This is a genomic window from Paenibacillus barengoltzii NBRC 101215 (assembly GCF_004000745.1).
GTDB classification, from domain to species: domain Bacteria; phylum Bacillota; class Bacilli; order Paenibacillales; family Paenibacillaceae; genus Fontibacillus; species Fontibacillus barengoltzii.
The window spans coordinates 1-44,096 of the sequence record NZ_BILV01000052.1 but is presented as its reverse complement, the minus strand read 5'-3'; the positions used below and the strand labels follow the sequence as shown (position 1 = coordinate 44,096).

The 44,096-nt window shown below is 52.9% G+C and carries 44 protein-coding genes, 2 pseudogenes and 1 riboswitch; of the genes and pseudogenes, 31 read left to right on the top strand and 15 right to left on the bottom strand.

Annotated features, from left to right (window positions below; all coding sequences use genetic code 11):
* The 3 genes from PBA01S_RS15130 to PBA01S_RS15120 form a co-directional block, all read right to left on the bottom strand.
* A partial coding sequence (locus PBA01S_RS15130; protein WP_371859534.1) for a CotH kinase family protein occupies positions 1-1,047 on the bottom strand: 1,047 nt, incomplete at its 3' end.
* A gap of 22 nt (positions 1,048-1,069) precedes the next feature.
* A complete protein-coding gene (locus tag PBA01S_RS15125) occupies positions 1,070-1,774 on the bottom strand; it encodes a DUF4956 domain-containing protein (RefSeq protein ID WP_028539949.1) in 705 nt (234 codons plus the stop codon).
* 3 nt (positions 1,775-1,777) lie between these two features.
* Positions 1,778-2,491 carry a polyphosphate polymerase domain-containing protein gene (locus tag PBA01S_RS15120; protein WP_028539950.1) on the bottom strand — a complete coding sequence of 238 codons (714 nt, stop codon included), beginning with the start codon at positions 2,489-2,491 and terminating at the stop codon, positions 1,778-1,780.
* A gap of 208 nt (positions 2,492-2,699) precedes the next feature.
* Between PBA01S_RS15120 and PBA01S_RS15115 the strand changes: the two genes are divergently transcribed.
* Both PBA01S_RS15115 and PBA01S_RS15110 read left to right on the top strand, forming a co-directional pair.
* Positions 2,700-3,935 carry a purple acid phosphatase family protein gene (locus tag PBA01S_RS15115; protein WP_028539951.1) on the top strand — a complete coding sequence of 412 codons (1,236 nt, stop codon included), beginning with the start codon at positions 2,700-2,702 and terminating at the stop codon, positions 3,933-3,935.
* A 505-nt stretch (positions 3,936-4,440) separates the two neighbouring features.
* Positions 4,441-4,893 carry a hypothetical protein gene (locus PBA01S_RS15110; RefSeq protein WP_028539952.1) on the top strand — a complete coding sequence of 151 codons (453 nt, stop codon included), beginning with the start codon at positions 4,441-4,443 and terminating at the stop codon, positions 4,891-4,893.
* A 63-nt stretch (positions 4,894-4,956) separates the two neighbouring features.
* Here the strand turns inward: PBA01S_RS15110 and PBA01S_RS15105 are convergent, their stop codons facing one another.
* The 3 genes from PBA01S_RS15105 to PBA01S_RS15095 form a co-directional block, all read right to left on the bottom strand.
* A complete protein-coding gene (locus PBA01S_RS15105; protein WP_009224431.1) occupies positions 4,957-5,400 on the bottom strand; it encodes a hypothetical protein in 444 nt (147 codons plus the stop codon).
* A gap of 312 nt (positions 5,401-5,712) precedes the next feature.
* On the bottom strand, positions 5,713-7,491 hold the full coding sequence (locus PBA01S_RS15100; RefSeq protein ID WP_009224432.1) for a SulP family inorganic anion transporter: 1,779 nt from the start codon (positions 7,489-7,491) through the stop codon (positions 5,713-5,715).
* Between the two features lie 102 nt (positions 7,492-7,593).
* Positions 7,594-7,923, bottom strand: coding sequence for an ArsR/SmtB family transcription factor (locus tag PBA01S_RS15095; protein WP_009224433.1), 330 nt, complete (start codon positions 7,921-7,923; stop codon positions 7,594-7,596).
* A 358-nt stretch (positions 7,924-8,281) separates the two neighbouring features.
* On the opposite strand from PBA01S_RS15095, the gene PBA01S_RS15090 reads away from it, so the two are divergent.
* The 3 genes from PBA01S_RS15090 to PBA01S_RS15080 all read left to right on the top strand — a co-directional run bounded on the left by PBA01S_RS15090 (position 8,282) and on the right by PBA01S_RS15080 (position 10,566).
* Entirely contained in the window at positions 8,282-9,343 is a 1,062-nt protein-coding gene (locus PBA01S_RS15090; RefSeq protein ID WP_028539953.1) for an ABC transporter ATP-binding protein, read from the top strand.
* A gap of 43 nt (positions 9,344-9,386) precedes the next feature.
* The gene (locus PBA01S_RS15085; protein ID WP_009224435.1) at positions 9,387-9,722 is read left to right on the top strand and encodes an antibiotic biosynthesis monooxygenase; all 336 of its coding nucleotides are present in this window, start codon (positions 9,387-9,389) and stop codon (positions 9,720-9,722) included.
* Between the two features lie 88 nt (positions 9,723-9,810).
* Entirely contained in the window at positions 9,811-10,566 is a 756-nt protein-coding gene (locus tag PBA01S_RS15080) for an exodeoxyribonuclease III (RefSeq protein ID WP_028539954.1), read from the top strand.
* 107 nt (positions 10,567-10,673) lie between these two features.
* On the opposite strand, the gene PBA01S_RS15075 is transcribed toward PBA01S_RS15080, so the two are convergent.
* Positions 10,674-11,426 (bottom strand): stalk domain-containing protein, encoded by a 753-nt coding sequence (locus tag PBA01S_RS15075; protein WP_028539955.1) that lies wholly within the window; start codon positions 11,424-11,426, stop codon positions 10,674-10,676.
* Positions 11,427-11,652: 226 nt separating this feature from the next.
* Here PBA01S_RS15075 and PBA01S_RS15070 point away from each other — a divergent pair, with 226 nt between their 5' ends.
* The 8 genes and pseudogenes from PBA01S_RS15070 (at position 11,653) to PBA01S_RS15040 (ending at position 18,848) form a co-directional block, all read left to right on the top strand.
* Positions 11,653-12,384 carry an ABC transporter ATP-binding protein gene (locus PBA01S_RS15070; protein WP_028539956.1) on the top strand — a complete coding sequence of 244 codons (732 nt, stop codon included), beginning with the start codon at positions 11,653-11,655 and terminating at the stop codon, positions 12,382-12,384.
* Entirely contained in the window at positions 12,381-13,433 is a 1,053-nt protein-coding gene (locus PBA01S_RS15065) for an ABC transporter permease (protein ID WP_028539957.1), read from the top strand. The genes PBA01S_RS15070 and PBA01S_RS15065 overlap by 4 nt, the downstream gene beginning before the upstream one ends.
* 50 nt (positions 13,434-13,483) lie before the next feature.
* Positions 13,484-14,152 carry a TetR/AcrR family transcriptional regulator gene (locus tag PBA01S_RS15060; RefSeq protein WP_028539958.1) on the top strand — a complete coding sequence of 223 codons (669 nt, stop codon included), beginning with the start codon at positions 13,484-13,486 and terminating at the stop codon, positions 14,150-14,152.
* Between the two features lie 323 nt (positions 14,153-14,475).
* Entirely contained in the window at positions 14,476-14,607 is a 132-nt protein-coding gene (locus PBA01S_RS23170; protein WP_255315370.1) for a hypothetical protein, read from the top strand.
* 99 nt (positions 14,608-14,706) lie between these two features.
* A pseudogene (locus PBA01S_RS23430) lies at positions 14,707-15,726 on the top strand (molybdopterin-dependent oxidoreductase).
* 346 nt (positions 15,727-16,072) lie between these two features.
* A complete protein-coding gene (locus PBA01S_RS15050; RefSeq protein ID WP_009224443.1) occupies positions 16,073-16,531 on the top strand; it encodes a flavodoxin in 459 nt (152 codons plus the stop codon).
* Positions 16,528-17,292 carry a hypothetical protein gene (locus tag PBA01S_RS15045; RefSeq protein WP_028539959.1) on the top strand — a complete coding sequence of 255 codons (765 nt, stop codon included), beginning with the start codon at positions 16,528-16,530 and terminating at the stop codon, positions 17,290-17,292. Before PBA01S_RS15050 ends, PBA01S_RS15045 begins: the two co-directional genes overlap by 4 nt.
* A gap of 146 nt (positions 17,293-17,438) precedes the next feature.
* Positions 17,439-18,848 carry a deoxyguanosinetriphosphate triphosphohydrolase family protein gene (locus PBA01S_RS15040; protein WP_028539960.1) on the top strand — a complete coding sequence of 470 codons (1,410 nt, stop codon included), beginning with the start codon at positions 17,439-17,441 and terminating at the stop codon, positions 18,846-18,848.
* Between the two features lie 53 nt (positions 18,849-18,901).
* On the opposite strand, the gene PBA01S_RS15035 is transcribed toward PBA01S_RS15040, so the two are convergent.
* Positions 18,902-19,471, bottom strand: a complete 570-nt coding sequence (locus tag PBA01S_RS15035; protein WP_085170539.1) for a thymidine kinase — start codon at positions 19,469-19,471, stop codon at positions 18,902-18,904.
* A 250-nt stretch (positions 19,472-19,721) separates the two neighbouring features.
* On the opposite strand from PBA01S_RS15035, the gene PBA01S_RS15030 reads away from it, so the two are divergent.
* Positions 19,722-21,173, top strand: a complete 1,452-nt coding sequence (locus PBA01S_RS15030; RefSeq protein WP_085279405.1) for a serine hydrolase domain-containing protein — start codon at positions 19,722-19,724, stop codon at positions 21,171-21,173.
* A gap of 13 nt (positions 21,174-21,186) precedes the next feature.
* On the opposite strand, the gene PBA01S_RS15025 is transcribed toward PBA01S_RS15030, so the two are convergent.
* The 3 genes and pseudogenes from PBA01S_RS15025 to PBA01S_RS15015 all read right to left on the bottom strand — a co-directional run bounded on the left by PBA01S_RS15025 (position 21,187) and on the right by PBA01S_RS15015 (position 23,107).
* Positions 21,187-21,753 (bottom strand): 5' nucleotidase, NT5C type, encoded by a 567-nt coding sequence (locus PBA01S_RS15025; protein WP_028539962.1) that lies wholly within the window; start codon positions 21,751-21,753, stop codon positions 21,187-21,189.
* A gap of 177 nt (positions 21,754-21,930) precedes the next feature.
* Positions 21,931-22,150, bottom strand: a pseudogene (locus PBA01S_RS15020) (NAD-dependent epimerase/dehydratase family protein); the annotation flags it as partial.
* A gap of 18 nt (positions 22,151-22,168) precedes the next feature.
* Entirely contained in the window at positions 22,169-23,107 is a 939-nt protein-coding gene (locus PBA01S_RS15015) for an aldo/keto reductase family protein (RefSeq protein WP_028540224.1), read from the bottom strand.
* Positions 23,108-23,318: 211 nt separating this feature from the next.
* Between PBA01S_RS15015 and PBA01S_RS15010 the strand changes: the two genes are divergently transcribed.
* Together PBA01S_RS15010 and PBA01S_RS15005 are read left to right on the top strand one after the other, a co-directional pair.
* The gene (locus tag PBA01S_RS15010) at positions 23,319-23,663 is read left to right on the top strand and encodes a winged helix-turn-helix transcriptional regulator (protein ID WP_009224498.1); all 345 of its coding nucleotides are present in this window, start codon (positions 23,319-23,321) and stop codon (positions 23,661-23,663) included.
* Between the two features lie 20 nt (positions 23,664-23,683).
* Complete coding sequence (locus PBA01S_RS15005; protein ID WP_028540225.1) at positions 23,684-25,459, top strand: glycerophosphodiester phosphodiesterase; 1,776 nt, start codon at positions 23,684-23,686, stop codon at positions 25,457-25,459.
* A gap of 88 nt (positions 25,460-25,547) precedes the next feature.
* On the opposite strand, the gene PBA01S_RS15000 is transcribed toward PBA01S_RS15005, so the two are convergent.
* Positions 25,548-26,396 (bottom strand): sulfurtransferase, encoded by an 849-nt coding sequence (locus tag PBA01S_RS15000; RefSeq protein ID WP_127576288.1) that lies wholly within the window; start codon positions 26,394-26,396, stop codon positions 25,548-25,550.
* A 53-nt stretch (positions 26,397-26,449) separates the two neighbouring features.
* Positions 26,450-26,821 carry a hypothetical protein gene (locus PBA01S_RS14995; RefSeq protein WP_016313469.1) on the bottom strand — a complete coding sequence of 124 codons (372 nt, stop codon included), beginning with the start codon at positions 26,819-26,821 and terminating at the stop codon, positions 26,450-26,452.
* Positions 26,822-27,133: 312 nt separating this feature from the next.
* On the opposite strand from PBA01S_RS14995, the gene PBA01S_RS14990 reads away from it, so the two are divergent.
* Complete coding sequence (locus tag PBA01S_RS14990; protein WP_036701426.1) at positions 27,134-28,072, top strand: DMT family transporter; 939 nt, start codon at positions 27,134-27,136, stop codon at positions 28,070-28,072.
* Between the two features lie 71 nt (positions 28,073-28,143).
* Here PBA01S_RS14990 and PBA01S_RS14985 read toward each other — a convergent pair whose 3' ends face one another.
* Positions 28,144-28,356, bottom strand: coding sequence for a hypothetical protein (locus tag PBA01S_RS14985; protein WP_016313467.1), 213 nt, complete (start codon positions 28,354-28,356; stop codon positions 28,144-28,146).
* 375 nt (positions 28,357-28,731) lie between these two features.
* Entirely contained in the window at positions 28,732-29,757 is a 1,026-nt protein-coding gene (locus PBA01S_RS14980) for a ketoacyl-ACP synthase III (RefSeq protein ID WP_028540226.1), read from the bottom strand.
* Between the two features lie 148 nt (positions 29,758-29,905).
* Here PBA01S_RS14980 and PBA01S_RS14975 point away from each other — a divergent pair, with 148 nt between their 5' ends.
* From PBA01S_RS14975 to PBA01S_RS14915, 14 genes are all read left to right on the top strand, one after another.
* Positions 29,906-32,038, top strand: a complete 2,133-nt coding sequence (locus tag PBA01S_RS14975; RefSeq protein WP_127576287.1) for a DNA topoisomerase III — start codon at positions 29,906-29,908, stop codon at positions 32,036-32,038.
* A 166-nt stretch (positions 32,039-32,204) separates the two neighbouring features.
* Entirely contained in the window at positions 32,205-32,342 is a 138-nt protein-coding gene (locus PBA01S_RS22815; RefSeq protein ID WP_164744170.1) for a hypothetical protein, read from the top strand.
* A gap of 161 nt (positions 32,343-32,503) precedes the next feature.
* Complete coding sequence (locus tag PBA01S_RS14970) at positions 32,504-32,767, top strand: DUF1294 domain-containing protein (protein ID WP_028539530.1); 264 nt, start codon at positions 32,504-32,506, stop codon at positions 32,765-32,767.
* 27 nt (positions 32,768-32,794) lie between these two features.
* Complete coding sequence (locus PBA01S_RS14965; protein ID WP_127576286.1) at positions 32,795-33,229, top strand: universal stress protein; 435 nt, start codon at positions 32,795-32,797, stop codon at positions 33,227-33,229.
* Between the two features lie 610 nt (positions 33,230-33,839).
* Entirely contained in the window at positions 33,840-34,568 is a 729-nt protein-coding gene (locus tag PBA01S_RS14960; RefSeq protein WP_016313462.1) for an amino acid ABC transporter ATP-binding protein, read from the top strand.
* 30 nt (positions 34,569-34,598) lie between these two features.
* Positions 34,599-35,453: a glutamate ABC transporter substrate-binding protein gene (locus PBA01S_RS14955; protein WP_127576285.1), complete on the top strand. Its 855-nt coding sequence runs from the start codon at positions 34,599-34,601 to the stop codon at positions 35,451-35,453.
* A 3-nt stretch (positions 35,454-35,456) separates the two neighbouring features.
* Positions 35,457-36,110: an amino acid ABC transporter permease gene (locus PBA01S_RS14950; RefSeq protein ID WP_028539533.1), complete on the top strand. Its 654-nt coding sequence runs from the start codon at positions 35,457-35,459 to the stop codon at positions 36,108-36,110.
* Positions 36,111-36,128: 18 nt separating this feature from the next.
* Positions 36,129-36,779, top strand: coding sequence for an amino acid ABC transporter permease (locus PBA01S_RS14945; protein ID WP_016313459.1), 651 nt, complete (start codon positions 36,129-36,131; stop codon positions 36,777-36,779).
* Between the two features lie 110 nt (positions 36,780-36,889).
* Entirely contained in the window at positions 36,890-38,197 is a 1,308-nt protein-coding gene (locus PBA01S_RS14940; protein WP_127576284.1) for an ATP-binding protein, read from the top strand.
* A gap of 67 nt (positions 38,198-38,264) precedes the next feature.
* On the top strand, positions 38,265-39,176 hold the full coding sequence (locus tag PBA01S_RS14935; protein WP_028539536.1) for a response regulator: 912 nt from the start codon (positions 38,265-38,267) through the stop codon (positions 39,174-39,176).
* Positions 39,177-39,673: 497 nt separating this feature from the next.
* Positions 39,674-39,775: riboswitch (purine riboswitch) on the top strand.
* 227 nt (positions 39,776-40,002) lie between these two features.
* On the top strand, positions 40,003-40,500 hold the full coding sequence (purE, locus tag PBA01S_RS14930; RefSeq protein ID WP_016313456.1) for a 5-(carboxyamino)imidazole ribonucleotide mutase: 498 nt from the start codon (positions 40,003-40,005) through the stop codon (positions 40,498-40,500).
* Complete coding sequence (gene purK / locus PBA01S_RS14925) at positions 40,497-41,711, top strand: 5-(carboxyamino)imidazole ribonucleotide synthase (protein ID WP_127576283.1); 1,215 nt, start codon at positions 40,497-40,499, stop codon at positions 41,709-41,711. The genes purE and purK overlap by 4 nt, the downstream gene beginning before the upstream one ends.
* On the top strand, positions 41,708-43,006 hold the full coding sequence (purB, locus tag PBA01S_RS14920) for an adenylosuccinate lyase (protein ID WP_028539538.1): 1,299 nt from the start codon (positions 41,708-41,710) through the stop codon (positions 43,004-43,006). The genes purK and purB overlap by 4 nt, the downstream gene beginning before the upstream one ends.
* A gap of 34 nt (positions 43,007-43,040) precedes the next feature.
* Positions 43,041-43,940, top strand: coding sequence for a phosphoribosylaminoimidazolesuccinocarboxamide synthase (locus PBA01S_RS14915; protein WP_127576282.1), 900 nt, complete (start codon positions 43,041-43,043; stop codon positions 43,938-43,940).
* Positions 43,941-44,096: the final 156 nt, after the last annotated feature.

Sequence of the window (44,096 nt, the reverse complement as noted above, 5' to 3'; positions counted from 1 at the left end):
GGTCGCACCGGCTGCACCGCCAGCGCCATCCGCTCCGCCGCCTGCGCCGCCGTTCGCGCCGCGGCCGAATCCGCCGCCGCCCCGGCCCATACCGCCAAAGGCCATGTTGTAATCCCAAGGCAGGATGGAGAAGACGCCGTCGTCCTCGTACAAATAATAGTTCTGCTTATTGGCGCCGATGTAGCTGTCCATATTGTTCGTGAGCGTGTTTAGCGCAATGTAGCCCAGCGCGTCCGGCACATTGATGTATTTTTCATAGTTGCTGCCGTTATTCAGTTCATCCAGCATCTTGATCAGGATATCGCCGTTCGACGACTTCGACTTCTGCACCAATCCGGTATACGCCGACAGATCATCGCCCAACCAGGTCAAATCGCTGCCGCTGCCGGTCATTTCCCCTTTGTACAACGCCCCGTAGGCATTGCCAAAGTTACGCTCCAGATAGGCGTCGCCGATTTGCTCCACCGCCAGGTAGAACCCCCAGAGCTCGCCGTTAATATAGACGTTCACGTAAGAGTGCTTTGGCGTTGGCAAGCCCATCTGCTCGGATAGCTCATAGGTCAGAAACTCCCGCATGTACGTAGCGTCACTGTAGTTGTTGTTCAGGTTGATTTTTTGAATACCTTCCAAGGTTTGATTCACATATTCGTCAAAAGACAACTTAAAGCTGTACCGATCGGAATCGCTCATTTGCACCACGCTGCGCAAGCTCAAATTGCCTTTGGTACGGATGCCGACATTGTCAAAATGGTGACCGTTGTAATCCACCGACGCGGTTTTGAATTCCTCGGCGCTGGCATTGTCCAGCATGTCTTGGAAATCCGCCTCGTCGATGGTGATTTTCACGTCAACCACCCGGTCCTTGGGGAACACCTCTTCATCCAGCTTTTTCTCCTCCGCAGAGACCGTTCGCTTCCCGGCAGCCCCCGTCTGACTGTTCGTCACGGAGGATCCCCCGGAATTCATGGTGGCCTCGCAGGCAATCAGGCCAACCAACAGCAGCCCGACGCACGTCCACAGCAAAAGCCGGGTCCCTTTGCGCATCATTCTCTTCCACCTCCGGGTTCCGTTAAGACACGTAGTCGCCGTTATAGCTGATCAACACGGCATTTTTGACGCCGCCCAGCGCGGTAATTTGGTTCACAAAATTGCCTTCCTGATCGCGCAAGCGAACCTCTAGCGTCATTTCAATGTTGCCTGCGGTTACGGTTTTTTGCTTCACGTTGTAGCGTTTGACCAGCTGCCCGATTTGCGAATGAACGAGCTTCTCGCTCTCATCGCTCTCACAGTTCACAACCAGCAGATAAGGGGTTTCCAAGGAACTGCTCTTGATGAACAGGAACAGGATGAGGCCAATCACCGCCGAACCGATGGCGGCCAGCGCATAAAACCCGGCGCCTGCGACGATCCCGGCTGCGGCTGCCCAGAACAGGAAGATCAGATCGGTTGGATCCTTGATCGGCGTACGGAAGCGGACGATCGACAGGGCACCAACCATACCGAGGGACAGCACCAGGTTGGAGTTAACGGCGATAATCACCATCGCAGTGACCATTGTCATGCCGATGAGCGAGACGTTAAAGCTCTTCGAGTACAGCACCCCGCTGAATACCCGTTTGTACAAAATGTAAATGAACAGTCCGATCAGGAACGAAACGCCTAACGTAATGATGATTTTGCTGATGCTGATGTCTGAAGTGAAATTGTCGAGAATGGAATTTTTCACGATATCGCTAAAATTCGTTGTTGTCGTTGCAGTATTTGTTGCATTCATCAATCAATAATCCTCCCATGCGTTGGTCTTCAAATATTTGCGGCAAATGACGTATTTGGATGCCGATTGCTGTCTGAGCCCCTCTAACTGCAGAGCGGCCTGCAGATATTCCGGAATGTACTCGTCGTATTTGACCTCGAGAATGATGAGCTTGTCATCGTTGGCCGAAACGGGCCGTAAATCCGGGTCAAACAAATTGACGGCATGGAGTCCGGTCCGCAGCTCCTTATCAAACGTGATCCGCACATTGCCGTTCGGGCAAACAAACGGTTCGCGGACATAATCGACGATCACCTGCGGCGCCAAGAGTCGCTGCTTCATCTCAAGGTAAAGCTCATACAACAGCGGCTTTTCCGGCACGTTCAGCACTTCAATATTTCCGGCCAGGATGGCATCCACCGTCTCCCGGGTCAACCGTTCTTTGAGCTTGGCGATATAGTCGCCTTTTTTGATTTTTTTCTCAAACTGAATCAGGTCGTCCCGCCCGTTATAAATGCGAATCCGGTATTTACGGCGGTCACGGATGCCCCCCAATTTGTCGTGCAAGGCGGAGTTGTCGATGTCGTCGAAATACAGGCTGCGAATATGGTATTCACCGTCCTGTCCCGCATGTTCGTCATGGCGGGCTAATCCCCGTAACCGTTGCCGAAGGATATAATACTGGTGGCGGTTGATCATAAATTTCAGCTCGTGGCGATACTTCAGTTTCTGGTTCAAGTTCAAGTTGCACCTCTTTTCTCGGGAACCTTATGTGTGATGTCATTTATCCTATCAAGGCTCCCTGATTGTCCACTTAACGCAAACTGAAAATCAACTGAAAGTTTTAACACTGCGTTGACAAATGTGAAATCCTGTAAGTCGGAAAGTTGACAGGGGGCTCCCCCGCGCATTATCTTGAGGGAAATTCACGAAGGAGTTTTTTTATATGAAAGGTCGGAGTCAGATGGTTTGGCTGGGGATAGTGGTAGTTGTGTTGCTGCTTGGCATCGTCGTCTTTGGCTGGCAAAAAAAACAACAGGCTGGCGTATCCGCCGTCCCGAAACCCCAATCGATCGTGATGACGATCGGCGGGGATGCGCGGACGACGATGGCGTTCACCTGGCAGACTGAAGGGGCGTCCGGGGAGCCTGGGATTTTGCAGATCGCGGAGGGGGCGGAGCCCGATCCTTCCTGGAACGAGGCAGAGGTGCTCAGCTTCAAAGCGAAGGCGTCCGTGATGGAGGACGGGGGCAAAGGGCAGACAGTGTACAAGGTGTTAGCCGCCGGCCTTCGTCCGGGAACGACGTATGTCTACCGCGTGGGAAATGGACAGGAAGACGGCTGGAGCGAGCCGGTCAGCTTTGTGACAGAACCTGAGGAACCTCAGGCGTTTACCTTCATTAACGTCACGGATTCGCAAGGCGAGAAGGCTGCGGATTTCCGGCCTTGGGCGCGCACGTTGGACAAAGCGTTTCAAGCATTCCCGGAAGCCCGCTTCATCGTGCACAACGGGGATATGACAGAGAATCCGGACGATGCGCAGGGCTGGAAATGGCTGTTTGGACAAGCCGCCCAATGGCTTACCCGCGTGCCGCTGATGCCGGTGGCGGGCAATCATGATGAAATTTCCGGGGACGCTTCGGCGTTTACGTCGCATTTTCTTGTGCCGGAGAATGGGGCGGAGGGAGCTACGCCGGGGACTACGTATTCTTTTGATTATGGATTTGCTCATATCGTTGTGCTCAATACGGAGTCCAAAATCAAAAGGCAGACGGAATGGCTCAGAGAGGATTTGCGCAAGAACACCAAGCCTTGGACAATCGTGGCGATTCATCGGCCTGCTTACGGTGGAAATCAGTACGACAAAATCGAGGATTGGATTCCGGTGTTCGATGAGTTTGGCGTGGATCTGGTGCTGCAGGGGCACAACCATGAATATTCCCGCTCCTATCCGATCAGGGATGGACAAATCGCCCAAGACGGCAAAGGGACCGTCTATGTCGTCACCAACACCTCCGGTCCCAAATTTAACGATTTAAAAAAAGATAAGTTCTACCATGCCGTACACACCCAACCCAACAAGCAGACGTTTGCCGGGATCACCGTAAGCGAGCACACCTTGGTGTACATCGCGTATACCGTGAACGGCCGCAGGTTGGATGAGTTTACCTTGGAGCGGTAAAGGGTGAGCCCTCGACTTACGTGCACAATAACTGAGTGGCTATTGGTAAAGGATCAGTTTTAGTACCGGAAGAGCTTGACGATCAGGAGGAGGGAGCATATTATGGATTTAAACAATCCTTTTCTTGGAAACTTTAGGAGTAGGTACCGATAATTCTTTTATTTAAGGTGACTGTTCACTTGATTATCGTTGACTTTAGAGAAGCTAATCACTCCCTTCAAGTTTGATTAAATAAAAAAATTTGTTTTTAAGATCATCGGCATTTAGCTGTAAGAGATTACACAGATGAGGATCGAAACGAAAATATTAGTGGAAATTAAGAATTTGTTAGTAAGTTTAATTAGGATAAATTTTAATTTTCAAAGTAGTAGTAAAAAATCTGAAACTGGCTCCTGCTGTAAAACAGAAGGAGCCAGTTCATAGAGTATCCTAAAGTTTGAAGAATGATTGGAGTTTTAATGTACTAAAATGAAAAGTTTATATGGAGAAGATGAGGTGATGTTCTATGAAACGTTATAAATACATTGCAATTGGAATAATTTTAATTTTATTAGTTGCCGGTACATTGATTTTTTTAAACCATTCAAAAAATACTACATTTAACGAGATTGTGATGAAAGATATAAATACTGATGAAATAAGCTCATTACAAGTCATTAGTCGATTATATAACTCTGCAGATGAAGATGAACGATCTATAACTGACAAAAATGAAATCAATAAAATTGTAGATTATTTTTCACAGCTTGAGCTAAAGAGAACGAATTTATCAAATATTAGTTACACAGAGTCCTACTGGATAACTATAAAAGTCAACAGGGAGCTAGCGTTTGGTTTAATCCTTTATGATAACCATTACATCAATATTTTTGAGTATAACAGGGGCAGATCTTCATATTACAAAATAACAAGCAAGGTTGATCCAACGGTCGTTATTCAGGAATTATTTAAAAAGTAAGTTTTCCGGAGTATAAAAAAAGCAACCCTTCTACTAAAAAAAGGTTGCTTTTTTTGATAAATATTATAGAATTTGCCATCCCCCACTTTTTGAATGAACTCGAGTTACTACGCCGTTACCTGTGATGAAACGAACGCCAGCCGTTTCGTACTCAATAAAAGGAAAGTTAACTTCCAGTAAATCAAAGTTTGGATTATCAACCAAAAAGTCTTCGAGGTATCCTAAATGCCAATATCCATCGTATACCATCTCTTTAAGAATCTCTTTTTCATTTGGAATAAGATCGGTTACAATGCCGAGAACGGCAGTTGCTAAGCCTACTGCTGTACTTTTAAGAAATACAAGTCCTAAGATAGTAGCTGATGCACTCAACGCATCTGCTAAAGTGCTAGAATCGGTAGGACTAACAATACCCTTGTCATAAATTTCCCTTTGCGCTCTTTCAGTTTTTCTTACACCGTCCAAACTTAAAATAACTTTAGCTGCATACTCCTTTGTAAATGCCATAGACTAAACATCTCCTCTTCTGATTTGTCGAGAGCTAGGTACCTATTGCTTCTCAACTATAAGGGACTTTCATAGCTTCTTAAAAATATCCCTCACATCTCTTAAATTATGAAACTGTGAAAGAAATGATTGGACTATTTCATTGGGCAATAATATTGATTTTGAGAACTAGATATAGAATAGTAATTAAACCGAATGTCATAGGGGAAATAGTTATGGAGGATCCCTTCAAAACAGCATAAAAAACCTCCCAAATAGAATGTACTACATCCTATTTGGGAGGTTTTAGCCGGATTTACAGCCCCAGCAGAGCTACACCGTAACCTTGCTTTCCCGAGCCAGCGACCCGGCGAGTTCGGTACGCTTGTGCCGCTCGGGCTCCGCCGCCCCGCACAGGGCGGCGCATTCGCGGAAAGCGAAATGCTTGCAGCCGCGGCACTTGTCGTTATTGATTTGGCTTAAGGCGTAGGTGAGGGCTTCCCCGGTGCTTTCAAAAAAATGCTCTTCGCCAATCATGGCATAGCAACCGGCTTTGTCCATCAGCTTGCGCGGCTGCGCACGAAGGCCGGATACGAGGACGGTGATGCCGGCTTGTTGCAGCCGCTTGATCAGGGCGGCAAAATTCGCTTCGCCGGTCGTATCCATAAACGGTACCTTGCCCATTCGGATCAACACCACTCGCAGCAGTCCGCCTTCAATTTGCGAGACAAACCGATCAAACGCTTGCGAAGCGCCAAAGAACAACGGTCCGTCGATGGTGAAAATGGAAACTTGCGGGCAATCATGATCCTTGGACACGATATGCGCCCGTACCTTCTCCTTGCCGGAGGCCCAATCGGGCAGCACCTTGTCAACGGTGAGCAGGTCACTCATCCGTTTGACGAACAGCAGAACAGCCAGCACCAATCCCACCTCGACAGCTATGGTCAACGTCGTAAATACGGTCAGCAGGAACGTAACGATCAGTACGAGCGTATCGCTGGTCCGTGTCTTCAGCATGTGGACAAACGCTTTGCGCTCGCTCATGTTCCAGGCGACGACCATCAGGATCGGGGCCATGCTGGCCAGCGGGATGTTGGATGCATATGGCGCAAACAACGCGACGATCAGCAGCACAACGACGCCATGAATGATGCCGGAAAAAGGAGACACTGCTCCGTTCTTGATATTCGTCGCCGTGCGGGCGATCGCCCCGGTCGCTGGAATGCCGCCGAACAGCGGAGCGGCCATGTTGGCGAGACCTTGCCCGATCAGCTCGCGGTTGCTGTCGTGACGGGTGCCGGTCATGCTGTCCGCTACAACGGCAGAGAGCAGCGATTCGATGCCGCCAAGCAAGGCGATGATCAGCGCTGGCTGGAGCATCGGTACGATGTTGTCCCAGGACAAGGCCAGCGGGTGGAAATCCGGCAAGCCGCGGGGAATCGCCCCGTAAGCGGAGCCGATGGTCGTCACCCGGTCGGGGAACAGCCACGTCGCAGCTAACGTAGACACGAGGATGCCAACCAGCGATCCGGGGATTTTCGGGAGAAACTTGGGCGTCAGCAGCAGGGCTGCCAGGCAGATACCTGCAGTCAGGAAGCTGTAGAAGTTAAACGTATGAAGCTGCAGGAAGATTTCCTTAATATTTTCATGAAAATATTCATGCCGCTTCATCCCGGTCAAACCAAGGAAATTCCCGATTTGCCCACTGAAGATCGTCACCGCAATGCCGGCGGTAAACCCAATCGTGACCGGCCTCGGGATGAATTTGATCAGCGTTCCGAGCCGCAGCAGGCCCATCAACACCAGCATGATCCCGGCCAGAAAGCCGGCGATCAGGAGATTCTCATAGCCGTATTGCAGCACAATTGCGAGCAGAATCGGAATAAACGCCCCGGTAGGGCCGCCGATTTGGAATCGGGATCCGCCTAACAGCGAAATCAAGATCCCGGCGACGATCGTTGTATACAGCCCATACTCCGGCTCGACGCCGGACGCGATTGCAAAAGCCATCCCAAGCGGGAGGGCCACGATGCCAACAATACACCCCGATATCAAATCTTTGCGCAGCGTTGTCGCATTAACATTGGTGAACCTTCCACTCCACTTCATCCGTTAAACCCTTCTTTTCTTAAAAATCTGCATTTCATAGAGCAAGTACTTTCCCACAAACAAAAAAGACCCCCGCAGCCCGACGGGGAAACTTGAGGATCCTTATTTTTGTTTTCGGATCCCGCGCAGTAAGGAAATGGATTCGACCAAGTGATTGTCGAAAATTTGCCGGGCTACCGCGAGCAAATCTTTCAGCAGTGGATCTCGAAGCGAGTAAACAACCGTCGTGCCTTCCTTGACGGTATTGACCAGATTTTTGGCCCGAAGAACGGCTAATTGTTGGGATACGGCTGACCCTTCCGATCCAAGGATCGATTGCAGCTCGTTGACATTCCGTTCGCCTTCGCTCAGCACCTCCAGAATACGAATTCGCATCGGATGGGCGAGAGCTTTGAAGAATTCCGCTTTAAATTGTTGCAAGTTCGCGTCCATCGATTAAACTCCTTAAAATCATAAATTTCATATCTCTGAATCTTTGCATATTTGATATCTTATCATAGCCTCGGCAGAGTGTATAGAGAAATAGTCTGACTTAAAATTGAAAATTTCGCGAGAGCTCAGGGGGATAGGAGGGCACAGGGACTGGGTTTTTCCATTTGAGCTTTGACAGACAAATATGCTATACTTAATAATGATAATCATTATCATTAAATGGCGAGGAGAACTTCAACGGGTTAAACCTAGTTATCTTAGTTAATCTAGTTCATCCGTTTCATTAGGTTCTGCCCTCCGTCATCTTACTATAGAGAGACTCCGATTAGGGGAGTGGAGAGTGAGGAATCGGGATAACATGGAACACTTATTGGAAGTGAAGGATTTGGCCATCTCGTTTCATACCCGGGAGGGGGAAGTGCAGGCCATTCGCGGCGTGAACTTCTACGTCGACAAAGGGGAAACGCTGGCCATCGTAGGCGAATCGGGCTCGGGCAAAAGCGTCACGTCTCAGGCCATCATGCAACTGATTCCCCGGCCGCAGGGCGTATATAAACGCGGGGAGATTTGGTTTGACGGGCAAGAGCTGACCAGCAAAACGGAGAAACAGATGCAACGGATTCGCGGCAAGGAGATCGGGATGATCTTTCAGGATCCGATGACCTCGCTCAACCCAACCATGAAGGTAGGGAAGCAGATCACCGAGGTGCTTCATACCCATGAGCATATGTCCAAAGAAGCCGCGTACCAGCGGGCCGTGGAGCTGCTGGGTCTGGTTGGGATCAAGTCGCCCGAGCGGCGCTTTCACCAATACCCGCACGAGTTCAGCGGCGGGATGCGGCAGCGGGTCATGATCGCTATCGCGCTGGCGGCCAACCCGAAGCTGCTGATCGCCGATGAGCCAACCACGGCGCTGGACGTTACGATTCAGGCGCAGATTCTGGAGCTCATGAAAGAGCTGCAGCGGAAGATCGGCACGGCCATTATTTTTATTACACACGACCTTGGCGTCGTAGCTAAAATGGCCGACCGCGTCGCGGTGATGTACGCCGGGCAGATCGTGGAGACGGGGACGGCGGAGGAAATTTTCTATGACCCGCGCCATCCGTATACGTGGGGACTGCTGGCCTCGATGCCAAGTCTCGATGGACATGGCGGCGGGAAGCTGGCGGCGATCCCCGGCACGCCGCCGGACTTGATCCGTCCACCGCAAGGGGACGCGTTTGCACTGCGGAGCTCGTACGCGATGAAGATCGACTTCGAGCAGGAGCCGCCGCTGTATCGGGTATCCGATACCCATGCGGTGAAGTCGTGGCTGCTGCATCCGCAGGCGCCGCAGGTTATGCCGCCTGAAGCGGTGAGCCGGAAGCGCCGCTGGTTGCCAGGAACCTATGAGGTACCTGTGCTTGCGGAAGCGTAAGCGAGAAGAGAAGTGATATTTTTTTCCATAGGGAGGAACCGGAATGTTTGTTATGACAAGGACCATGGTCATTGAGAAGGGCAACAGCGACAAGGTGATTGCTAGATTTAGCCAAGAGGGCGCCATCGACCAGATGGAGGGCTTGGTGGACATCAGCGTGATGGTGAATCGAAAGAGCCAAGAGCAGGAGGAAGTGGTGGTCGTGATCCGATGGGAGTCGCAGGAAGCATGGAAGAACTGGGAAAAAAGCGACGCACACATCCAAGGCCATAAAAATAACCGCGGAAAGCAGCCGCCTTCTTACATCCTCAGCACGACGGTGAACCTGTACGATGCCCAGGTCGTGAAGAAGGGCAAAGCCTTTTTGAACGGCGTATGACGTGTTAAACTGGAACCATGATTCATAGACGAGATTGCTAGATTGGGTTTTTCGCAATTCTCGATTACATCAAGGCAAGGAGATTATCATGAAGCTGGTTTCATGGAACGTCAACGGACTGCGCGCCTGCGTGGGCAAGGGATTTTTGGACTATTTCAAAGAGGCGGATGCGGACATCTTCTGCCTTCAAGAGACGAAGCTGCAGGAAGGGCAGATCGAGCTGGACCTTGGCAGCGAATACGAGCAGTATTGGAACTATGCGGAGAAAAAAGGCTACTCCGGCACCGCTGTCTTCACGCGCATCAAACCTTTGTCCGTGCGTTATGGCATGGAGGAGGATTATGAGCCGGAGGGGCGGATTATCACGCTGGAATTCGAGCAATTTTATCTTGTTACCGTGTATACGCCGAATGCGAAACGCGACCTCTCCCGTTTGGATTACCGGATGGAGTGGGAGGACCGGTTCCGCACTTACCTTACGGGCCTGGATGCGGTCAAACCGGTCATCGTTTGCGGCGACCTGAACGTCGCCCACAATCCCATAGATATCAAGAACGCCAAGTCCAATGAAGGCAACTCCGGTTATACGCTGGAAGAGCGCGGCAAAATGACCGAGCTGCTGGCCTCCGGGTTTATCGATACGTTCCGGCATTTCTACCCGGACTGCGAAGGCGTGTACAGCTGGTGGTCATATATGCCGAAAATTCGCGAGCGGAACATCGGCTGGCGGATCGACTACTTCCTCGCTTCCTCCCGGCTTGCGCCGAAGTTGCAGGATGCAGGCATCGACTGCCACATCTTGGGCAGTGATCATTGCCCAGTGTCGTTGACGGTAGAATGGTGATCGCTCACTAAAATAAAACAAAGAACGCCCTAATCTCGTACAAGCTGCGATAGAGGGGCGTTCTTTTGTTATGGAGAGACGTCACGCTCGGAACCGGAGACTGCCTTTTATTTCACTCCGTTCACTTCGGATGTGGTCCACTGAAATTGAGTGATTTTGGAATCCGTATATTTGGTTGAAGAAGAACCATCGTAATTTTGCCAGGCATTGGTCTTGAATTTGGCAAGTTCAGCTTGTTTAGCTGGCTCATTGGCGTTCTCGTAATAGTAGTATCCACATAACTTTTTCCCGGGCATGACAGCAATTGCGGATTTTGCTATAGATTCCATATGAGCACGGAGTTCAGATCTAACATCTAGAATTATCTTTTCTCGCTGTGCAGATGGGTTATCGGCTACGTCTTTTAAATTTCCGTAGAATTTCGGATCATATTTAACTTTGATACAATAATCGTAAGGGTGCAGATCGGAGTTGTTCTCCTCAATTGAAAAATAAAGGATAGTTTCACCCAGAGAAGTCGTTAATTTTGAGAAATGATTTGATAAATATTCCTCTAATTCTTTGCCAGTTAAAGCTGTCGTTGATGGGGGGCTCATTGGGGTCTGTGAGGGATCATTCGTCTTTCGTTGATTCATGGTAATTGTGTTGGTCGCAGAGTTATAGTACAGATCGACGTCCTCAAGGTGTTCCGATATCACCCTAAGCGGAACGTATGTTGTTCCATTGATCACTTTAAGATCTGCATGGATTACATTGCCGTTAATAATCAGTGTAGCGGCGGGTGCAGAAGCATATGCAGGAATAGACACAAGCATAAGAACCGTTGTGAGAATCGCTGAAATTAGAAATTTCTTTTTCATACTGCCTCCTAATTTTCACCGTGTTTTGTAACAACAGTTTATCAAGAAAAGGGGAGTACTTCCATATCATCCAGCGCTAAATCGCCGACAATCCATGACAGGAATCCAACAAAAAATGAGTGATTACTCACTTGACTATTTACTCGGCGAGGAGTATATTTGAACCATCAAGAAAATGTGAGTAAGTACTCACGTCAACAACCTGTCCCATAGAGGAGTGGTGCAGATGTCTAATCAAGAAGTTTGTATTCGAACTCAAGGAGTGACCCGCAAGTTCAACGATAAAGAGGTGCTGCACGGGATCAGCCTGGAGGTGCGGCGCAATGAGATTTTTGGACTGCTGGGGCCGTCGGGCTCTGGCAAGACAACGTTCGTGAAAATGATCGCCGGCATCGACGAAGCGACCAGCGGCGAGGTTGAGGTGCTGGGCATCCGAATGCCAAAGATCAGCATGATGAACCGCATCGGCTATATGGCTCAATCTGACGCGATGTACAACGAGCTTACGGCAAAGGAGAACCTAGAGTTTTTTGGGGCGTTATTTGGGTTAAAAGGTGTGAAAATGAAGCGGCGAATCGAAGAAGTTATGGCGCTTGTCAATTTGACGGATCATTTGAAACGTCCGGTCAGCGCTTACTCCGGCGGGATGAAACGCCGATTGTCGCTGGCGATCGCGCTTATGCATGAGCCTGAGGTGCTCATTCTCGACGAGCCTACCGTCGGGATCGACCCGGTGCTGCGCAAGTCCATTTGGGACGAATTCGAACACCTGAGCCAAAAAGGCACGACGATTCTCGTCACCACCCACGTCATGGACGAAGCCGACAAATGTCATCGGCTAGGGATGGTAAGGGACGGTAATTTGATCGCCGTAGGTACGCCGGAGGCGCTGAAACAGGAGACTGGCAGCGCGACGATTGAGGAAGCCTTTTTGCATTACGGAGGTGTTCGTGCATGAGAATCCGGGCTGTGATTGTCCGTATCGTCCGTCAGTTTATCCATGACAAAAGAACGCTGGCGTTGTTGGTCGTCGCTCCGCTTCTGGTCTTATCCTTAATGTATCTTGTGTTTAATGGAGACACCTACCAACCGAAGATTGGTACCGTGCAGCTGCCTGCTGCGATTACGGAGAAATTAACCGCTGCTGATGCGGAAGTCACCACCTACGATACCGTTGAAGCGGCCGAGGCGGCCTTGGCTGATCAAGAGATCGATGCGTTTATTCGCTTAGATCAGGGGGCGGCGCAGGTAAAGCTGGAAGGCAGCGATCCATCCAAAAACCGGGCCGTCATGCTGCTCATGCAAAAAACGCTTCAGGGGCAAGCAACTCCAGCCGGAATAACGCAAAATCCGAATGGGAACGCCGCTGCGCCGGAGTTCGAATATTTGCACGGATCTGCAGACATGTCGAGCTTCGACAGCTTTAGTCCAGTGTTAATCGGATTGTTTGCTTTCTTCTTCGTATTCCTGATCGCGGGCGTGTCTTTCCTGCGCGAACGAACAAGCGGCACGCTGGAACGGTTGCTCGCCACGCCGCTGCGCCGATGGGAAATCGTTGTCGGTTATATGGCCGGGTTCGGGATCTTCACCAGTCTGCAGGCGGTGTTGATCGCCGGGTTTACGGTGTATGCGCTTGGCAGCTTGATGGTGGGCTCCTTTGGTTACGTGCTGCTTATCATGCTGCTGCTGTCTCTCACGGCTCTGAGCTTCGGCACCTTGCTGTCGGCGTTCGCTAACACAGAGTTCCAGATGATTCAGTTCATTCCGATTGTCATCGTGCCGCAGGTGTTTTTCTCCGGATTGTTTGACCTGGAGAGCATTTCGCCTTGGCTGCGCTGGATTACCCATATCACACCGCTGAAATACGGGGCGGATGCGCTGCGCGGCATCATGATCCGCGGCGAAGGCTGGAGCGGAATCGCGCTGGATGTGTATGTGCTGGCTGGCTTGTCCTTCGTCTTTATGCTCGCTAATGTCCTCGCGTTGCGCAAGCACCGCAAAATATAGTACGCTGAACAAAGAAGCCTACGATACGAAGGGAAAGGAGAGAGGCCTCTATGTCGGAGAAGAAAGAGCAGTGGCTGGAGGACTTGATCCGGTTGACGGAAGAAGATACGGAGAAGAAGACGGAGAAGCAGATCAAAATTTTGGAGGCGGCGACGGAGATTTTTGCCGAGAAAGGGTATGCCGCCACATCCACCAGTGAAATCGCGCAAAAGGCCGGGGTAGCTGAGGGAACGATTTTCCGCCACTATAAGACGAAGAAAGATCTGCTGCTGTCTATCGCCGGACCAATTGTGATCAAGCTGGTTGCGCCGTTTCTGCTGCGGGATTTTGCCAAAATGATCGAGATGCCCTATGAGCGGGCGGAGGACTTTTTTCGCGCGCTGGCGAAGGATCGTTTCAAGTTTGTTCGGGAGAATATGCGGATTATCAAAATACTGATCCAGGAGGTCCCGTTTCAGCCGGAGCTGCTGGAGCAGGTGAAGAGTTTGGCCTCCGAGATCGTCTTTCAGCGGATCAAGCGAGTTGTTCTGCATTTTCAGGAAAAGGGGCAGCTTGTTGAAGCGCCGCCATGGCGGATCGTCAGAACCGGTGCCAGCGTCATGATTGGGATGATTCTGGTTCATGTACTCCTCGTGCCGGATTTTTCGATCGATGAAGACGAAGAAATTGAACACACGGTGGACTTGTTGATGTATGGGATTGCGGGTCGTCCCCGTTAAATCGAATTGAACCCGTTTCAGGCTTAACCTGGGACGGGTTTTCTGATTTTGTGGCGGTTTTGTAAGACTTTCGTAAGACTTTTCTAACACATTCGCAAGCGGTTGGTTCTTAGATGGTTAGCATTTTTCGCTAAGATGATGGACGAACAAAGCTAAAAATAACGAAAGGAAGAAATATTATGAAAAAAATCGGATTGATTCTTATGCTGGGGGGCCATGCTGACGTTAGCCGCTTGCGGTGCCAAAAACAATGACATGAACAAAGGGAACATGACGGGGCCAACGCCTCCACCGAGATGAACAATTCTTCCGGCAGTAACGAAATGGGGCAAGAGATGATGGGCGAAGAGATGAAAGATGGCGAAATGGGTCAGGACATGATGGGCAATGAGATGAAGGACAACGAAATGATGGTCATCCCGATTTACTGGTGCTCGATCTTTCGGCGTTGTTGAATCGGAGACGAGGGGCAGTACGTTTTGGTTCACGGTGCTTGAGGCGAATGATGGCAGGCGTTCTGAGAATATACAACAAAAATAAGGAGGAGGGGAGGTATGAAGGGAATGCTGGAGCGCCTGCGCAAAGGGTATGGCAAGAAACTCGTCGCCTTGCATACCTGGAACGGCTGGATCGTCGTGATCCTTGCGCTGACGGGGCTGCTGCTGGTTGGCGGGTTTTGGCGCGGTTTGCTGGGTGAGGGCCGGGTTTGGCTCAAATGGCTGCATATCGCGGTAGGCGTTGCTTCGATCCTCCCGGTCATTTATTACTTGCTGTTAGCGGGGAAGCATTGGAAGCAGCTGCAGCAGAAGCCCTGGCAGCGGTTTAACGTTCTCGTGGTCCTAGCTTTACTGCTGGGCTGGTTTGGCTCGGGCGTGCTGCTGTGGCAGTTCAAGGCGGTGGGTCCGAGAGTGTCCAATACGGCACTGACCGTGCACGATTTATTAACCTGGATCGGTTTGCCGTACATCATTTACCACTCCTTAACCCGGACCAAATGGTTGAAGGAACCGGCCCGACGGTCGATTAAACCCGAGGCTCGCCCAGTTGGCGGCGGGGCGCAGGGACATTTTCGGGTATATACGGTCACGGACATTCCGTCTTTCTCCAACGAGAACTGGCCGTTTACGATCGACGGTCTGGTGAACAACAAGTTCAAATGAAGCTGGGAGGACTTCCTCAAGCTGAAGCGGAAGGTGCAGGTGAGTGATTTTCACTGTGTGACGGGCTGGTCGGTGTACAATAATACTTGGGAAGGCATCCCGCTGCGGGAGCCGCTCCAAAAAGCCGGCGTAAAGCCAAACGCCAAAACGGTGAAGTTCTATTCGGGGGACGGCGTCTACACCGATACCCTCACCTTGGATCAGGCGAATATGGACGATTGTATGGTCGCGGTGATGCACGACGGCAAGCCGATACCGAGCGACTTGGGTGGTCCGGTAAGACTGATCGTGCCGAAAATGTACGCCTACAGGTCGGTGAAGTGGCTGAACCGCATCGAGCTCATCGAAGGCGAGCATGTCGGATATTGGGAGCAGTGCGGCTACTCCAACGATGCGTGGGTAGGAATGAGCTGATCGCTCGTATAGTAAAAGAAGAAGCCGGATACTCCATTTAAGGGGTTCCGGCTATTATTGATGGTGTCTATCCGCTCCCTTCTTTTTGAGGATTATCCCGTTGCATCAGATAGGTAGTGTAATCCAAAACCGACGATCCCCACCAGGTCCCTTTCCACTGCAAGGCTCCCCCAGTGAACTTCCACTTCCACTCGATACTTCCACTCAATCCCCAGTTCTGAACGAAAGGGATAATCGTGCAAAGAGGTGTGAAGAAGATACTAGCCGCCCTATTATTGACAATGATAATCATTATCAATTATACTTCGGTTATCAAGTCATGTACTTGGAAGGAGTTGGGGAGGGAATGAGCAATATCATCATCGTCTATGCCAGCTTGACCGGGAATACGGAGGAAATGGCTGAACTAATCGCTGAAGGGATTCGCGGAACCGGAGCGGCTGTGGATCTGAAGATGGTGGAGGATTGCAACGCCATACGCTTGTTGGAATATGATGCCTGCCTGTTGGGTGCTTATACATGGGGAGACGGGGAGCTTCCCGACGAATTTGCCGATTTCGTGGATGAAATGAAGGAGCTGAATTTGGCGGGATTCCGGGCTGCCGTATTTGGCAGCGGAGATACTTCCTACCGTCTGTATTGCGCCGCCGTAGATGAATTAGAGCAGCGGCTTCGGGAAAACGGGGCGGTCATCGTCCAACCGCCGCTCAAGGTGGAATACGGCCCAAGTCCGGAGGAGAAGGTATTGTGCCGGGAGTTCGGGGCCAATTTCGCACAACGCATAGGAGCGCTGAATCAGCCATGACCAAGCAGCTTGCGGATTATGTGCTCGAAAAATGGCTGCGTTCGCTGAAGTCGGACTCGAGCGGTCCGGCAGGGGCGTGCGGCCAAACGTACAGCCAATCGTACGGCCCAACAGGCGGCGGTTCTTGCATCTCCTGGCAGCAACGCGTGCAATACGCAGTGGGTCACGCCATCAACGATTATTTCACGCTTCTCCCGGCGGTCCGTTTGCATACGCCGATCCAGGTGCTGCTGAACCGGCGTTGGCCGCGGAATCAGCGTGATTTTCCGGATCCCTTGTTCTACTGGCAGGTGTACCACCGGATGGTGTCGGAATTAACTTTCATTACGGGGACGAGGATATACGAGTATCCCTTAGCTTTATATGAGAATTGGGGAACGCACGTCGCGGGGCTGGATCTGCATTTGTCTATTATCTTTCAAGCGGTATGGCAAGAGCGGGGGAACCCGGATCGGGTGACCGTGCAGAAGTTCCTCGTGGAGGAGAATGAGAGCATCACGCAAGCTTTTATCCATCTGGTCAACGTGTTTTGGCACAGCGCATTTGGCCGTCCGCCCGGCGATATCGAAGTCTATGCGTTAATGGAGGGAAGGAGGCAGGTGATTCCAGGAGAATCGCTGGACCTGCAGGAATCACTGGATTATGTGTGGTTGTTGCAGGAGGCCTGGGAATGCGGGTGCTGTCATCGGGAGAGCGAGGAACCTGGCGCCGACATCAATCGGACCGGAGGCGGTGAACCCTGGAGGCTTGGCGTATCGTAAGAACAATAAAGCGGCTAGAGCAAAGCCCCGCGTTTGCGGGGTGATTTTTTTGTAGGGTAACAAATTTGGGGGGCGGCGCTTTATGTTCCGGCTGCGGACGGCTACAATAACAGAAAAGAGAGAACGCGACAAGGAGTGCAAGAGCCATGAATATCCACGAACTCAGAGAGCACCGCCAATACCCGGACAATATCGGACATGAAAATAACCGCGCCACCTTCGAACGCGATTATTCACGGCTGATCCATTCCCCGACCTTCCGCCGGCTGCAAGGGAAGTCGCAAGTATTTGGGGCCGGCACAGGCGATTATTATCGAACCCGGCTGACGCATTCGCTGGAGGTCGCCCAGATCGCCCGGGAAGCGGCGCGCAGTCTGCTGCGCACGTATCCGGAGCTGGCGGCTGACCGCGCTCAGCATCCTGGATTGGTTATCGATCCGGAGGTAGTGGAATGCGCCGCCATCTGCCATGATTTTGGTCATCCCCCGTTTGGGCATAAAGGCGAAGAGGTACTGGATCAAATATTGGAGAAACTTATTGAGGAGAAGGTACAGGCAGCTTTAAAAGGCAAACAACCGACTCCGGAAGAAGAGCAGCAAACGAGGGCCGCCTTACGTCAGAAATACGAGCATTTTGAAGGCAACGCCCACAATTTCCGACTGATGATGTTCCTGGAGAAGCGGGAAAACATCGATGGGTTGAACCTATCCGATGCGGTGCTGCTGGGAACGAATAAATACCCTTATCCCGGTACGGTCAACAAGAAAGGGTTATATCTGCATGAATGGGAGTACATCTCTTACATACGCGACCGCTGGGGCATTCCTGAGGGCAAGAAAACGTTTGAGGCGCAACTTATGGACCTGTGCGATGACATCGCTTATTCGGCCCACGATCTTGAAGATGGCATCAAGGCGGGAAAAATCGAGGTGCATGAGCATTTCCTCAAGGACTCGCACATTCAGCGGCTGATTGTCGAGAAGATCATGACGTTGGAGGACGCTTGCTGGACGGGATGGCAGCCGCCACAAATTCAGGTTAAGGTGGCCGAGGTGCTGGACGATTTCCTGCGCATCTGGAACGTTAAAATGCCGGTGTGCGATCATGACTATTCCCGCACGCGTCGGGAAGTCAAGGCTTATTGGGTCAGCTTGTTCGTTGGCAGCTTGGGAGTGACCGACGACGGCGATTGGCAGAAGGTTACGTTCGTGAAGGACGGGCAGGAAGACATGGATATGCTGCGGACGGTGAGCGTGCTGAAGAGCTTCGCTTGGGTGACGATGATCCGAGATTTGCGGGTTCAACGGCTGCAGAAGCGCAGTGCTTGGATTATCAAGCGGTTGTGGGATGCCTTTGTTGATCCGGAGACCAGCAAATCGATTATCCCCGGCGACTGGCTGCGCAGATTTGATCGGGACCAAGCTAGACCTAAACCAATCTGGACATGGGAGCATATGATCATCGATTATATTGCCGGCATGACGGACGCCTACGCGGAAAAGATCTACAACGAGCTGTACGGACTGAAGGTAGGTACGATTTACGATATGGATTAGAAAAGACAAACGGACCGGCGAAATGCCGGTCCGTTATTTTAGATGTGGAAGCTTTATAGCGGCGGGTTGGCGTGGCATTTCCGGCACACCGGATAATACGACTCGTTGCCGCCGATTTGGATCTGTTCGCCGGTGTAGACGGGTTTACCGTTCTCCACCCGCAGGTTCATTGTCGCTTTGCGTGCGCAGAACCAGCAGATCGTTTTCATTTCCTCGATTTTGTCGGCATAAATCAGCAGCAGGCGGCTGCCCTCAAACAACTGGTTCTGGAAATCGTTCTTCAATCCGAACGCCATTACAGGAATATCCAGCTCATCAACGATACGGACCAGCTGCTTGATATTGCTCTCATTCAGAAATTGGCATTCGTCCACCAATACGCAGTATAAGCGCGGGGTATGATTTTGGACGATTTCAAAGAGGTTCGTATCTGGATAAATCGGAATCGCCTCTCGACGCAACCCGATCCGCGAGGAGACATAGCCAACCTCATCACGGTTATCGATCGCCGAAGTAAAGAGCAGCACCGGTTTGTTCTGCTCTTCATAATTGTGGGCAACCTTCAAAATTTCGATCGATTTGCCGCTGTTCATTGCTCCGTACTTGTAAAATAATTGTGCCAACGATGACGTCCCTTTCTATTCGTTCTATCGCAAACCATGTTCTTTATTCTAGCATACTTCGCTTCGGTTGTTGGATAGGCTGGCGCGAAATTTGGAGAAAATCAGCGTCTGGAAAAAGTTACATCGCTGCTTCGGCCGCGCGGCTGTGCGTTTTGCGGATTTGCATCGCCATCACAGATCCATACCCCGCATGCTCCAGCAGGTGTATAATGGAAATTGGGTAAAAGGCCCAATGAAGGGAGAGGTGTATATGTCCGTCCATACGGAGAAATCGCTGCCTAGAAAAAGCCTGAAGGAGCTGGGGATCTCGGCTCGGAACGTGATTCATTTTTTGGAATATTTGAAAGCGCATTCGATTGAATTGCATAGCTTCATGCTCGTGCGGCAGGGGCATGTTGCGGTGGAGGGCTGGTGGGCGCCTTATGGGCCGGATCTGCCGCATATGTTATTTTCCCTGAGCAAAAGCTTCACCTCAACCGCCATCGGCATGGCCGTTCACGAGGGCAAGCTGAGCGTGGATGATCCGGTTGTTTCTTTTTTTCCGGAAGAAGTGCCGGAGGAAGTATCGCCGAATTTGGCCGCCATGCGGATCAAGCATCTGCTGATGATGGGGACGGGCCATGCGGTGGATACGATGGGGGCGCTTGCTGGAGCGAAGGACGGGAACTGGGTGAAGGCGTTCTTGGCCTTACCCGTCGAGCATGACCCGGGGACGGTCTTCGTCTATAATACGGGAGCGACCTACATGCTGTCCGCCATCCTGCAGAAGATCACCGGGGAAACCTTGCTGGAATATTTGCAGCCCCGTCTGTTCGAGCCGCTGGGTATCGAGAATCCGACTTGGGAGAGCTGCCCGCGCGGCATTAACACCGGGGGATTTGGACTCAAAGTAACGACAGAGGATGTTGCGAAATTCGGCCAGTTGTACTTGCAAAAAGGCGTGTGGCAAGGCAAGCGCCTGGTGGAGGAGAGCTGGATTGAGGCCGCAACCTCCAAGCAGATTTCCAATGGAAACGGCGGAGACAGCGACTGGGCGCAAGGCTACGGGTACCAGTTCTGGCGCTGCCGCCGCGGTGTATATCGGGGGGACGGAGCGTTTGGCCAATTTTGCATCGTTCTGCCAGAGCAGGAGGCTGTGCTGGCGATGACGTCCGGGACCAACGATATGCAGGGGATTCTGAACGGCGTATGGGAGCACCTGCTGAGTGCCTTCTCTGAAGGAAACGAAGGCTCTTCCGAAGAAGATGCGGCGGCGGAGCAAGAACTGCGTCATGTATTGGAGGGGCTGGTCTTGGAGCCGCCTCGATTGCAGGCGGATTCGGAGCGGGAGGCTGAGCTTGGCAGCGGTAAAGAATGCGTGCTAGAACCCAATGACTTGGATCTTCAAAGCATGAAGATCGAGATTCAAGGGGATACGGCTGTGCTGACGGTTAAGAACCCGCGCGGTGAGCACCGGATCGAACTAGGGCGTCATACGTGGCGATTGGGGCGGACGGCGCTGTTTGGCGGGGAGGAGCAGATTGCAGCCTCCTTCACCTGGAAGTCGCCGGAAACGCTGCTGCTCACTATCCAGCGCATCGAGACGCCGTTCCGATCCAGCATCGACATCGAATGGCTGGACGAGGGCGTCGAAATCCGCCATGCCATCAACGTGTCCTTCGGGGAGACAGCTTCGCCTCCGATCCGGGGGCACGAACAGTAACCGCCGAGGGCAGTTATTCCTTTGGGTAACGTTCCGTCAGCAACCGATTCACCAAGTCGCTCATGCCCTCCCATGAATCCTTCATGAGGAATTGCTGCTGAATCGGGGCGTTCCACGGGCGCGGGATCCCGATCGTGAGCCGCCCGGCTTCCTTGGCTGGCAGCAAATTATGCGGACCGTCATCGATGAGCAGATCGAAGTCGAGTAATGTTTTTCGCTTGGCGACGAAGAAGTTTTCAAACGGGATAAACGGCATCCAGCGTTGCAGCCAGTTCCATTTTTCCTGTACAGATGAAGGGCGGGCGGCGGTAACGATGATGACATCATGGTCCTGCGTCATCTTGCGTACTTCCTCGACGGTGTGCTCATCAAAGATCTCCAGCTCCTCATACAAGCCGGGGCGCCCGAAGAAGATGTCTTCATTGCACTCGGGATGCCAAATTTTCGTCATATCGAAGCTGATCATTTGATCCATCGTGAGCGGGCGGTCGGGGAACTGCAAATTATGATAATAGATCGCCTTGGGCACGAGATGACAGAGGGTATCGTCCATATCGATGGCTACAATGTGTTTGCGCATGAGGGAAATCTCCTGATTCGATGTATTCTTGGATTGGTATGACTTCCTCTAAGATATCAGAAAAATGCAGTTTTGGGATACCGTAAGGCCATGTAAAAAAAGAACCCGGGCTCCGTATCAACGGAACCGGGTTCTTCTGCATGAACAGCCATAGGAGGTTTACAGCTTTACTTCATGCGCAGCGGGAATGGCAGCGAGATGAACAAGCGCGTCCGCTCCGGCCAGCGCACTGTAGCATTCGCCAAGCTGCTCCAGATCGGCGATCAATGTCGGACAGACCGGGTCTTCTAAATGGACGGATGTCTACGTTCAGCACGTCATATCCGTGTTCGACGAATTCGCGTACCACATAGCGTCCTAACATCCCGCTTCCCCCGGTAACTACGACTTTGGCCATGACTGCTTGGACTCCTTTTTAGTTGAGAATCTCTTCGATTCGTGTCAACACGTCTTCGCTCAGCTTGATGCCGGAAGCTTTGGCGTTCTCGATCACCTGCTCCGGACGGCTGGCGCCAACCAGTGCACTGGCCACGTTGTTTTGACGTAAAATCCAAGCCAGGGCCAGGTTACCTACCGTGATTCCAAGTTCAGCAGCAATTCCCTCAAGTTGCTTCACCTTGGCAATGTTCTCTTCCGTAATTCCTTTGCGGACCCATTCCAGCTTAGCTGCACGGCTGTCCTGCGGAATATCATTTGCCGATGTATATTTACCGGTGAGCAGACCTTGAGCCAGCGGGGAGAACACTACTTGGCCGATGCCGTGGCGTTCGCTGACCGGAATAACTTCCTTCTCGATATAACGATTAAACATGTTATATACCGGCTGGTTCACAACGATGCGATCCAGCAGGTAACGATCCGCCAAGCCCACGGCTTCCGCAATTTGCGAAGCTTGCCATTCGCTGACGCCAGCGTACAGGATTTTACCTTGGCGAATCAGGTCATCGATCGTGCGCAGCGTTTCGTAAAGCGGTGTTTCCGGATCGTGACGGTGGCAATAAAAGATATCAATATAGTCATGGCCAAGACGCTTCAGGCTGGCATGAACTTGCTCCATCACGTGCTTGCGCGACAAGCCGCGATCGTTAGGTCCGTCCCCCATCGGCCAGAACGCTTTCGTAGCGAGTACGTAGGATTCCCGCGGATAAGCTTTCAGCGCTTTGCCTACCAGCTCTTCGGCAGCTCCTCTTTCATATACATTGGCGGTGTCAAAGAAGTTGATCCCTAGATCGTAGGCGGTTTTGATCGATTTCTCCGCATTTTCACGTTCGACATACCCGCCGTAAGTCAGCCAGCTTCCCAAGCTGATTTCACTGACTTTGAGGCCGCTTCCGCCTAGTCTTCTATATTCCATGTTTCGTCATCCTCCTTGAGCATTTGAATTGTAACCATTTTCATTCTATAAAAGTTCATATACAATTGAAAGAAGTGAAAACCCCTTCACTAAATTATATCCATGTTACTTACTATACAAAGTATAGTTTCCTATATCGAATCTATAGGATCTGAGATAGCATCATGAATCCATCATACGAAACCATCGATTTCAGGGGAGGATATACCGAATGAACAGCATCCGTAAAGCAAGCAATTACATTCCGAAAACACCGGAGCATATCGAATGCAATATCGAAAAAACGTTGGACGTCCTTGGTGGAAAATGGGCGTTTCTGGTGATTCGCGAGCTGTTTGGGGGGACGCTTCGTTTCGGGGAGCTGCAGCGCCGTATCCCGCAAGTGAGCCCGCGGGCGTTAACCAGTACGTTGCGTCATCTGGAGGAGAAGGGCGTACTGGAGCGGACGGTGTATCCTACCGTTCCCGTGACAGTCGAATATACACTTACGCCGAAGGGGATGGATTTGCATGTGATCTGTCATGAGATGAAGGTTTGGGCTGCGCGGTGGACCTAATGGAACAGGGAAGGGGGTCCATGCTTAAACTGATCGGCAGAAGTATCCGTGACTTCCGCAAGTATTCCGGTAAGCTGCTGCTGTTTCAACTGCTATATATGCTGGCTACGAGCGTCTTTGTCCTGCCGGTGACGACGTTTCTGTTCAACCGCGTTCTCCGGGTCGTCGGCTCTGGTTCCCTGTTGAACGGGGAGGTGTACCGGCTCGGGTTGAGCTATAAAGGTGTGGCAGGACTGATTCTCATCGGGCTCGTTGCCTCTTTTACCCTGCTAATTGAATTGTTGGTCCTCATCGTGCTGATTCAGCAACGCTTTTTTGGCAAATCGATTCCCATTTCTGACGCCGTGTTGACCGTGCTGCATAAAATGCCCAAGCTGTTCGGGTTTGGCGTATTCCAGCTGCTGTTGTTGTTGCTGCTCTTGATTCCGTTTGTAGACTCGCCGTTGTCGGCTTCGTTTTACGCGTTGTTTAACGTGCCGATCTTCTTGAACAATCAAGTGCTGGATGCTTCATTCACGATGACCGTAGCTTATCTCATGCTGATCGCAGGGCTGCTGTATACTTTGCTCCGCTGGATTTTTGTCCTGCATTGCATCGTGCTCGAGGATATGAACCTCCGGCAGGCGGTTCGCCAAAGTCATCAGTTGACACAAGGTCGGCGGTGGCGGCTGTTTGGAACGCTGCTTCTATTCAACTGCATGGTGGTGGGTGTCACCTCTGCGCTAGTAACTGCGCTAGGGCACATTCCTTCCTGGCTGGACCTGGATGTGCTTGCGCTGGTGTCCCAGCACTATTCCCTGACCGTTTCGACGGTACTGGCTTATCTGCTGGAGCTTCTGTTGCTGCCCATCAACCTGTTCGTGCTGACGAGGCTTTATTATGCGTTGGGCCGCTTAAAATGGATTCGGCCAAAGGATCAGCTGCAAGTGCGCCGCAGCCGAATCGGTCGTCTGGAGGACCAGATCATCGATTGGTGGAAGGGGCTAAAGTGGAAAAGGATGGCGTACGTCCTGAGCGCCGCCCTTTATATATCCCTTGCGTTGCTGATCGGTCTGCGGGCAAACGAGAGCCTCGTCTACGCAAAATGGAACGTGCAGATCGCAGTCCATCGCGGAGATACGTCGAACGCTCCGGAAAATTCGCTGCCTGCCCTGATCTCGGCAATTGACAAAGGCTTTCAGGTTGTGGAGTTGGATGTGCAGTTGACCAAGGATGGCGTCGCCGTGTTAAACCACGATTCTGACCTGCGGCGGATGACTGGCTTGAAGAAGCGGGTCGCGGATATGAACTTCAATGAAGTGCAGCAACTGTACATCGGGATGGATGCGAACGGTTATCCGATACATATTCCCTCGTTATCCAGCGTGCTCGCTGAGGCGCAAGGGCGCATTAAGCTGTTGCTGGACCTGAAGCCTAACGGCGCGCCGAGTGAAGCGCTGGCGGAGGAGGTTGTCCGCCTCATCAAGGAAGCGGGAGTCGAGGAAGAGGTAAGGGTGCAATCCTTCGACGGCGAAGTGCTTGGCCGCATCCGTGAATTGGCTCCCGAGATCAAGATCGGGCGCATTCTGTTCTTCGCTCTTGGAGATCTATCGGTGCTCGACGTTGACTTCTATACGATCGAGCAGGTGATGTTAACGGATTTTCTCGTGGACCAGGCCCATGCCGACGGCCGCGAGGTTTGGGTGTGGACCGTCAATTCCCGAAGGGATATGAAGGAAGTGCTCAAATATCCGATCGACGGCATCATCACCGATTATCCGGAGACCGCCCAGTCGATGGTAGAGGTGGATTTGTGAACTGAATAGATCAGAACCCAAAAAGCGCCATCCCGTTGAAGGGATGACGCTTTTGATTTCATGCTGACTGGCCAAGTATGGAATTCTTCTACTCTTCTCCCGTTGCGATCGGGTTCTCAGGGTAAGAGATCCAGTCGCTCCAGCTGCCGGCGTACAGCTTGACCTGCGGGTAGCCGAGCCGGTAGAGGGCGAGCACGTTCGGGCAAGCGCTCACGCCGGAGCCGCAGTAGACGATGGCTTCGCGGCCTTCGTCGAGTGCGGCGATGACCGGCGCCAGCTGCTCGCGCAGCTCGCCCTCGCTTTTCCAGGAGCCGCTGTCATCCAGCACTTGCTTCCAGAACCGGTTGATGGCCCCGGGAATGTGGCCGGCTTTGGCATCGAGCGGCTCCTGGCGTCCGGCGTAGCGATCCGCGGCGCGCGAGTCCACCAGCAGGACGCCGGGATCGCTGAGCGCCCGGCGGATGTCCCGGACCTCGGCCAGCAGGTGCGGCCGGGGGGAGGGGGTGAACGCGGCGGGGACGATGGTCCGCCGCTCCGAAGTCACGGGATAGCCGCCGGCTTGCCAGGCGGCGAACCCCTCGTCCATGACGTAAACCTCGTCATGGCCCAACCAGCGCAGCAGCCACCATAGGCGGGAGGCGTTCATGCCTCCCTGGTCGTCGTAGGCGACCACCCTGGTGGCGTTGCCGATGCCGGCGCGGGCGAAGCGCGCGGCTAACTCGTCCGGGGCGGGCAACGGGTGTCGCCCGCCATGCGTGGTGACCGGTGCCGACAGATCCTGCTCCAGATCGAGATAGACGGCACCGGGAATATGCGCAGCGTCATAAGCCGCGCACCCGGCCTCCGGCTGGCCCAGCTCAAAGCGGCAATCGACGATCACGAGATCCGGTTCATACATTCTAGCTAACAGCCAACGTTTGGATACGATTGGTTCCATAAGGCATACACATCCTCTGCACACATCATATGGAACCATTATAAGCTTAAAACTTAGATCAGGCGATATCCGCTAGGCAATGTTCCGCTGGTGCGAATTTGCCGAACTTGTTCTACCGTGAGCCGTTGGTTGGTCGCAATGAGAGACTCTACGTCTTCGCCGCCGATCAGATCATCTAAGTCATTCAGGCGCCGGCTGCCGCGGAGGATCCGGAAGTTCCCTCTAAAGCGGGGCCGCGTAAAGAGTACAAGCGTTGCGTTAGGATTGGAAGAAACGAAGCGCAGGCTCTCGATTCCGTCCAAAATAGCATCGGTGTTACGGATGCCGAGGTTCCCGGTATAGACACGGCTTCTTCCCGTCAGATTTTCCTCGGAATAAACCGTCAGCCGGGGGGAAGTTTGAGAGATGTGAACCAGCTTTTTCATAGAAAGCTCCTCCTTATCTTTTTTGGCGATAGATTGGGGCTGCTTCTAATAGATCTTAAGGGTCTATGAATATTGCATATTACTCTATTCTTTTTAGTGTTGAGGGGTGTAGATAAAAGTAACCCCCGGCAGCCCGATTCTATAAAATTCAGGCCAAAAGAGGAGAAGGCTATGGATAGACAGGTGCGGAGGAACAAGCTTGAAACACAGCTATTTTTCGATTGAGGAACCGCCATAACTTAGCTATAATGAAGTGGTTTGCAGCCCGAAAGGGTGACAAAATTTGATAAGAAAGCTGGGACCTTAACACAAATGCATACCAACACGAAGTCCATGGGGAAATACGAAATCCTCTACGTGATAGGCATTATCGCCATCTCGTTTTCTTCAATCTTCATCCGCTGGTCTAATGCCGAAGTGTCGGTGATTGCCATGTACCGGATGTATATCACGAACATCTTGATGCTGCCGCTGCTGTGGCGCTATCGGGGAGAAATTGTGCAACTAACGGGCAAGCAATGGGGGCGTCTTATGTTTTCGGGGCTGATGCTGGGGTTGCATTTCTTGCTTTGGATGGGCTCTCTGCGCTTGACGACGGTCGCAAGCTCCACGGTCCTCCTGACCTTGGAGCCGATCATCGTGATGTTTGGATCGTTCTTCTTATTTGGGGCAAAAATCAATAAAGCGATGATCCTCGGCATTACGCTGGCATGCATCGGTTCGATTGCGATCGGCTCAGGAGATTTTGCCTTATCCGGTAAGGCGGTGAAGGGAGATTTGCTCTCCCTGCTCGGGACAATTGCGGTCGCGATTCATATTCTGGTCGGCAAGCAACTGCTGCAGACAATCAGTGCGTTTGTTTATAACTTCCTCGTGTTTGCCGTGGCAGGAACGTCGATGGCGGTATACAATGCAGCTGCCGGCATCCGGTTTACCGGCTATGAGCCGCGGGAATGGGGCATTTTCCTCCTGCTGGCGATCGTCCCTACGTTATTTGGCCATTACCTGTTCAACTGGCTGATGAAATACCTCAGCGCTTCGGCGGTGTCGATGGCCGTTCTCGGCGAGCCGGTATTTGCCTCTCTGCTGGCGTGGTTGCTGCTGAAGGAAAGCTTAACTCCGCTGCAGCTGTCAGCAGGCGTGCTCATCTTGTGCGGGGTATGGATCTTTATTCGCTATGGCAAAGAAACGCCTGCCGTAACTATGGAAAATCCAGTCTTACCGACAGGGCAGGAAGGGAAGGCAAGTTAAGGTCGGGCGAAGGGACATAAGAACAAAGGGACGAACCCGGAGAAAGCTCGCTTGGTTAACGTCCCTTGGGGTTATTTTTTTAGTTCAAAAAATTGACATTCGCGGCGCGGATGATAGGACAACTCGTCCACACCCGCCTGCGTGATAATGGTGTCCTCGGTGAATCGGATAATCATGCTGCCGTTGTCGATCATATGATCGTCGCGGAATACGCGAATGCGCAGCTTCCGGTCCAACGCTTCCTGAAAGTCCTGATCGGTAAACAGTTCTCTGAGAGTAGGCATCGTACGATATCTCCTTCGGTTACTAGATGGGCGGATCGGCGGATCGTAAAGAATGACTCCTGTTATTGTACCTGGAAGCCTGCTGGTTGAAAAGGGAACCTCTCCGACGCGGGAGATGTGGAGATAACAGAGAGGCATATGTGCAGTAGATACAGAAGTGCAGAAAAGTAGAGATTTCTCCTCTCTCGGCCGGCGCTTTTGCATGATTATCCCGTTCGTTCAGAATAGAGTGATTTGAAGCTAAACCCAGGTTCTGCTCCCTTATCGAAAGGGATAATGACGTAAAGGGCGTGCAGACAGACATATTGCGCGTTTCCACACCCCACACGTTTCGAAAAAAGTCGATCAGGAATTTTACCTCCTGATCGACTTTTGTTAGGTTTGCGGCAAATCCGGTACAGCCCAGCGCAGGATTAAGCCAGCGTGGGTTAAGCCGCTGCCAAAGCCGTACACCAGCACGCGATCGCCATATTTCAAGCGGCCTTTGTCAACGCCAGTCTGGAGTGCCAGCGGGATGGAGGCAGAAGACGTATTCCCCATGTCCTGCACGCTTTGCAGGGTTTTGGCCAGGGGGAGATCCGCTTTCTCGCAGATCGATTCGATCATGCGCAGGTTGGCACTGTGCGGCACAAACCAGTCGATGTCCTCGCGAGCCAGACCCGCCTGCTCCAGCAGTTGCTCGATCCCGGCGGTCACGGTGCGGACGGCCCATTTGAACACCTCGCGGCCGTTTTGCACGATTTTGCCTTTCCCTTCAAGGGGCTCTCCGTTCATTTGATCCGACAACCCGGTGCGATACACATGGATGCCGCCGGAACCGTTCGTTCCTAGAATAAACGATTCGAATCCTGGCCATTCGTCTTCCGCCTCAGGGGTTGCCTCGACCAGCACGGCCCCGGCTCCATCCCCGAATAGGATGCAGGTGCTGCGGTCGGTGTAGTCGGTAATTTTGGACATCGTTTCCCCGGCCACGACCAGAATTTTGCGATGCAGGCCAGCGCTGATCATGCCGTTCGCCAAATGAAGTGCATAAGCGAACCCGGCGCAGGTTGCGTTCAAATCAATCGCCCCTGCCTGTTCCATGCCAAAATGCTCCTGAATCCGGCAAGACACGGTCGGAAACGAATAATCCGGCGTTGTCGTTGAGGTGATGATGAAGTCGACGTCGTCCAGCGAAGTCTTGTATGTCTTACGAAGCCGTTCTACCGCCTGAATGCTCAGATGGGAGGTGAATTCATTCTCCGCAGTAATATGTCGTTCTTTAATTCCCGTGCGCTGCACAATCCACTCGTCGCTCGTATCCACGAGCTGCTCCAAATCCGCATTGGTCAGGATTTTGTCCGGAACATAGGTACCGATTGCGGTAATGCGGGCCTTGGATTGCGGTGTTTGTACGGTCATCGAAATCACTCCTTTGTCGTGAAGGTTATATTTTTATGATCTGGTATTAGTACCTGGTGATAAATTGAGTATATCATGTTTTCAATTTCAAGCAACTGTGACTTGAATGCTATAATGGTTCAGTGGAAAGGAGTGTTCGATCGAACTTATGAAGACATTGGTGTTAGCCGAGAAGCCCTCGGTTGCCAGAGAGATCGCGCGAGTGATCGGCAGCCGAGATAAGCATAAAAGCCATTTTGAGGGACCTCAATATGTGGTGACCTGGGCATTAGGCCATCTGGTGGGGCTGGCCGAGCCGGAGGATTATGATAAGAAATACGCGACGTGGGCGCTGGAGGACTTGCCGATTTTGCCGGATAAAATGAAGCTTAAGGTACTGCGCGAAACCAGCCACCAGTTTAAGGCGGTGCAGCAATTGATGCGCCGTCAGGACATCGGCGAGTTGATCGTGGCGACGGACGCCGCCCGCGAAGGGGAGCTGCTTGCCCGCTGGATCATGGATATGGCCAAGTGGAACAAGCCGTTTAAGCGGTTATGGATTTCGTCGCAAACGGACAAAGCGATCAAGGAAGGGTTCGCGTCGCTGAAGCCGGGCAAGCAATATGAACGCTTGTACCAATCGGCGCGCTGCCGGGCGGAAGCCGACTGGATGGTGGGACTGAACGTGACCCGGGCGCTGACCACCAAGTTTGGCGCTCCGCTCTCCGCGGGACGGGTACAGACGCCGACCCTTGGCATGATCATGCAGCGGGAGAACGAAATTCTTCGCTTCCGCTCAGAGGAGTATCATGTGCTGCGCGCGGACTTCGGCAAGTTCGAAGCGGTATGGCGCGGTGGGAACGGCGATGCGCGTATTTTTGATCAGGACAAGTTAAATGCGTTGAAGCAGAAACTGGAGGGCGCTTCCGGCCAAATCGTGAAGCTGGTGAAGCATGAAAAATCGGTGCCTCATCCGCTTGCTTACGATTTGACCGAGCTGCAACGGGATGCCAACCGGATTCTGGGCTTTTCGGCGAAGCAGACCTCCAACGTACTGCAGCGGCTTTATGAGCAGCATAAGCTGGTGACGTATCCGCGGACGGATTCGCGGTATTTGACCTCAGATATGACAGGTACGCTCAAAGAGCGCCTGACGAGTGTCGCTGTCGGTCCTTACGCAAGTTTGGCGCGGCCGTTGCTGCGAGGTTCACTGCATCTGAGCAAGCGAGTGGTGGATGACAGCAAGGTCACCGATCACCATGCGATTATTCCTACGGAACAGACGGTGCTGTTGAACGCGCTAAATACGGATGAACGCAAGCTGTACGATTTAATCGTGCGGCGGTTTATCAGCTTGTTCTATCCTCCGGCAAGGTTTGATCAAGTTAGTGTGACAGTGCAAATTGCCGGGGAGACGCTGCATGCCAAGGGGACGACGATTAAGGATGCCGGATGGCGGGCAGTTTATGACGGGCAGGTCATGGAGGATGAAGAAGGCGGCGAGGACGATGCCGAGAGCGGCTCCGTGCTGCCGGAGCTGACGCAAGGTGAGGCCGTGAAGGTACAACGCTGCCGCGTGACGCCGGGGCGGACCCAGCCGCCGAAGCGCTACACGGAAGCCGCCCTGCTAACCCAGATGGAGAAGCATGGGCTGGGCACGCCAGCTACACGGGCGGACATTATTGAGAAGCTGATCAGCTCCGATACGATCGAGCGGCAAGGGAACTACCTGCACCCGACCGGCAAAGGGAAGCAGCTGATCGAGCTGGCACCGGCCGATTTGCGTACGCCGGAGCTGACAGCTCGCTGGGAAGCGGAGCTGGAGCGGATTGCACGAGGGCAAGGCCAGCCGGGACCGTTTTTAAGTGGAATCCGTGAGATGGCGACCAACCTCGTGCAAGGTGTAAAGCGCAGTCAAGCGACATATAAGCCGCATAACGTCTCCAACAGCCATTGCCCGGAATGCGGGACAAGGCTGCTTGAGAAGAAGACCGGGCGCGGCTTGATGCTGGTCTGCCCGAGCGAGGATTGCGGCTATCGCCGATCCGGCGAGAAGCGCCTGTCCAACCGTCGCTGTCCGCAATGCCACAAGAAGATGGAACTCAAAGAAGGCAAAGCCGGCAAGTATGTACAATGTCTGTCCTGCGGGATTACCGAAGTGTTGGGGAAAGACAAGGATAAGCATATGAGCAAGCGCGAGCAGCAACGCCTCGTGAAGCAGTATACACAGAAGCAGGAGTCCGGCGGCATCAATCTTGGAGAACTGCTGAAGGCAGCGTTGGAGAAGCAGAGCGACGATTAAGCTCGATCCCCAGATGACAGCAGCCTGGCGATGATCGCAGATCCGGCTGATTAGGGCACGGTCACGGCATGGAGGTGCGGCGCAGGCTTTGGCGGCATGCCATCACCCGATAACGCCGAATAAATCGGCAGCTTATTCGAGACGCTAAATAGCGGAGGTGATGAAGGTGCCGCATCATAAAGCGCGGAAGACCGAGAACCAGCAGAATAAGTCGAGCATTATGGAACCATCCATCGCGGCTAAACCCAAGAAACAGGCGGAAGTTGCGCCCAATCTGAACGGAATTTCAAAGAACGAATCTTGATATGGATGCGTCTGCAGCTCCCTGTTAGGGGAGCTTTCTTTTGTATGAGGCGTATGGGCGGCAAGATGCGGAGGGCGGTTGGATTGAGGTATAATAGATTTATCTATTTGGTGGAAATACTAAGCAATAATCGAGCCAGGAGCTCGAAGGGGGCGGCGAAGATGAGGACGGGCTTACTCGTATGGTTTCTATTTATCAATGCGGTCGCCTATCTGGTGATGTCCGATGACAAGAGGCGGGCGCGGCAGAGGCGGGATCGGATCCCGGAGCGAACGCTGTTTCTGCTTGCTGCGTTGGGCGGAGCGCTGGGGGTCCTCATTGCGATGAACACGAAGCGCCATAAAACGAAGCACCTCAGCTTCCGGGTAGGCATCCCCGTATTGCTGGTTTTCAACGCCGTACTTTATGGGTATTTTATGATATAGACTCTTGGGACAAGTGAGGTGCTTTCCATGCTATTTCAAAAAATATTAGCCGCGTATGACGGTTCGAAAGCAGCCAACAAAGCGCTGGACAAAGCGATTGAATTGTGCAAAACGACACCCGAAGCCCAGCTGGAGGTCCTGCATGTGTACGACTTCCCGCGATTTTACGTAGCCGAGGGCTTTGCGCCGGTCCCCGCTTCGATGAATAAGGATTTCTATGAGCTTGCAGAGCGAACGGCAGAGGAAGCGAAGAAACGCGTGGAAGCTGCAGGTCTGGAGCCAAAAGTTGAAATGGTCCAAGGCCACCCAGCCGAGACGATTCTAGAGCATGCCCAGAAGAGCGGAGCCGATCTGATTGTCATTGGCAGCCGCGGATTGGGCGGCATTCGCGAATTTGTTCTTGGCAGCGTCAGTCACAACGTCGTCCAGCATGCCCGGATCCCGGTGCTCGTTGTCAAATAAAATAAGAGCGAGTTTATACCAGAAAGCCTGACCGATTGATTTCGGTTGGGCTTTTTTTGCTTTATGAGAGCTTGTTGGGAGATGTTGGGATGGGTGCAGGTAGCTCTAACGCTTGCCAGGAGGCTTATTGCGGCGAAAAACAGTAATTTTCATTTCTAACGCTGATCAGCGTTCTTATTTGGGTGGGGAGCCGCCTTTTTCGGGGGAAAACCCCGAAATAAGATGTCCCATAAGCGTTACAAGTTGCACGTACCGATTTTAGCCCAAATCGCGTTCCACCCAAGCGTTAGAACTTTTTGACGAAGGGAGAACATGACTCCCCAATTGTAGAACATCACTCCTGCACCTCCACCAAGGGAGATTTCTGTAAGGGAAACTAACGCTTGTCCGACAAGTTTGGGGAATATGCCCAAATTTTTTTGGGCGTTTTTCCGGTTGGTGTGTAGGGATCTGTAGTTTTTTATAGTCTCCAAAGTAAGGTTATGTTCAAATGTTACGATTACTCACATCGAATAGAGGATGTGTTTAGTCGCAAGGGCATGAAGGGATAACGGAAAGAGGTGCGCCCGCAGGCACATCCAATAACCGAACGCGGAAAGGAGGGCTGCCGTTGATTCGTTTTCGACAGGTAGATAAGCATTTTGGTCATTTTCACGTCCTGAAGGGGATTGATTTACAGGTTGAGGAAGGGGAAGTCGTCGTCGTTGTTGGCCCGTCGGGCTCGGGAAAAAGCACGATGCTGCGCTGCATTAACCGGCTGGAGACGATCACGAGCGGGGAGCTGACGGTAGGCGGCCTTCCGGTCCATGACCGCAAGACAGATATCAATAAGCTGCGCCGCGATATCGGGATGGTCTTTCAGCACTTTAATTTGTATCCGCACAAAAAGGTGATCGACAATATCACGCTGGCGCCCATTAAGGTGCTGGGCATCTCCAAAGCGGAGGCGGAGCAGACGGCGATGTTTTATCTGGAGAAGGTGGGAATTGCCGATAAGGCGTCCGCCTATCCGTCCCAGCTGTCTGGCGGGCAGCAGCAGCGGGTGGCCATCGCCCGGGGGTTGGCGATGAAGCCGAAGATCATGCTGTTTGACGAACCAACCTCGGCGCTGGATCCGGAGATGGTCGGCGAGGTGCTGGATGTTATGCGGACGCTCGCCCGCGAAGGCATGACCATGGTTGTGGTCACGCATGAGATGGGGTTTGCCCGCGAGGTGGCAGACCGGATTGTGTTTATGGACCAAGGGCAAATCGTGGAGGAAGCAGGGCCGGAGGAGTTCTTTGCAAATCCGCGAGAAGAGCGGACGCGAACGTTCCTGAGCCGTCTGTTAAGCCACTAAATCAATCGATAATCAAGGGGAGGAAGAGAAATGAAGAAGCGTTGGAGGCTAATCAGTATTGCGGTGGTATGTGCGTTGACGGTGCTGGCTGGATGTGCCAGCAACGGGGCAGGCGGCAACGCAGCAGGGAACGGCGGGAATGCCGCTTCGGCAACCGGGGAGAGCGGAAGCGGGGCCTTGGCGAAAATCAAGGATCGCGGCAAATTGCTGGTTGGCGTAAAGTATGACACGAAGTTGTTTGGTCTGAAAGACCCCTCCACCGGGAATGTCGAGGGATTTGATATCGATATCTCCAAGGCGATCGCCAAGCATATTCTCGGTGACGAGAATGCCATGGAGCTGAAGGAAGTGACGTCGAAGACTCGGATTCCGATGCTCAATAATGGAGAGATCGATATGATCGTAGCGACGATGACGATTACCGAGGAACGGAAGAAGGAAGTCGACTTCTCCGATGTTTATTTCCAAGCGGGTCAATCGCTGCTGGTGAAGAAGGGCAGCCCGATCACCGGCATTGAAAGTCTGACGGCTGATTCGACGGTGCTGGGCAGCAAAGGCTCAACCTCGGTGAAAAATATCCGCGAAAAAGTGGAAGGCATCAAGGTGCTGGAGTTCGACAACTATCAGGATGCGTTTAACGCCCTGAAGGCGGGGCAAGGCGACGCGCTGACGACGGACGATGCGATTCTTTACGGGATGGCGGCCCAAGACCCGAATTATGAGGTAGTCGGTAAGCCGTTTACCGATGAACCTTACGGCATTGCGGTACAGAAAGGCAACTCGGACATCGTACAGGCGATTAACGATACATTAAAAGAGCTTCATGACAGCGGGGAGTACGACAAGATTTACGAAAAATGGATCGGCAAGAAGCCGGGCGAATAATTCGTGATGGATTTTACGATTCTAACTGACTATTTTGACGTGTACCTGGAAGGGTTCCGGGGAACGGTGTTGTCCAGCTTGCTGGCGCTGGTCGGAAGCTTCGTGCTGGGCGCCTTGATCGCGGTGTTCCGCATCGGCCCCGTCCGGCCCCTGCGCTGGTTCGGAACAGGTTACGTGGAATTTATCCGCAATATTCCGTTGCTGCTTGTCGTATACATTTTCTATTATGGACCAGCCGCTTTAGGTTTACCGCTGGACGGTTTCACGGCGGGGACAATCGGGCTTGCGGTATACACCTCTTCGTTCATTGCTGAAGCAATTCGTGCCGGGATTCAAGCGATCCCCCAAGGGCAAACGGAGGCGGCCCGCTCGTCCGGGTTGAGCTACGTGCAAACGATGCTGCATATAATCCTGCCGCAGGCCATCAAGCTGGTGATTCCGCCGCTCGGGAACCAGTTCATCAATTTAATCAAAAACTCATCAGTTTTAACGATTGTGGCCGGGCTTGACCTGATGTATTTTGCCGACATCGTAAATGCCGATACGTACCGGACGTTTGATACTTATATTTTTGTCGCGTTGTTCTATCTGGTGCTGACCTTGCCTTTGAGTTATGGCGTAAGGGTGTGGGAGCGAAGACTTGAGAAAAAATACTGAAAGGAGGCCTGAAGTTCGATGGATTTTGCTGGGGCGTACAGTGCGGAGAATTTGCGCTTCTTAGCGGATGGACTTTACGTGACGTTGATTGTCGCCGGGCTGTCCATCGTGCTAAGCTTCCTGATCGGCTGTATTGTGGGCGTAATCCGGTATACGAAATTGCCCGTGCTGTCGCCTATCATGCTGGTGGGGGTTGAGCTGATCCGCAATTTGCCTCTGCTGCTCATCATCTTCTTCATGCGGTTCGCCTTGCCGGAGGTCGGCATCAAGCTTGGGCTTGTCGCCGCGACGGTAACCGGGCTGACGATCTTTGAGGCCGCGATGATCTCCGAAATCGTGCGCAGCGGCCTCGCCTCCATCGACAAAGGACAAATCGAGGCGGCCCGTTCGTCAGGACTCAGCGCTGTTCAGACGCTATGGCACATCGTGCTGCCGCAAGGCTTGCGGCGGATGGTGCCGCCATTAGTGAGCCAGTTCATTTCGCTGCTCAAGGACACGTCGCTGGCGGTGGTCATCTCCTTGCCGGAGCTGATGCACCATGCGGGGATCGTCATTGGTCACGGCTACACGTATACGATACCGATTTTGATGCTGGTGGCACTGATTTATTTTACTGTCAATTTTGTGCTTTCGGTAATCTCGAGACGCTTGGAGGCACGGCGAGCTTAGGCATCAACTGACACAATACTAACATATAATGGTATATAAGGCATAGTCATCCTTCCCTGGATGTGGTACGATATGGATCAAAATCACTCACGGAATCCGGGGGAGCGGGGATGCGGAGCGTGATTATCAAGACCTTTCAAAGATCCGCTTACGTTCAGATCGCGGTCATCGCGATCGGGACGGCCTTGGCGGGGGAACTGAAGATCAATCCGTTTGTCGGCGACATCTTTCGGATTGGTCTGGGGAGCAGCGCGTTTTTGTTGTTTTTGCTGCTGCTGCGGCAGTTGCCGTACCTCGTGACGGGCGTCATCACCGGCGTGGTAGTGCTGCTGTTTCGTACAGGACTGGATCAGGTGCTGGACAACGGCTTGACTGTGGCGGAGAGCGTGACAAGACATTGCTCGGCGGCGGTGTATTATATCGTGTTCGCACTAGGGATGAGCCTGATCAAACGGCGCTTGGATCGCTTCTATCCTTTGGTGCTGGGAGCCGTGACCGCGGTCATCGATCTGATGTCCAATGAGTCGGAGCTGCTGACTCGGTTGTTGGTAACTGGCACGGCGACGTTTAAGCTGAACGAGTGGGCGTTTCTCATGATGATTGCCATGCTGCGTACTTATTTTGTTACCGGGATTTACAGCAGCATTTCCGTCAGCCGGATGCGGATCATGCAGCAGGAGCAGAATCGGCGGATTGAACAGATGCTTAGTTTTAGCTCCGGCCTATATGGAGAGGTCTTCTACCTGAAGAAATCCATTGGTACGTTGGAGGAGTTGACCTTGCGCAGCTATGAGATGTACCGTCGGTTATCGGAGGAAGGCCTGGAGGAGCATAAGCGTTATATTCTTGGGATTACGGAACAGATCCATGAGGTGAAGAAGGATTCGCAACGGATTTTGGCGGGGCTGATTAAGCTGACCGACCGTGAAGTCCCGGGGGATATGCCGCTGTCGAACTTGGTCCAATATATCATTGACAGCACACGGCAGTATGCCGATTATTTGGGGAAGCAAATCGTGTTTACGCAGAAAATCTCCCTGGATTACGATACGGCCAACTACATTCCCTTGCTGACGCTGCTGGGGAACTTGACGGCCAATGCGGTAGAGGCGATCCAGGGCCGGGGACAGATTCATTTGGAGATTCGCGAGCATGCGGGATCGACCTTGCTTACGGTGAGTGACAGCGGGAGCGGCTTCCCGCAGGACGAGCGGGAGCTGGTCTTTGAACCAGGCTTTACGACCAAATTTGATGAGGAAGGCGTCGCGGCGACGGGGATAGGATTATCCCATGTGCGCGATATCGTGACCCGGTTCGGCGGGGACATCTCGCTGGGGACGGCCCCCGGGCTGGGCGGCGCGATGGTCCAAATCCGGATTCCGACCCCAAGCTTGCAGAAGTCGGCGGCGCCGGCTTAAAGCTAGTTTCGTTTCAACCGTATCCTTGGCAAACCGCTTATAACCTAAAGTGTAAGGAGGTTATCCGATGCCGCTCTCTTTTTGTATCGTTGACGATGATGCCAGTGCACGAAAAATGCTGCAGTACATTATCGAGGACAGCGGTCTGGGCGAAGTGACGGGGACAGCTGGCGGCGGAGCGGAGGGAGTGCGGCAAATTTTAAGCGAGCCGCCGGATATCGTGCTGATGGATTTGCTGATGCCCGATCAGGACGGTATTGAGGTGATCGATTCCTTGCGCGCTCAAGGCTGCAGCTCCCGATTCGTGATGATCTCCCAGATCGAAAATCAAGACATGGTTGGACGGGCGTACCGAAGCGGGATTGAGTTCTTCATTCGCAAGCCGATCAACCGGATCGAAGTGGAGACGGTGCTGCGGAAAATCAACGAACGCTATGCGTTAGGACACTATTTAGATGAAATCAAATCGAGTCTGAAGAAGCTGGAGGACTTGCGCAGCGCACCGCCGGCGGGTCAGCACAAGCGAACGGTCCGAGAGGCGATTCAACCGATCCTGATGAATATGGGGTTGATTGGCGAAAGCGGCAGCCGCGATATGATCAACATCATGGAGCTGCTGCTGGAGCGGGGAAGTGAACCTGGCGGGAATCTGCCGCCGCTGAAGGAGTTGTATCGTCAAACCGCAGCCACGTACAAGACAAGGCCTGAGGAGATCAACAAGGAGGTCAAGGCGATCGAGCAGCGGCTGCGCCGCGCATTGATGGCCGGGCTGACGAACCTGGCTTCGCTGGGCTTGACAGATTACGGAAACCCTCGGTTTGAGTATTATGCTCCGCTCTATTTTGATTTCGAGGATGTGCGGCTCAAGATGAAGGAGATCGAGGAAGGGCGCGAGCCGGGCAACAACAAGGGGAAGGTGAATATTAAGAAGTTCCTGCAGGTGTTGTTCATTGAAGTGCAGGAGCAGTTGGGCGGCTGAGAGATGAATTGGAATTGGGGCTAATGCATAAGCGGGCGTGCAACTAAAGTAAGGGACGCAGATATCGCCGAATAAAGTGGTAGAGCGCAGGTTGTCGACCGGTCGTCAGGCTGAAATCTAAAATAACTGGAATAAGTAAGGTTAATTTCGGGGAATCGGCGAGATTTTAGCAATTTAACTGGAAATCCTGCTGTTATTTTGAGCGGTAGATTGGAATTTTGGGGTTTTGGTCCGAATTAAGAGTAACTTTTACATCTAATTGTTTTCAAATACGGAGGATAGGCAAAATTAAAGGTACTTTTTACAGTATATTTGCGGTAGACTTCTGACCCAGAACCGCATTCGATAGAGACCCTAGTCTGTTTGACAGACTAGGTTTTTTGTGTTGGGGAGACATTGTTCAAAAACGAACATTCGGATTTTACATTCTTTTAATGTTCGGATTTGAGTTGACATCCCGTGTCCGCCATTGGTACACTAGGAGAGGAAAGGCGGCTCGCCGCCGAACATCATAATCTCGTATAATGCCGGGAATAGGGCCCGGAAGTTTCTACCCGAGAACCGTAAATTTTCGGACTACGAGCGAATACGTGATGAAGGTAAGGCTACTCCGCACGGAAGGCCTTCTTTTTATGAGCCTGGGCTTGTAAGCACCGGGCTTTGCGTTGCCAGCGGCGAGGCTGTAGCTGCCCGCACGCAGGTGTCGTATTTCGCAGGGTCCGCGAATTTCGGGAAATAGTGTTCCCAGGAAGTTCGGGGCCCTTTTTACGTATTCGGCTAATCCTATAGATAGGTTCACAAGAAATATGAACGTGGAGGTTGAGGCATGACAGCACAAGTCGCCGTAATCATGGGCAGCAAATCGGACTGGGAGACGATGTCCCATGCCTGTGCCGTTTTGGATGAACTGCAGATTCCTTACGAAAAAAATGTCGTATCTGCGCACCGCACCCCGGATTTGATGTTTGAATTTGCCGAACAGGCCGCAGCCCGTGGTTTGAAGGTCATCATCGCCGGGGCTGGCGGAGCCGCCCACCTGCCGGGGATGGTGGCGGCCAAAACTACGCTGCCCGTCATCGGCGTGCCGGTGAAGTCGGCCGCGTTGAACGGGCTTGATTCGCTGCTGTCGATCGTGCAGATGCCAGGCGGCATCCCGGTGGCGACGGTAGCGATCGGCAAAGCCGGGGCGATCAACGCCGGGCTGCTGGCGGCGCAAATTCTGGGTGCGTTTGACCCTGAGGTCATGCGCCGGGTGCAGGAGCGCCGCGATCGGATCAAAGCCGAGGTGCTGGAGAGCAGCTCGGAGTTGGGAGCCGCGGAATGAGCAGCGGCGTGATGGGCAAAACAGGCGGCAGCAATGGCGCCCCGGTGATTGCGCCGGGCGCAACGATCGGCGTGCTGGGCGGCGGACAGCTTGGCCGGATGATGGCGCTGGCCGGGAGCAATCTTGGCTACCGATTCGTAGCCATGGATCCGACGCCGGATGCGCCTTGCGGTCAGGTAGCGGGGCAGATCGTCGCCCGCTACGATGACCAGGACGCGGCGCGTGAGCTCGCGGCGCGGGCCGATGTGATCACGTACGAGTTCGAAAACGTCGACGCCGGCGTAGCCGCGTTGTTGGAGGAAGCATCGTACGTGCCCCAAGGCAGCCGATTGCTGTATACCACTCAGCATCGGTTGCGGGAGAAGCGAGCCATCGAAGCAGCGGGCGTGAAGGTCGCGCCGTACGCAGAGATCGGCAGCGAGGAAGAGTTGCGCGCAGCCGTGGCTCGGTTGGGCCTTCCGGCTGTGCTGAAGACGGCCACCGGCGGGTATGACGGCAAAGGCCAATGGGTCATTCGCAGCGAGGCCGAGATTGCGCCGGCCTACGCCGAGTTGAGCCGGGCTGGGACCGAGCTCGTGCTCGAGCAATTTGTCCCGTTCGTCAAGGAGCTGTCGGTGATTGCGGCGCGCAGCCCGCGCGGAGAAATAAAGACGTTCCCCGTAGCGGAGAATATTCATATCGACAATATTTTGCATGTCTCGATTGTGCCGGCTCGCGTGGAGGAGCAGGTGCAACGGGAGGCGGAACGGCTCGCGGCCCGAATCGCCGAAGGCTTGGAGGCCGTTGGCCTGCTGGCGGTAGAGATGTTTCTGACCGAGGACGGGGAGCTGTTCGTCAATGAACTGGCGCCAAGACCGCACAACTCCGGCCATTATACGATGGAGGCTTGCACGACTTCCCAATTTGAACAGCATGTTCGGGCGATCTGCAATCTGCCCCTGGGTCCAGTGGAGCTGTTAACGCCGGTCGTGATGGTCAACATTTTGGGCGAACACTTGGAGGCGGTACGCAAGGCCGTAGTTACGGGCCAGTGGTTTGGCGAAGCCGGCGGTGAAACTGGATTCCCGGTGATCCCCAAAGTACACTTATATGGAAAGCACGGAGCCGCTCCTAAACGGAAAATGGGGCATATCAATCTGATCTGCCGCAATGTGGAGGACGGGCTGCGTTGGATAGAGCAAACCAACATTTGGAGGAATGAACGTAAATGATCGAACGCTACAGCAGACCGGAAATGAGAGCGATCTGGACGGAGGAGAACAAATTTAAGGCTTGGCTGGAAGTGGAGCTGTGCGCTTGCGAGGCTTGGGCCGAGCTTGGCGTGATCCCGAAGGAAGACGCCAAGCTGCTGCGCGAGAAGGCTTCGTTTGACATCAACCGGATCTATGAAATTGAGCAGGAAACCCGCCATGACGTCATCGCGTTTACCCGCGCCGTCTCGGAAAGCTTGGGGCCGGAGCGGAAATGGGTGCATTATGGCTTGACCTCGACCGACGTCGTCGACACGGCGCTGGGGTATTTGTTGAAGCAGGCCAACGCGATTTTGGAACGGGATATTTTGAACTTTATCGACATTCTCAAAGAAAAAGCCTTGGCTTATAAAGATACCCCAATGATGGGGCGGACCCACGGTGTCCACGCAGAGCCGACCACGTTTGGTCTGAAAATGGCGCTTTGGCACGAAGAAATGAAACGGAATCTGGAGCGGTTCCGCCGGGCAGCTGAGAATGTTCAATTCGGAAAAATCTCCGGTGCCGTTGGGACTTACGCGAACATCGATCCGTTTGTAGAAGAATTTGTTTGCCGGAAGCTGGGCACGACACCGGCGCCGATTTCGACGCAGACGCTGCAACGCGATCGTCACGCCGAATATATGGCAACCTTGGCTTTGATCGCGACCTCGCTCGACAAGTTCGCCACAGAAATTCGCGCGTTGCAGAAGAGCGAATTCCGCGAGGTGGAAGAGGCCTTCGCCAAAGGGCAAAAAGGCTCCTCGGCCATGCCGCATAAACGTAACCCGATCGGCTGCGAGAACATCTCCGGCTTGTCCCGCGTGATCCGCGGTCACATGATTTCGGCTTATGAGAACGTGACGCTGTGGCATGAACGCGACATTTCCCACTCTTCGGTGGAACGGGTGATTCTGCCGGACGCGACGATGCTGCTGAACTACATGCTGAACCGCTTCGGCAATATCGTGAAGAACCTAACGGTGTTCCCGGAAAATATGAAGCGCAACATGGCTCGCACCTATGGCGTACCGTTCTCCGGCCGCGTGATGACGAAGCTGATCGACAAAGGCTTCAGCCGCGAGCAAGCGTACGACACTGTGCAGCCGCGGGCGATGCAGGCGTGGGAGACCCAACGTCAATTCCGCGACATTATTGAGGAGACGCCGGAAATTACCAGCGTCTTAAGCAAAGAAGAAATTGATGATGCTTTTGATCCGTCCTGGCATCTGAAGCATGTGGATACGATTTTCCGGAAGCTTGGATTGATTGAGTAGGATCTGATCTTGCAGTGATAGGGAGGAGAGCTTCATGACGGTACCGGCAATTTCCACCGCGGCGGATTTGGTGAAGGCCCCGCTGCTGTACAAAGGCAAGGTCCGGGAGTTGTACGACCTCGGCGAGCATTATTTGATCGTGGTCACGGACCGCATCTCCGCGTTTGATTATGTGCTGGAGCCGGCGGTGCCGGACAAGGGGAACGTGTTGAACCGGCTGAGCGCGTTTTGGTTCGACAAGACGCAGCATCTGCTGGAGAATCACGTGATTCATACGGACGTGGAGCGGCTAGGGGACGTGATTCCGTCAGAGCATCGCGAGGCGTTGCGCAACCGGATCATGGTGACCCGCAAAGCTGAACGCATTGACATTGAATGTGTGGTGCGCGGTTATGTGACCGGCGGCGGCTGGCGGCAGTATGAGAAGACCGGCACGATTAACGGCATTGAGTTGCCGGAAGGGCTGCGGAAGAACGCGAAGCTGGCGGAACCGATTTTTACGCCGGCGGCGAAAAATGACGTGGGCCACGACGAGGACATCTCGTTCGCTGAGATGGTGGACAAAGTCGGCCAGGAATTGGCTGAACAGCTGCGGGATCGCAGCCTGGAGATGTACGCCTACGCCCGGGATTACTGCGAGGAACACGGCATCCTGCTCGCAGACTGCAAGCTGGAATTCGGGATGGTGGACGGCAAGTTGATTGTGATCGATGAGATGTTTACGCCGGATGCATCGAGATTTTGGGCTAAAGAGAACTACGCGCTGGACATCGAGATCGACAGTATGGACAAAGAGCCGGTGCGTACGTACCTAGCCGGTTCCGATTGGGATAAAGAGAGCCCGCCTGACCCGCTTCCGGCGCAGGTGGTTGAAGAGACGACACGGCGGTACCGTGAAATTTACCGGCGATTGACGGGAGCCGAGTTGGTGTAGGAACCGTGTTCAACATAGCCTTTTTGCTCTAATGGACCTCAGAGCCCTTATCGGTACAGATTCGCAGGGAAGACTGATATAACGGACCGAGGGGACCTTATTTGGCCGGGGCGGTCCAGTTTGTTGCCGGATGGGGCCCAATAGCGGCGGTAGAGT

Coding starts and splice junctions, on each gene's coding strand:
- PBA01S_RS15125 (WP_028539949.1), bottom strand. CDS start 1,774: ATGAATGCAACAAATACTGCAACGACAACAACGAATTTTAGCGATATC.
- PBA01S_RS15115 (WP_028539951.1), top strand. CDS start 2,700: ATGAAAGGTCGGAGTCAGATGGTTTGGCTGGGGATAGTGGTAGTTGTG.
- PBA01S_RS15110 (WP_028539952.1), top strand. CDS start 4,441: ATGAAACGTTATAAATACATTGCAATTGGAATAATTTTAATTTTATTA.
- PBA01S_RS15105 (WP_009224431.1), bottom strand. CDS start 5,400: ATGGCATTTACAAAGGAGTATGCAGCTAAAGTTATTTTAAGTTTGGAC.
- PBA01S_RS15100 (WP_009224432.1), bottom strand. CDS start 7,491: ATGAAGTGGAGTGGAAGGTTCACCAATGTTAATGCGACAACGCTGCGC.
- PBA01S_RS15095 (WP_009224433.1), bottom strand. CDS start 7,923: ATGGACGCGAACTTGCAACAATTTAAAGCGGAATTCTTCAAAGCTCTC.
- PBA01S_RS15090 (WP_028539953.1), top strand. CDS start 8,282: ATGGAACACTTATTGGAAGTGAAGGATTTGGCCATCTCGTTTCATACC.
- PBA01S_RS15085 (WP_009224435.1), top strand. CDS start 9,387: ATGTTTGTTATGACAAGGACCATGGTCATTGAGAAGGGCAACAGCGAC.
- PBA01S_RS15080 (WP_028539954.1), top strand. CDS start 9,811: ATGAAGCTGGTTTCATGGAACGTCAACGGACTGCGCGCCTGCGTGGGC.
- PBA01S_RS15075 (WP_028539955.1), bottom strand. CDS start 11,426: ATGAAAAAGAAATTTCTAATTTCAGCGATTCTCACAACGGTTCTTATG.
- PBA01S_RS15070 (WP_028539956.1), top strand. CDS start 11,653: ATGTCTAATCAAGAAGTTTGTATTCGAACTCAAGGAGTGACCCGCAAG.
- PBA01S_RS15065 (WP_028539957.1), top strand. CDS start 12,381: ATGAGAATCCGGGCTGTGATTGTCCGTATCGTCCGTCAGTTTATCCAT.
- PBA01S_RS15060 (WP_028539958.1), top strand. CDS start 13,484: ATGTCGGAGAAGAAAGAGCAGTGGCTGGAGGACTTGATCCGGTTGACG.
- PBA01S_RS23170 (WP_255315370.1), top strand. CDS start 14,476: ATGGGGCAAGAGATGATGGGCGAAGAGATGAAAGATGGCGAAATGGGT.
- PBA01S_RS15050 (WP_009224443.1), top strand. CDS start 16,073: ATGAGCAATATCATCATCGTCTATGCCAGCTTGACCGGGAATACGGAG.
- PBA01S_RS15045 (WP_028539959.1), top strand. CDS start 16,528: ATGACCAAGCAGCTTGCGGATTATGTGCTCGAAAAATGGCTGCGTTCG.
- PBA01S_RS15040 (WP_028539960.1), top strand. CDS start 17,439: ATGAATATCCACGAACTCAGAGAGCACCGCCAATACCCGGACAATATC.
- PBA01S_RS15030 (WP_085279405.1), top strand. CDS start 19,722: ATGTCCGTCCATACGGAGAAATCGCTGCCTAGAAAAAGCCTGAAGGAG.
- PBA01S_RS15025 (WP_028539962.1), bottom strand. CDS start 21,753: ATGCGCAAACACATTGTAGCCATCGATATGGACGATACCCTCTGTCAT.
- PBA01S_RS15015 (WP_028540224.1), bottom strand. CDS start 23,107: ATGGAATATAGAAGACTAGGCGGAAGCGGCCTCAAAGTCAGTGAAATC.
- PBA01S_RS15010 (WP_009224498.1), top strand. CDS start 23,319: ATGAACAGCATCCGTAAAGCAAGCAATTACATTCCGAAAACACCGGAG.
- PBA01S_RS15005 (WP_028540225.1), top strand. CDS start 23,684: ATGCTTAAACTGATCGGCAGAAGTATCCGTGACTTCCGCAAGTATTCC.
- PBA01S_RS15000 (WP_127576288.1), bottom strand. CDS start 26,396: ATGGAACCAATCGTATCCAAACGTTGGCTGTTAGCTAGAATGTATGAA.
- PBA01S_RS14995 (WP_016313469.1), bottom strand. CDS start 26,821: ATGAAAAAGCTGGTTCACATCTCTCAAACTTCCCCCCGGCTGACGGTT.
- PBA01S_RS14990 (WP_036701426.1), top strand. CDS start 27,134: ATGCATACCAACACGAAGTCCATGGGGAAATACGAAATCCTCTACGTG.
- PBA01S_RS14985 (WP_016313467.1), bottom strand. CDS start 28,356: ATGCCTACTCTCAGAGAACTGTTTACCGATCAGGACTTTCAGGAAGCG.
- PBA01S_RS14980 (WP_028540226.1), bottom strand. CDS start 29,757: ATGACCGTACAAACACCGCAATCCAAGGCCCGCATTACCGCAATCGGT.
- PBA01S_RS14975 (WP_127576287.1), top strand. CDS start 29,906: ATGAAGACATTGGTGTTAGCCGAGAAGCCCTCGGTTGCCAGAGAGATC.
- PBA01S_RS14970 (WP_028539530.1), top strand. CDS start 32,504: ATGAGGACGGGCTTACTCGTATGGTTTCTATTTATCAATGCGGTCGCC.
- PBA01S_RS14965 (WP_127576286.1), top strand. CDS start 32,795: ATGCTATTTCAAAAAATATTAGCCGCGTATGACGGTTCGAAAGCAGCC.
- PBA01S_RS14955 (WP_127576285.1), top strand. CDS start 34,599: ATGAAGAAGCGTTGGAGGCTAATCAGTATTGCGGTGGTATGTGCGTTG.
- PBA01S_RS14945 (WP_016313459.1), top strand. CDS start 36,129: ATGGATTTTGCTGGGGCGTACAGTGCGGAGAATTTGCGCTTCTTAGCG.
- PBA01S_RS14940 (WP_127576284.1), top strand. CDS start 36,890: ATGCGGAGCGTGATTATCAAGACCTTTCAAAGATCCGCTTACGTTCAG.
- PBA01S_RS14935 (WP_028539536.1), top strand. CDS start 38,265: ATGCCGCTCTCTTTTTGTATCGTTGACGATGATGCCAGTGCACGAAAA.
- purE (WP_016313456.1), top strand. CDS start 40,003: ATGACAGCACAAGTCGCCGTAATCATGGGCAGCAAATCGGACTGGGAG.
- purK (WP_127576283.1), top strand. CDS start 40,497: ATGAGCAGCGGCGTGATGGGCAAAACAGGCGGCAGCAATGGCGCCCCG.
- purB (WP_028539538.1), top strand. CDS start 41,708: ATGATCGAACGCTACAGCAGACCGGAAATGAGAGCGATCTGGACGGAG.
- PBA01S_RS14915 (WP_127576282.1), top strand. CDS start 43,041: ATGACGGTACCGGCAATTTCCACCGCGGCGGATTTGGTGAAGGCCCCG.